This is a genomic window from Klebsiella sp. Q11 (assembly GCF_964241505.1).
Classification (GTDB): Bacteria; Pseudomonadota; Gammaproteobacteria; order Enterobacterales; family Enterobacteriaceae; genus Klebsiella; species Klebsiella michiganensis.
In genome coordinates, this window is sequence record NZ_CAXSXW010000013.1 from 1 (window position 1) to 57126 (window position 57126).

53 protein-coding genes are annotated in these 57126 nt (G+C 56.9%); 39 read left to right on the forward strand and 14 right to left on the reverse strand.

Features of this window, described 5'->3' with window-relative positions; genetic code table 11:
- Positions 1 to 828, forward strand: an 828-nt coding sequence (locus tag ACESQ2_RS19995) for an IS4 family transposase (RefSeq protein ID WP_373171154.1), incomplete at its 5' end; no start/stop codon positions are given.
- Between the two features lie 44 nt (positions 829 to 872).
- On the opposite strand, the gene ung is transcribed toward ACESQ2_RS19995, so the two are convergent.
- A complete protein-coding gene (ung, locus tag ACESQ2_RS20000) occupies positions 873 to 1562 on the reverse strand; it encodes a uracil-DNA glycosylase (protein ID WP_014230405.1) in 690 nt (229 codons plus the stop codon).
- Positions 1563 to 1873: 311 nt separating this feature from the next.
- On the opposite strand from ung, the gene grcA reads away from it, so the two are divergent.
- Positions 1874 to 2257 carry an autonomous glycyl radical cofactor GrcA gene (grcA, locus tag ACESQ2_RS20005; protein WP_004104596.1) on the forward strand — a complete coding sequence of 128 codons (384 nt, stop codon included), beginning with the start codon at positions 1874 to 1876 and terminating at the stop codon, positions 2255 to 2257.
- A gap of 45 nt (positions 2258 to 2302) precedes the next feature.
- Here grcA and srmB read toward each other — a convergent pair whose 3' ends face one another.
- Positions 2303 to 3634 (reverse strand): ATP-dependent RNA helicase SrmB, encoded by a 1332-nt coding sequence (gene srmB, locus ACESQ2_RS20010; protein WP_046878269.1) that lies wholly within the window; start codon positions 3632 to 3634, stop codon positions 2303 to 2305.
- 132 nt (positions 3635 to 3766) lie between these two features.
- Here srmB and ACESQ2_RS20015 point away from each other — a divergent pair, with 132 nt between their 5' ends.
- Complete coding sequence (locus tag ACESQ2_RS20015; protein WP_014839225.1) at positions 3767 to 4507, forward strand: tRNA1(Val) (adenine(37)-N6)-methyltransferase; 741 nt, start codon at positions 3767 to 3769, stop codon at positions 4505 to 4507.
- Here the strand turns inward: ACESQ2_RS20015 and nadB are convergent.
- Positions 4492 to 6111 carry an L-aspartate oxidase gene (nadB, locus tag ACESQ2_RS20020; protein ID WP_049069708.1) on the reverse strand — a complete coding sequence of 540 codons (1620 nt, stop codon included), beginning with the start codon at positions 6109 to 6111 and terminating at the stop codon, positions 4492 to 4494. The two genes, ACESQ2_RS20015 and nadB, sit on opposite strands and share 16 nt — an antisense overlap.
- Before the next feature lie 424 nt (positions 6112 to 6535).
- Between nadB and rpoE the strand changes: the two genes are divergently transcribed.
- The 11 genes from rpoE to acpS all read left to right on the forward strand — a co-directional run bounded on the left by rpoE (position 6536) and on the right by acpS (position 16069).
- The gene (gene rpoE / locus ACESQ2_RS20025) at positions 6536 to 7111 is read left to right on the forward strand and encodes an RNA polymerase sigma factor RpoE (RefSeq protein ID WP_004104583.1); all 576 of its coding nucleotides are present in this window, start codon (positions 6536 to 6538) and stop codon (positions 7109 to 7111) included.
- Positions 7112 to 7143: 32 nt separating this feature from the next.
- Entirely contained in the window at positions 7144 to 7794 is a 651-nt protein-coding gene (gene rseA, locus ACESQ2_RS20030) for an anti-sigma-E factor RseA (protein ID WP_004853279.1), read from the forward strand.
- Complete coding sequence (rseB, locus tag ACESQ2_RS20035; RefSeq protein ID WP_004853278.1) at positions 7794 to 8750, forward strand: sigma-E factor regulatory protein RseB; 957 nt, start codon at positions 7794 to 7796, stop codon at positions 8748 to 8750. The genes rseA and rseB overlap by 1 nt, the downstream gene beginning before the upstream one ends.
- Entirely contained in the window at positions 8747 to 9226 is a 480-nt protein-coding gene (gene rseC / locus ACESQ2_RS20040) for a SoxR-reducing system protein RseC (protein WP_014230402.1), read from the forward strand. The genes rseB and rseC overlap by 4 nt, the downstream gene beginning before the upstream one ends.
- 185 nt (positions 9227 to 9411) lie before the next feature.
- Positions 9412 to 11211 carry a translation elongation factor 4 gene (gene lepA, locus ACESQ2_RS20045; RefSeq protein ID WP_004853275.1) on the forward strand — a complete coding sequence of 600 codons (1800 nt, stop codon included), beginning with the start codon at positions 9412 to 9414 and terminating at the stop codon, positions 11209 to 11211.
- 15 nt (positions 11212 to 11226) lie between these two features.
- Positions 11227 to 12201 carry a signal peptidase I gene (gene lepB, locus ACESQ2_RS20050; RefSeq protein ID WP_025106581.1) on the forward strand — a complete coding sequence of 325 codons (975 nt, stop codon included), beginning with the start codon at positions 11227 to 11229 and terminating at the stop codon, positions 12199 to 12201.
- 226 nt (positions 12202 to 12427) lie between these two features.
- Positions 12428 to 13108 (forward strand): ribonuclease III, encoded by a 681-nt coding sequence (gene rnc, locus ACESQ2_RS20055; protein WP_004104573.1) that lies wholly within the window; start codon positions 12428 to 12430, stop codon positions 13106 to 13108.
- The gene (gene era, locus ACESQ2_RS20060; RefSeq protein WP_004104571.1) at positions 13105 to 14010 is read left to right on the forward strand and encodes a GTPase Era; all 906 of its coding nucleotides are present in this window, start codon (positions 13105 to 13107) and stop codon (positions 14008 to 14010) included. The genes rnc and era overlap by 4 nt, the downstream gene beginning before the upstream one ends.
- 198 nt (positions 14011 to 14208) lie before the next feature.
- Positions 14209 to 14946, forward strand: a complete 738-nt coding sequence (gene recO / locus ACESQ2_RS20065) for a DNA repair protein RecO (protein WP_004853269.1) — start codon at positions 14209 to 14211, stop codon at positions 14944 to 14946.
- A gap of 11 nt (positions 14947 to 14957) precedes the next feature.
- A complete protein-coding gene (gene pdxJ, locus ACESQ2_RS20070; protein WP_014230400.1) occupies positions 14958 to 15689 on the forward strand; it encodes a pyridoxine 5'-phosphate synthase in 732 nt (243 codons plus the stop codon).
- Positions 15689 to 16069 (forward strand): holo-ACP synthase, encoded by a 381-nt coding sequence (gene acpS, locus ACESQ2_RS20075; protein ID WP_014230399.1) that lies wholly within the window; start codon positions 15689 to 15691, stop codon positions 16067 to 16069. Before pdxJ ends, acpS begins: the two co-directional genes overlap by 1 nt.
- A gap of 46 nt (positions 16070 to 16115) precedes the next feature.
- Here acpS and ACESQ2_RS20080 read toward each other — a convergent pair whose 3' ends face one another.
- Together ACESQ2_RS20080 and ACESQ2_RS20085 are read right to left on the reverse strand one after the other, a co-directional pair.
- Positions 16116 to 16376, reverse strand: a complete 261-nt coding sequence (locus ACESQ2_RS20080) for a YfhL family 4Fe-4S dicluster ferredoxin (RefSeq protein WP_004114478.1) — start codon at positions 16374 to 16376, stop codon at positions 16116 to 16118.
- 166 nt (positions 16377 to 16542) lie between these two features.
- Positions 16543 to 17391 (reverse strand): MurR/RpiR family transcriptional regulator, encoded by an 849-nt coding sequence (locus ACESQ2_RS20085; RefSeq protein ID WP_014230398.1) that lies wholly within the window; start codon positions 17389 to 17391, stop codon positions 16543 to 16545.
- Positions 17392 to 17600: 209 nt separating this feature from the next.
- Between ACESQ2_RS20085 and yfhb the strand changes: the two genes are divergently transcribed.
- Positions 17601 to 18236 (forward strand): phosphatidylglycerophosphatase C, encoded by a 636-nt coding sequence (gene yfhb, locus ACESQ2_RS20090; protein WP_004853258.1) that lies wholly within the window; start codon positions 17601 to 17603, stop codon positions 18234 to 18236.
- A gap of 58 nt (positions 18237 to 18294) precedes the next feature.
- A complete protein-coding gene (tadA, locus tag ACESQ2_RS20095) occupies positions 18295 to 18801 on the forward strand; it encodes a tRNA adenosine(34) deaminase TadA (protein WP_014230397.1) in 507 nt (168 codons plus the stop codon).
- Here tadA and mltF read toward each other — a convergent pair.
- Complete coding sequence (mltF, locus tag ACESQ2_RS20100; RefSeq protein ID WP_014839219.1) at positions 18798 to 20414, reverse strand: membrane-bound lytic murein transglycosylase MltF; 1617 nt, start codon at positions 20412 to 20414, stop codon at positions 18798 to 18800. The two genes, tadA and mltF, sit on opposite strands and share 4 nt — an antisense overlap.
- A 174-nt stretch (positions 20415 to 20588) precedes the next feature.
- Here mltF and purL point away from each other — a divergent pair, with 174 nt between their 5' ends.
- From purL to glnB, 5 genes are all read left to right on the forward strand, one after another.
- The gene (purL, locus tag ACESQ2_RS20105) at positions 20589 to 24476 is read left to right on the forward strand and encodes a phosphoribosylformylglycinamidine synthase (protein WP_373171158.1); all 3888 of its coding nucleotides are present in this window, start codon (positions 20589 to 20591) and stop codon (positions 24474 to 24476) included.
- A gap of 670 nt (positions 24477 to 25146) precedes the next feature.
- Positions 25147 to 26583 (forward strand): HAMP domain-containing sensor histidine kinase, encoded by a 1437-nt coding sequence (locus tag ACESQ2_RS20110; RefSeq protein WP_088941783.1) that lies wholly within the window; start codon positions 25147 to 25149, stop codon positions 26581 to 26583.
- 13 nt (positions 26584 to 26596) lie between these two features.
- Positions 26597 to 27301: a two-component system QseEF-associated lipoprotein QseG gene (qseG, locus tag ACESQ2_RS20115; protein WP_049069711.1), complete on the forward strand. Its 705-nt coding sequence runs from the start codon at positions 26597 to 26599 to the stop codon at positions 27299 to 27301.
- The gene (glrR, locus tag ACESQ2_RS20120) at positions 27288 to 28625 is read left to right on the forward strand and encodes a two-component system response regulator GlrR (RefSeq protein ID WP_014230390.1); all 1338 of its coding nucleotides are present in this window, start codon (positions 27288 to 27290) and stop codon (positions 28623 to 28625) included. Before qseG ends, glrR begins: the two co-directional genes overlap by 14 nt.
- A gap of 65 nt (positions 28626 to 28690) precedes the next feature.
- The gene (gene glnB, locus ACESQ2_RS20125) at positions 28691 to 29029 is read left to right on the forward strand and encodes a nitrogen regulatory protein P-II (protein ID WP_002914032.1); all 339 of its coding nucleotides are present in this window, start codon (positions 28691 to 28693) and stop codon (positions 29027 to 29029) included.
- 58 nt (positions 29030 to 29087) lie between these two features.
- On the opposite strand, the gene hmpA is transcribed toward glnB, so the two are convergent.
- Positions 29088 to 30278, reverse strand: a complete 1191-nt coding sequence (gene hmpA, locus ACESQ2_RS20130) for an NO-inducible flavohemoprotein (RefSeq protein ID WP_014839214.1) — start codon at positions 30276 to 30278, stop codon at positions 29088 to 29090.
- A 325-nt stretch (positions 30279 to 30603) separates the two neighbouring features.
- Here hmpA and glyA point away from each other — a divergent pair, with 325 nt between their 5' ends.
- On the forward strand, positions 30604 to 31857 hold the full coding sequence (glyA, locus tag ACESQ2_RS20135) for a serine hydroxymethyltransferase (protein ID WP_009654385.1): 1254 nt from the start codon (positions 30604 to 30606) through the stop codon (positions 31855 to 31857).
- Positions 31858 to 31912: 55 nt separating this feature from the next.
- Here glyA and ACESQ2_RS20140 read toward each other — a convergent pair whose 3' ends face one another.
- Both ACESQ2_RS20140 and ACESQ2_RS20145 read right to left on the reverse strand, forming a co-directional pair.
- Positions 31913 to 32335 carry a DoxX family protein gene (locus ACESQ2_RS20140; protein WP_025106587.1) on the reverse strand — a complete coding sequence of 141 codons (423 nt, stop codon included), beginning with the start codon at positions 32333 to 32335 and terminating at the stop codon, positions 31913 to 31915.
- Positions 32336 to 32408: 73 nt separating this feature from the next.
- Positions 32409 to 33605 carry an ROK family transcriptional regulator gene (locus tag ACESQ2_RS20145; protein WP_025106588.1) on the reverse strand — a complete coding sequence of 399 codons (1197 nt, stop codon included), beginning with the start codon at positions 33603 to 33605 and terminating at the stop codon, positions 32409 to 32411.
- A gap of 112 nt (positions 33606 to 33717) precedes the next feature.
- Here ACESQ2_RS20145 and ACESQ2_RS20150 point away from each other — a divergent pair, with 112 nt between their 5' ends.
- The 4 genes from ACESQ2_RS20150 to ACESQ2_RS20165 all read left to right on the forward strand — a co-directional run bounded on the left by ACESQ2_RS20150 (position 33718) and on the right by ACESQ2_RS20165 (position 40547).
- Positions 33718 to 36993, forward strand: coding sequence for a DUF5107 domain-containing protein (locus tag ACESQ2_RS20150; RefSeq protein WP_373171161.1), 3276 nt, complete (start codon positions 33718 to 33720; stop codon positions 36991 to 36993).
- Positions 36994 to 37063: 70 nt separating this feature from the next.
- Positions 37064 to 38500, forward strand: a complete 1437-nt coding sequence (locus ACESQ2_RS20155; protein ID WP_222582257.1) for a sugar porter family MFS transporter — start codon at positions 37064 to 37066, stop codon at positions 38498 to 38500.
- The gene (locus tag ACESQ2_RS20160) at positions 38500 to 39336 is read left to right on the forward strand and encodes an aldose 1-epimerase (RefSeq protein WP_368767741.1); all 837 of its coding nucleotides are present in this window, start codon (positions 38500 to 38502) and stop codon (positions 39334 to 39336) included. Before ACESQ2_RS20155 ends, ACESQ2_RS20160 begins: the two co-directional genes overlap by 1 nt.
- Before the next feature lie 77 nt (positions 39337 to 39413).
- On the forward strand, positions 39414 to 40547 hold the full coding sequence (locus tag ACESQ2_RS20165; protein WP_004853228.1) for a 3-phenylpropionate MFS transporter: 1134 nt from the start codon (positions 39414 to 39416) through the stop codon (positions 40545 to 40547).
- Here ACESQ2_RS20165 and csiE read toward each other — a convergent pair.
- The gene (csiE, locus tag ACESQ2_RS20170) at positions 40544 to 41821 is read right to left on the reverse strand and encodes a stationary phase inducible protein CsiE (protein WP_032750899.1); all 1278 of its coding nucleotides are present in this window, start codon (positions 41819 to 41821) and stop codon (positions 40544 to 40546) included. The genes ACESQ2_RS20165 and csiE overlap by 4 nt on opposite strands.
- Before the next feature lie 124 nt (positions 41822 to 41945).
- Between csiE and ACESQ2_RS20175 the strand changes: the two genes are divergently transcribed.
- Both ACESQ2_RS20175 and ACESQ2_RS20180 read left to right on the forward strand, forming a co-directional pair.
- Entirely contained in the window at positions 41946 to 42584 is a 639-nt protein-coding gene (locus ACESQ2_RS20175; protein ID WP_368767740.1) for a DUF1007 family protein, read from the forward strand.
- The gene (locus ACESQ2_RS20180) at positions 42575 to 43555 is read left to right on the forward strand and encodes a nickel/cobalt transporter (protein ID WP_368767739.1); all 981 of its coding nucleotides are present in this window, start codon (positions 42575 to 42577) and stop codon (positions 43553 to 43555) included. The genes ACESQ2_RS20175 and ACESQ2_RS20180 overlap by 10 nt, the downstream gene beginning before the upstream one ends.
- Positions 43556 to 43609: 54 nt before the next feature.
- On the opposite strand, the gene suhB is transcribed toward ACESQ2_RS20180, so the two are convergent.
- Positions 43610 to 44413: an inositol-1-monophosphatase gene (suhB, locus tag ACESQ2_RS20185; protein ID WP_004853221.1), complete on the reverse strand. Its 804-nt coding sequence runs from the start codon at positions 44411 to 44413 to the stop codon at positions 43610 to 43612.
- Positions 44414 to 44533: 120 nt separating this feature from the next.
- On the opposite strand from suhB, the gene trmJ reads away from it, so the two are divergent.
- From trmJ to sseB, 11 genes are all read left to right on the forward strand, one after another.
- On the forward strand, positions 44534 to 45274 hold the full coding sequence (gene trmJ, locus ACESQ2_RS20190) for a tRNA (cytosine(32)/uridine(32)-2'-O)-methyltransferase TrmJ (protein WP_025106595.1): 741 nt from the start codon (positions 44534 to 44536) through the stop codon (positions 45272 to 45274).
- Positions 45275 to 45511: 237 nt separating this feature from the next.
- A complete protein-coding gene (gene iscR / locus ACESQ2_RS20195) occupies positions 45512 to 46003 on the forward strand; it encodes a Fe-S cluster assembly transcriptional regulator IscR (RefSeq protein WP_004853217.1) in 492 nt (163 codons plus the stop codon).
- Between the two features lie 176 nt (positions 46004 to 46179).
- Positions 46180 to 47394 carry a cysteine desulfurase gene (gene iscS, locus ACESQ2_RS20200; protein WP_004134936.1) on the forward strand — a complete coding sequence of 405 codons (1215 nt, stop codon included), beginning with the start codon at positions 46180 to 46182 and terminating at the stop codon, positions 47392 to 47394.
- A gap of 26 nt (positions 47395 to 47420) precedes the next feature.
- Positions 47421 to 47807, forward strand: coding sequence for a Fe-S cluster assembly scaffold IscU (gene iscU, locus ACESQ2_RS20205; protein ID WP_002913991.1), 387 nt, complete (start codon positions 47421 to 47423; stop codon positions 47805 to 47807).
- 19 nt (positions 47808 to 47826) lie between these two features.
- Positions 47827 to 48150 (forward strand): iron-sulfur cluster assembly protein IscA, encoded by a 324-nt coding sequence (gene iscA, locus ACESQ2_RS20210; RefSeq protein WP_004104506.1) that lies wholly within the window; start codon positions 47827 to 47829, stop codon positions 48148 to 48150.
- A 75-nt stretch (positions 48151 to 48225) separates the two neighbouring features.
- Positions 48226 to 48741 (forward strand): co-chaperone HscB, encoded by a 516-nt coding sequence (gene hscB / locus ACESQ2_RS20215; protein ID WP_004104505.1) that lies wholly within the window; start codon positions 48226 to 48228, stop codon positions 48739 to 48741.
- A 15-nt stretch (positions 48742 to 48756) separates the two neighbouring features.
- Positions 48757 to 50607, forward strand: coding sequence for a Fe-S protein assembly chaperone HscA (gene hscA, locus ACESQ2_RS20220; RefSeq protein WP_049069716.1), 1851 nt, complete (start codon positions 48757 to 48759; stop codon positions 50605 to 50607).
- A 1-nt stretch (position 50608) separates the two neighbouring features.
- Positions 50609 to 50944: an ISC system 2Fe-2S type ferredoxin gene (gene fdx, locus ACESQ2_RS20225; protein ID WP_004104503.1), complete on the forward strand. Its 336-nt coding sequence runs from the start codon at positions 50609 to 50611 to the stop codon at positions 50942 to 50944.
- A 1-nt stretch (position 50945) separates the two neighbouring features.
- Positions 50946 to 51146, forward strand: coding sequence for a Fe-S cluster assembly protein IscX (gene iscX / locus ACESQ2_RS20230; protein WP_004104502.1), 201 nt, complete (start codon positions 50946 to 50948; stop codon positions 51144 to 51146).
- Positions 51147 to 51252: 106 nt separating this feature from the next.
- Positions 51253 to 52539 (forward strand): aminopeptidase PepB, encoded by a 1287-nt coding sequence (pepB, locus tag ACESQ2_RS20235; RefSeq protein ID WP_014230371.1) that lies wholly within the window; start codon positions 51253 to 51255, stop codon positions 52537 to 52539.
- A gap of 111 nt (positions 52540 to 52650) precedes the next feature.
- Positions 52651 to 53427, forward strand: a complete 777-nt coding sequence (sseB, locus tag ACESQ2_RS20240; RefSeq protein WP_048260591.1) for an enhanced serine sensitivity protein SseB — start codon at positions 52651 to 52653, stop codon at positions 53425 to 53427.
- A gap of 39 nt (positions 53428 to 53466) precedes the next feature.
- On the opposite strand, the gene sseA is transcribed toward sseB, so the two are convergent.
- From sseA to ACESQ2_RS20255, 3 genes are all read right to left on the reverse strand, one after another.
- Positions 53467 to 54312, reverse strand: a complete 846-nt coding sequence (sseA, locus tag ACESQ2_RS20245) for a 3-mercaptopyruvate sulfurtransferase (protein WP_014230369.1) — start codon at positions 54310 to 54312, stop codon at positions 53467 to 53469.
- 124 nt (positions 54313 to 54436) lie between these two features.
- Entirely contained in the window at positions 54437 to 55621 is a 1185-nt protein-coding gene (locus tag ACESQ2_RS20250) for a M20 family metallopeptidase (protein WP_224260670.1), read from the reverse strand.
- Between the two features lie 35 nt (positions 55622 to 55656).
- On the reverse strand, positions 55657 to 56868 hold the full coding sequence (locus ACESQ2_RS20255) for a hypothetical protein (protein ID WP_224260669.1): 1212 nt from the start codon (positions 56866 to 56868) through the stop codon (positions 55657 to 55659).
- Positions 56869 to 57126 lie beyond the last annotated feature (258 nt).

The following is a 57126-nucleotide window of genomic DNA, read 5'->3' on the forward strand; positions in this document are numbered from 1 at the left end:
TGTCAGATGGAGCTGACCAGCCATCTGCTGACGGCAGCGGCCTTCGGCACGATGAAAAACAGCGAAAATGAGCTCGCTGAGCAACTGATAGAGCAGACCGGAGATAACACGCTGACGTTAATGGATAAAGGCTATTATTCCCTGGGGCTGCTGAATGCGTGGAGCCAGGCGGGAGAGCACCGGCACTGGATGCTTCCTCTCAGGAAGGGGGCACAGTATGAAGAGGTCAGAAAACTGGGTAAAGGCGACCATCTGGTGAAGCTGAAAACCAGCCCACAGGCGCGAAAAAAGTGGCCGGGTCTGGGGAATGAGATAACAGCCCGCCTGCTGAGCGTGACGCGCAAAGGTAAAGTCTGCCATCTGCTGACGTCAATGACGGATGCCATGCGTTACCCCGGTGGGGAAATGGCAGACCTGTACAGCCATCGCTGGGAAATTGAACTGGGATATCGGGAGATAAAACAGACGATGCAACTGAGCAGGCTGACGCTAAGAAGTAAAAAGCCGGAACTTGTGGAGCAGGAACTGTGGGGCGTCTTACTGGCTTATAACCTGGTGAGATATCAGATGATTAAAATGGCGGCACATCTGAAAGGATACTGGCCAAATCAGCTGAGCTTCTCAGAGTCATGTGGAATGGTAATGAGAATGTTGATGACTCTTCAGGGAGCTTCACCAGGGCGTATCCCGGAGCTGATGCGCGATCTTGAAAGCATGGGGCAGTTGGTAAAATTACCGACAAGAAGGGAAAGGGCCTTCCCGAGAGTGGTAAAGGAAAGACCCTGGAGATACCCCACAGCCCCGAAAAAGGGCCAGTCAGTTGCTTAACTGACTGGCATTACAGCGCAATGCTGGCATTTTCATTTTCAGAGCTATTCGCTTTCAGCCGGTAGCCTGGGCAGCCAGTCAATGGGCGCTTCGCCGCGTTCGGTCAGCCACTGATTTGCCTGCACGAAATGATTACTGCCAAAGAACCCGCGGTGGGCGGAGAGGGGCGACGGATGCGGCGCTTTGAGCACGCAGTGGCGCTGGCGATCGATTATCGCGCCTTTCTTCTGCGCATGCGAACCCCACAGCAGAAAGACGACGCCTTCCCGATGCTGGTTAATCAGCGAAATGACTTTATCGGTAAAGGTTTCCCAACCGAGGCTGGCGTGAGAGTGCGCTTGTCCGGCACGTACCGTTAATACGGTATTGAGCAGCAACACGCCCTGGCGCGCCCAGCTTTCGAGATAACCGTGAGTTGGGCGCTGAAAGCCTGGTATCGTCCCTTCCAGTTCCTTGTACATATTCAGCAGCGACGGCGGGATCTGAATGCCCGGTAGAACCGAGAAGGCGAGGCCGTGCGCCTGCCCGGGTCCATGGTAAGGATCCTGGCCGAGAATCACCACTTTAACGTCGCTTAGCTCAGTATAACGAAACGCGTTAAAGACATCTTTTTGCGGGGGATAGATGGTGATTCCCGATTGCCGCTCGTCAGCAACGGTTTTCAGGGTATTAACAAAATAGGGTTGCTGCTTCTCTTCTGCCAGCACGTCATGCCAGGTTAATGGGGCGGTCATTTTGCTCTCCTGCAAAGTGTCATTGCCATAGCTTAACTGCATCTTTCAACATCACAAAATTTGCCCCACGCGATTGACGCTCTTTATGCAAAAAAAATTGAAAATTTACAAATTTATTTGGTGGGCGGCATGGCGTAACTTGATGTAAAACAATAATATCCGCCTATGACCACTTTTGTGATGTGGTTTTTGTTGATTTAAATCAAAGAATGCCGGGTGTACGGCTGATATATATACACTCATAGAACAATGGTTTTACCAATTGGCCGCGAAGGCCAATAATCGAACAAACCCTGCCTGGGAGGCATAAAATGATTACTGGTATCCAAATTACTAAAGCTGCAAACGACGACCTGCTGAACTCTTTCTGGCTGCTGGATAGCGAAAAAGGCGAAGCCCGCTGCCTGTGCGCGAAAGCCGGTTTTGCTGAAGATGACGTGGTTGCAGTGAGCAATCTGGGTGAAATCGAATACCGTGAAATCCCGGTAGACGTGAAGCCTGAAGTCCGCGTTGAAGGCGGTCAGCACCTGAACGTTAACGTGCTGCGTCGCGAAACTCTGCTGGACGCGGTTGAACATCCGGAAAAATACCCGCAGCTGACCATTCGCGTGTCTGGCTATGCGGTACGCTTTAACTCTCTGACTCCGGAACAGCAGCGCGACGTTATCGCCCGTACTTTTACTGAAAGCCTGTAAGATTCCGTTTTAATGTGAAAACGCCGGGATATCCCGGCGTTTTTTTTACTCTTCGTTTGACTTCTGCGGAGCATCCGCTGCGCTTGGTTTACGACGCTTACCAATGTTTTTGGTATCGCGATGGCGTTTTTTCACGCGCGGTTTCTCTTTTTCTTTCTCTTTCTTCTCTGCACGCTTGGCTAAAACCTTCCTGGAAGGTTTACCGGTTTGCTTCTCGCTGGGTGCGCGAGTGGTCGGGCGCAGTTCATCGATGACGCGGGCTTTTAACGGCTCTTCAATATAGCGGCCAATTTTACCCAGCAGCAGATGGTCGTGGGCTTCGACCAGAGAGATGGCCGTTCCCTTTTTACCCGCGCGTCCGGTACGACCGATACGGTGCAGATAGATGTCGGCCGTGCGCGGCAAGTCGAAGTTGAAAACGTGACTGACGTCCGCGATGTCGATCCCGCGCGCGGCAACGTCGGTGGCGATTAACACGTTAATACGGCCATCGGTCAGGCGGCTAATCGCTTCATTACGTTTTGCCTGTACCATCTCGCCTTCCAGCCAGCAGGTGTTGATACCCGCTTCACGCAGCCAGCCCGCCAGCTCATGCACGCGCTCGCGCTTACGGACGAAGACGATAGAACGCGTCGCTTCCGGCTGCTTTAGCAGATGGACCAGCAGAGCGGTCTTATGCTTGACGTCATCGGCGCGGTAATACCACTGGTGAATCTTTTTACGCTCGCGGGTGGAGGGGGTCGCAGAGACTTCCACCGGTTCTTCCAGCAGACGCTCAGCAAAATCTTTAATGGCGTCACCTTCGAGGGTGGCGGAGAACAGCATGGTCTGCTTACGCCAGCGGGTTTCACCGGCAATGTGTTCGATATCCTGCGCGAAGCCCATGTCCAGCATGCGGTCCGCTTCATCAAGGATCAGCGTTTCAACGGCGCGGCAATCAAAGTTTTCTTCTTTAATATATTGCAGCAGGCGACCGGTCGTGGCGACCACGATGTCCTGGTTCTCGCTGAACACTTCGGCATGGTTCATATAGGCGACACCGCCGGTGATCGTGGCGATATCCAGATGAGTATGTTTTGCCAGCTCACGCGCATGGTCGGCAACCTGCATCGCCAGTTCGCGCGTGGGGGTCAGGATAAGAATGCGCGGCGGACCAGACTTCTTGCGCGGAAAATCGAGCAGATGCTGCAACGCTGGCAGGAGATACGCCGCCGTTTTACCGGTGCCGGTCGGGGCTGAACCGAGAATATCACGGCCATCAAGCGCAGGCGGAATAGCGGCGGCCTGAATGGCTGTCGGGCGTGTGAAACCTTTATCCTGGAGGGCGTCCAGCAGGTTTTCGTCGAGTTCAAGTTCGGAAAAAGTCGTTACAGTCATGATCTACCTCTGAGTGGACCGCCGATTATAGACGTTACGGACGCAATGTTCATCTGTTTGTAAGGCTATCTGTTCTCCGGTATTGTGCATAGCCTTAAGCTCAGGAGTTTTTTGCCCGCAAGGTTATCGAGGATGTCCCAGTCGAAGTTCGCGCTGCCGCGCAATGGTTTTACGTTTAAGCAGTTTTTTGTCGCCCACGATCGCTGTGCGATGAAAGTGGGTACCGACGGCATTTTACTCGGCGCATGGGCCCCCATCGCTCAGGTTAAGCGCGTGCTGGATATCGGCGCGGGCAGCGGTCTGTTAGCGCTGATGCTCGCGCAGCGAACCGGCGAGGCGGTGATTGTGGATGCCGTGGAGCTGGATGAAGAAGCGGCAGAACAGGCGCGAGAAAACGCCGCGGATTCACCCTGGGCCGAGCGCCTGCAGATTCATCAGGCGGATATTCAGCAATGGCAGCCGCAGCAAACCCGGCGCTATGAGCTGATTGTCAGCAATCCGCCTTTTTTCGCTGAAGGCGTACCTTGCGCCACCTCGCAGCGCGAGCAGGCTCGCTATACCTCCTCCCTCGATCACGCAACATTATTAACCTGCGCCGCCGAGCTTATTACGGAGGAGGGGTTTTTCTGCGTCGTGCTTCCGGTCGACATTGGTAACGCCTTTGTGCAGCGGGCGCAGAATATGGGCTGGCATCTGCGTCTGCGTACCGACGTGGCGGAAACGGAAGTGCGCCCGCCGCATCGGGTTCTGTTGGCTTTTTCGCCGACGGCGGGGGAGGAGTGCTTTAGCGACAGATTGGTCATCCGTGGGCCAGAGCAGCAGTATTCCGAAGGATTTACCGCTCTGACCCAGGACTTTTATCTTTTTATGTGAGCCAGCGGCGAGAGCACCGACGGCCCGCTCTCCGGCAACTGGTCAGGATAGTCCAGCGTATAGTGAAGCCCGCGGCTCTCTTTACGCAGCATGGCGCAGCGCACAATCAGCTCGGCAACCTGCACCAGGTTTCGCAGCTCCAGTAAATTATTGGAGACGCGGAAGCGGGCGTAGTATTCGTCCAGTTCCTGCTGCAGCATAGTAATGCGGCGCAGGGCGCGCTCAAGACGGCGGGTGGTGCGCACGATGCCGACATAATCCCACATCAGCAAGCGCAGCTCATGCCAGTTGTGCTGAATCACGACCAGTTCATCAGGTATTTCAACCTGGCTTTCGTCCCATGATGGCAGTTCATTGACCGCCTGCGCGAACGGCAGACGCTTAACGATATCTTCGGCGGCGGACCACCCGTAGACGAGGCACTCAAGCAACGAGTTTGATGCCATCCGGTTAGCGCCGTGTAATCCGGTATAGCTTACTTCGCCGATGGCATACAGCCCGTCGACGTCGGTGCGCCCGTGATCGTCAACCATGACGCCGCCGCAGGTGTAGTGCGCGGCAGGAACCACGGGCACCGCTTCTTTTGTCAGATCGATGCCCAGCCCCAGCAGCTTCTCGTAGATCATCGGGAAGTGGTGGCGAATAAATTCTGCCGGTTTATGGCTGATATCCAGATACATGCAGTCAGCGCCAAGGCGCTTCATCTCATGATCGATGGCTCTGGCGACGATATCGCGCGGAGCCAGCTCGCCGCGCTCGTCAAAGTCCGGCATAAACCGCGTGCCGTCAGGGCGTTTCAACAGCGCGCCCTCGCCGCGCAGCGCTTCCGTCAGCAGGAAGTTGCGCGCTTGCGGATGGTACAGCGCGGTTGGGTGGAACTGATTAAATTCGAGGTTGGCGACCCGGCAGCCGGCACGCCAGGCCATCGCGATACCATCGCCGGAAGAGACGTCAGGATTCGTCGTATATTGATAAACTTTAGCCGCGCCGCCGGTAGCCAGCACCACGGCCTTTGCGCTACAGGTTTCAACCGCTTCTTTATTACGATTCCAGATCCACGCGCCCACCACCCGGCGCGTGCCGGGCAGGCCGATTTTATCGGAGATAATAAGGTCAACGGCGTTACTGCGTTCCAGTATGCGGATATTTGGGTGGGCCAGCGCCTGGCTCACCAGGGTAGTCTCAACGGCTTTACCGGTCGCATCGGCGGCGTGGAGAATTCTGCGGTGGCTGTGACCTCCCTCGCGGGTCAGATGGTAGCCCTCTTCGCCGTTCGCCTGAACCTGAGTATCAAACAGCACGCCCTGATCGATTAGCCACTGAACGCAGGGTTTAGCGTTGCTCGCCACGAATGAGACCGCATGGCGATCGCAAAGACCCGCTCCGGCTATCAACGTATCCTCGATGTGCGATTCAACGCTATCGGTTTCATCAAATACGGCGGCAATACCGCCCTGAGCGTAGAAAGTAGAACCTTCACTGATAGGGCCTTTGCTGAGAACCGTGACCGCGCAGCGTTCCGCCAGGCGTAAGGCAAGGGATAATCCGGCAGCGCCGCTGCCAATAATCAGCACATCACAGGAGGAATCGGAAGTTGTTTTCATGGCCTTTGTTTAATTTACTAAACACAATAAGCGAACAATAGCACCAGCCAGCGAGAAATCGTACATTTTTTTTACTCCGCGTTGTGAGGACTAAACATAACGGCGTAATGAGGCGGGCTGTAAATGGAAAAAAGGTTTTGCGAAGCGGCTCGTGAGCTTCAGATTTTATAGTGAAATAAAAGCCGGGTTACGTTACCCTTCTGGCGGGTCTTGCGCTTTTTCTTATTATCTTACATATCGTTTAGCGACCGGGACATATAATGAGAGATAACAATCCGTCAGCCGGTGCCGGACGAAAAACAAAGGCGTAACGGAACTTTATTGTTTTCAGACACTCCAACCCTCTGCTTGCTCACTTGATGCAGTAATTGGGTGGTGTTTTTGAATACGCATGGGAATTGGGTTTGGGGAGACATTACCTCGGATGAGCGAGCAGTTAACGGATCAGGTCCTCGTTGAACGGGTCCAGAAAGGAGATCAGAAAGCATTTAACCTGCTGGTGGTGCGCTATCAGCATAAGGTTGCAAGTCTGGTCTCCCGCTACGTGCCGCCGGGCGATATCGCTGACGTTGTTCAGGAATCGTTCGTTAAAGCATGGCGTGCGCTGGATTCTTTCCGGGGGGATAGCGCTTTTTACACCTGGTTATATCGCATCGCCGTAAACACGGCGAAGAATTATCTGGTTGCTCAGGGACGCCGTCCGCCATCCAGCGATGTTGATGCGAATGATGCTGAAAACTTCGAAAGTGGCGGGGCATTGAAAGAAATTTCGAACCCTGAGAACTTAATGTTGTCAGAAGAGCTGAGACAAATAGTTTTTCGTACCATTGAATCGCTTCCGGAAGATTTACGCATGGCAATTACCTTGCGGGAGCTGGATGGCATGAGCTATGAAGAAATAGCCGCCATCATGGATTGTCCGGTGGGCACAGTGCGTTCGCGCATCTTCCGGGCGCGAGAAGCTATTGATAATAAAGTTCAACCGCTAATCAGGCGTTGACGATAGCGGAATACTGGAAAAGGGTATCAGGCATGCAGAAAGAAAAACTTTCGGCCTTAATGGATGGTGAAACGCTGGATAACGAACTGCTCAACGAGCTGGAGCGTTCATCTGAAATGCAAAAAACCTGGGAGAGCTACCATCTCATCCGCGATACGCTGCGAGGCGATACGAGTGAGGTGCTCCATTTTGATATCTCAGCTCGCGTCATGGCCGCCATTGAAAACGAGCCCGTTCGTCAGACGGTTCCTCTAATTCCTGAATCTCAGCCCGCACCGCACCAGTGGCGTCAGATGCCTTTCTGGCAAAAAGTACGCCCGTGGGCCAGCTCGCTTACCCAGATGGGCGTTGCCGCGTGCGTATCCCTTGCTGTGATTGTCGGCGTTCAGCAGTATAATGGCCAGTCTGATTCATCCCAGCAGCCAGAGGCGCCGGTGTTTAACACCATGCCGATGATGGGTAAGGCCAGCCCGGTCAGCCTGGGCGTGCCGGCGGATGCTTCGGCAGGTAGCGGTCAGCAGGCTCAGGTGCAGGAACAGCGCCGCAGAATTAATGCTATGCTGCAGGACTATGAATTGCAGCGTCGCCTGCATGCGGAACAGCTTCAGTTTGGCCAGGCCCAGACTCAGCAAGCCGCTGTTCAGGTGCCGGGCTATCAAACTTTAGGAACACAATCGCAGTAATGAAGCAACTTTGGTGTGCCATGTCGCTCATGGCAGGCAGCCTGTTCTTCTCCGTCAACGCCTCGGCTGATACATCGTCCGGGGCGTTGTTGCAGCAGATGAACCTGGCCAGCCAGTCCCTTAATTACGAGCTCTCTTTCGTCAGCATCAACAAGCAGGGTGTTGAGTCGCTGCGTTATCGACACGCTAAACTAAACAATCGCACCCTGGCACAGCTGCTCCAGCTTGACGGGCCGCGTCGGGAAGTGGTGCTGCGCGGAACGGAAATCAGCTATTTTGAGCCCGGACTCGATCCTTTCACCCTGAACGGCGACTATATCGTTGATTCGCTGCCTTCATTGGTCTACTCCGACTTTAAACGTCTGTCATCCTATTACGACTTCATTTCCGTGGGGCGGACGCGTATTGCCGATCGTTTATGTGATGTTGTGCGCGTCGTGGCTCGCGATGGCACCCGCTATAGCTATATCGCATGGTTAGATGCTGAAACTAAGCTGCCTCTGCGCGTTGATCTGCTTGATCGCGACGGCGAAACGCTTGAGCAGTTCCGCGTCGTCTCGTTCAACGTTGGCGATAACGTTAGCGCCAGTATGGAAACCCTGTCTAAGGCTAACCTGCCTCCGCAGCTGTCGGTGCCGGAAGGGGGTAATAAGGCCAACTTTAACTGGGCGCCGACCTGGCTGCCGCAGGGCGTGGCCGAAGTCTCCAGCAGCCAGCGTCGTCTGCCCACTTTCGATGGCCCGGTAGAGTCCCGTTTGTATTCCGATGGGCTGTTTAGTTTCTCTGTCAATATCAATCGCGCCACGGCAAATAGTAGCGATCAGCTGCTGCGTACCGGCCGTCGTACCGTGGCGACTACCGTGCGTGATAACGCAGAGATAACCATCGTTGGCGAACTGCCGCCGCAAACGGCGAAGCGTATTTCCGATAGTATTAAATTCAGGGCAGTACAATGATTAAAGAGTGGGCGACGGTCGTTTCCTGGCAAAATGGCGTTGCGCTGGTGCACTGCGATGTGAAAGCCTCCTGCAGCAGCTGTGCTTCTCGCGCCGGTTGCGGAAGCCGGGTGCTGAATAAGCTTGGGCCGCAAACCAGCCATACCCTTAGCGTCCCCTGCGAACAGCCGCTGTCGGCCGGGCAAAAAGTCGAACTGGGCATTGCCGAAAGCAGCCTGCTCGGGTCAGCGGTATTGGTTTATATGGCGCCGTTAGTCGGCTTGTTCGTGATGGCATCGATATTCCAGGTGCTGTTTGCCAACGACTTTGCCTCGCTTTGCGGGGCAATTTTGGGCGGCGTTGGCGGGTTTCTGGTCGCTCGCGGTCTTTCGCCTGGCTTAGCCTCCCGGCAGTCGTGGCAGCCGGTTATTATCAGCGTCGGTTTACCGCCAGATTTAGTCCGCATCGAGACGCCTTCCTCCCAGCTGGGTCAGTGATTTCACTGGCCCTTATCTTTATTTACAACTCCCGCAAGAACTCATCATTTACTCCGGTTATGCTAGCGGTAAGAGCATTTCCTGGTTTCGTGGATGTAGTGTAGAATGCGGCGTTTTCGGATTAAAAAACGTCAGGCACAGAACAGCGGCCTCATGATTCGCGTAAGGCATAATTAACTCTAAATATGAAGAATATACGTAACTTTTCAATCATCGCTCACATCGACCACGGTAAGTCGACATTGTCTGACCGTATTATCCAGATTTGCGGTGGCCTTTCCGATCGTGAAATGGCAGCCCAGGTTCTGGACTCCATGGATCTTGAACGTGAGCGCGGTATCACTATCAAGGCGCAGAGCGTCACCCTGGATTACAAAGCAACTGATGGCGAAACCTATCAGCTGAACTTTATCGACACCCCCGGCCACGTCGACTTCTCTTATGAAGTTTCTCGTTCGCTTGCCGCCTGTGAAGGCGCTTTGCTGGTGGTTGATGCCGGCCAGGGCGTCGAAGCCCAGACGCTGGCTAACTGCTATACGGCGATGGAAATGGACCTTGAAGTCGTACCGGTCCTGAACAAAATCGACCTGCCCGCAGCCGATCCGGAACGCGTAGCGGAAGAGATTGAAGACATCGTTGGTATTGATGCCACCGATGCGGTGCGCTGTTCAGCGAAGACCGGCGTTGGCGTACCGGACGTGCTGGAGCGCCTGGTGCGCGATATTCCGCCGCCGGAAGGCGATCCGGAAGCGCCGCTGCAGGCTCTGATTATCGACTCCTGGTTTGATAACTACCTCGGCGTCGTTTCTCTGGTGCGTATCAAAAACGGCACCATGCGCAAAGGCGATAAAATTAAGGTGATGAGTACCGGGCAGGTGTATAACGCCGATCGTCTGGGCATCTTCACGCCGAAGCAGGTGGACCGTACCGAGCTGAAATGCGGCGAGGTAGGCTGGCTGGTTTGCGCCATTAAAGACATCCTCGGCGCGCCGGTCGGCGATACGCTGACGCTTGCGCGCAACCCGGCAGATAAAGCGCTGCCCGGCTTTAAAAAGGTGAAACCGCAGGTCTATGCCGGCCTGTTCCCGGTCAGCTCCGATGATTATGAAAACTTCCGCGACGCGCTGGGCAAACTGAGCCTCAACGATGCTTCTCTGTTCTATGAGCCGGAAAGCTCTACGGCGCTGGGCTTCGGTTTCCGCTGCGGCTTCCTGGGTCTTCTGCATATGGAGATCATCCAGGAGCGCCTGGAGCGTGAATACGATCTGGATCTGATCACCACGGCGCCGACGGTAGTCTATGAAGTCGAAACCACCTCGAAAGAGGTTATCTACGTCGACAGCCCGTCCAAGCTGCCGCCGCTGAACAATATTCAGGAGCTGCGCGAGCCGATCGCGGAGTGTCACATGCTGCTGCCGCAGGAGTTTTTGGGCAACGTCATCACCCTGTGTATCGAAAAACGCGGCGTACAGACCAACATGGTCTACCACGGCAATCAGGTTGCGCTGACCTATGAAATCCCGATGGCGGAAGTGGTGCTCGACTTCTTCGACCGACTGAAGTCTACCTCCCGCGGCTATGCGTCGCTGGACTACAACTTCAAGCGCTTCCAGGCTTCCAACATGGTGCGTGTGGATGTGTTGATTAACGGCGAGCGCGTGGATGCGCTGGCGCTGATCACGCATAACGACAATGCGCCGTACCGCGGCCGCGAACTGGTAGAGAAGATGAAAGAGCTGATCCCGCGTCAGCAGTTCGATATCGCTATCCAGGCTGCCATCGGCAACCATATTATTGCCCGCTCTACCGTAAAACAGCTGCGTAAAAACGTTCTGGCGAAATGCTATGGCGGCGACGTCAGCCGTAAGAAAAAGCTGCTGCAGAAGCAGAAAGACGGTAAGAAACGCATGAAGCAGGTCGGTAACGTTGAGCTTCCGCAGGAAGCGTTCCTCGCCATTCTGCACGTTGGTAAAGACGGCAAATAACCCTAAGGAGTTGGCATGGCGAACATGTTTGCCCTGATCCTGGTCATCGCTACTGTGGTGACGGGTCTGTTGTGGTGCCTGGATAAGTTTATCTTTGCGCCAAAACGTCGCGAAAGTCAGGCCGCTGCGCAGGCGGCGACCGGCGACCAGTTGGACAAGAAAACGCTGAAAAAGGTCGGCCCGAAACCGGGCTGGCTGGAAACCGGCGCGTCAATCTTTCCGGTACTGGCGATTGTGCTGGTGGTTCGCTCATTCATTTATGAGCCCTTCCAGATCCCCTCCGGCTCGATGATGCCGACGCTGCTGATCGGCGATTTTATTCTGGTTGAGAAGTTTGCCTACGGCATTAAAGATCCGATTTACCAGAAGACGCTGATCGAAACCGGACATCCGAAGCGCGGCGATATTGTCGTCTTTAAATATCCGCAAGATCCGCGCCTGGATTATATCAAGCGTGCGGTCGGTTTACCGGGTGATAAAGTGACTTACGATCCGATTGCCAAGCAGGTCACTATCCAGCCGGGCTGTAGTTCTGGCCAGGCCTGCGGCAATGCGCTGCCGGTCACTTACTCCAACGTTGAGCCGAGCGATTTCGTACAGACCTTCTCCCGCAGCAACGGCGGCGAAGCGACCAGCGGTTTCTGGCAACTGCCGAAAGGCGAGACGAAAGCCGATGGCATCCGTCTGACCGAACGTAAAGAGACGCTGGGCGAAGTGACCCACCGTATATTGACCGTACCGATTGCTCAGGACCAGGTGGGGATGTATTACCATCAGTCCGGTCTGCCGCTGGCGACCTGGATTGTCCCGCCGGGGCAGTATTTTATGATGGGTGACAACCGCGATAACAGCGCCGATAGCCGTTATTGGGGCTTTGTGCCGGAAGCGAATCTGGTGGGTAAAGCAACCGCAATCTGGATGAGTTTCGAAAAACAGGAAGGCGAATGGCCTACCGGCGTACGTTTATCGCGTATCGGTGGTATCCAGTAAATTTTTCCTGCTTTATTCACGCTGCCGACGCAATAACGGCAGCGTGAATTATTTAAAATTTAAATCTATTCAAACTAACGACATCCCTTGTCGTTGCGTATAGAATATCCCCCCGAAGTTTTAGGTTGTCTCTCGTAAGATTGACACAGCACACGAAACCGCGTTGGTTTTTACTCAGGTCGGTTTCGTGTGCTGCATTTTTGACGCATTCATCTATTGGTAACGCATGAACCCCATCGTAATTAATCGGCTTCAACGGAAGCTGGGCTACACTTTTCATCATCAGGAGCTGTTGCAACAGGCATTAACTCACCGCAGTGCCAGCAGCAAACATAATGAGCGCCTGGAATTTTTAGGCGACTCAATATTGAGCTTTGTGATCGCGAACGCGCTCTATCATCGTTTCCCTCGGGTAGACGAAGGCGATATGAGCCGCATGCGCGCGACCCTGGTACGAGGCAACACGCTGGCAGAAATTGCCCGCGAGTTCGAATTAGGTGAATGTCTGCGTCTTGGGCCGGGTGAACTGAAAAGCGGGGGCTTTCGCCGTGAATCTATACTGGCGGACACCGTTGAAGCGTTAATCGGCGGGATTTTCCTCGACAGCGATATTCAGAACGTTGAGCGCCTTATTCTCTCCTGGTACCAGAGTCGTCTGGATGAAATCAGCCCGGGTGACAAGCAAAAAGATCCGAAGACGCGCTTGCAGGAGTATTTGCAGGGGCGCCATCTGCCGCTGCCGTCTTACCTGGTGGTACAGGTTCGCGGTGAAGCGCACGATCAGGAATTTACTATCCACTGCCAGGTTAGCGGCCTGAGTGAACCGGTGGTTGGCACGGGTTCTAGCCGTCGCAAGGCGGAGCAGGCTGCCGCCGAACAGGCGCTGAAAAAGCTGGAGCTGGAATGAGCGAAGAAAAGAACTACTGCGGATTTATTGCCATCGTTGGTCGTCCAAACGTGGGCAAATCCACATTGCTGAACAAGCTGCTCGGGCAGAAGATCTCGATCACTTCCCGAAAAGCGCAGACGACGCGTCACCGCATCGTTGGTATTCATACTGAAGGTCCGTATCAGGCGATCTACGTCGATACCCCGGGCCTGCATATGGAAGAAAAACGCGCGATTAACCGTCTGATGAACAAAGCGGCAAGCAGCTCCATTGGCGACGTTGAGCTAGTTATTTTCGTCGTTGAAGGTACCCGCTGGACGCCGGACGACGAGATGGTGCTCAATAAGCTGCGCGATGGTAAAGCGCCGGTGATTCTGGCGGTCAACAAAGTCGATAACGTACAGGAAAAAGCCGATCTTCTGCCGCACCTGCAGTTCCTTGGCAGCCAGATGAACTTCCTTGATATCGTGCCGATTTCCGCGGAAACGGGGCTGAACGTTGATACCATCGCCGGTATCGTGCGTAAGCATCTGCCGGAAGCGATTCATCACTTCCCGGAAGATTACATCACCGACCGCTCTCAGCGCTTTATGGCTTCCGAGATCATTCGTGAAAAGCTGATGCGTTTCCTCGGCGCTGAACTGCCGTATTCCGTTACCGTGGAAATCGAACGTTTTGTAACCAACGAGCGCGGCGGCTACGATATCAACGGTCTGATTTTGGTTGAGCGTGAAGGGCAGAAGAAGATGGTGATTGGCAACAAAGGGGCCAAAATCAAAACCATCGGTATCGAAGCGCGTAAAGACATGCAGGATATGTTTGAAGCGCCGGTTCACCTCGAACTGTGGGTGAAAGTGAAGTCCGGCTGGGCTGATGACGAACGCGCGCTGCGCAGTCTCGGTTACGGCGACGATCTCTAAGTTTGGATACTCTATGGCTTTCGAGGTGCAGGACAAAACACAAAGTGTTTTGAACAGCGCTTGCGCTGGCTGCGAAGGAGCGAGGCCAGAGGCTGAGTCACGCGGCAAGACCGCGAGTCCCCGGGAGCTTACTTCAGTAAGTGACTGGGGTGAGTGGGCGCAGCCAACGCACCTGCGGCTTGAAAGACGACGAGTATGATGGAAGGCTGGCAACGCGCTTTCGTACTGCATAGCCGTCCCTGGAGCGAAACCAGCCTGATGCTGGACGTCTTCACGGAAGAATCCGGCCGCGTGCGCCTTGTGGCTAAAGGCGCACGTTCCAAACGTTCTAACCTCAAAGGCGCGCTTCAGCCTTTTACTCCCTTACTGCTTCGCTTTGGCGGGCGCGGCGAAGTCAAAACGCTGCGCAGCGCGGAAGCCGTCTCGCTGGCGCTCCCTCTCAGCGGCATCACGCTCTACAGCGGCCTTTACGTCAACGAGCTTCTCTCTCGCGTGCTTGAGCACGAAACGCGCTTTTCCGAACTCTTCTTCGATTATTTGCACTGTATCCAGTCTCTGGCTGGCGCAAGCGGCTCGCCGGAACCGGCGCTACGGCGTTTTGAACTGGCGCTGCTGGGGCATCTGGGATATGGCGTGGATTTCCTGCACTGCGCCGGCAGCGGAGAAGCGGTTGACGACGCAATGACCTATCGCTACCGTGAAGAAAAAGGCTTTATCGCCAGCGTGGTTATTGATAACAACACCTTTACCGGGCACCATCTTAAGGCGCTGGCGAGCCGTGAATTTCCGGACAGCGATGCGCTGCGCGCGGCAAAGCGTTTCACCCGTATCGCCCTGAAGCCCTATCTGGGCGGGAAGCCGCTTAAAAGTCGCGAGCTTTTTCGTCAGTTTTTGCCCGCGCGGGCAGCGCGAGCCGATAAAACAAATAACGATTAACGAGGATTGTCATGGCTGAATTACTGTTGGGGGTCAATATTGACCACATTGCGACATTACGCAACGCTCGCGGTACCGCTTATCCGGATCCGGTCCAGGCGGCCTTTATCGCCGAGCAGGCCGGCGCTGACGGTATTACCGTCCATCTGCGCGAAGATCGTCGCCATATTACCGATCGCGATGTCCGTATTTTGCGCCAGACGCTGGATACCCGCATGAACCTTGAGATGGCGGTGACGGAAGAGATGCTGAAGATTGCCTGTGAGACTCAGCCCCATTTTTGCTGCCTGGTGCCGGAAAAACGTCAGGAAGTGACCACCGAAGGTGGACTGGACGTGGCGGGCCAGCTCGACAAAATGCGCGACGCCTGTAAACGCCTTGCCGATGCCGGTATCCTGGTTTCGCTGTTTATTGACGCGGACAACGCGCAAATTAAGGCCGCAGCGGACGTTGGCGCGCCTTATATCGAAATTCACACCGGATGCTACGCTGATGCGCAAACTGACGCTGAGCAGGCAAAAGAGCTGGAGCGTATTGCCAAAGCGGCGACCTATGCCGCCAGCCTGGGGCTGAAGGTTAATGCCGGTCACGGTTTGACCTACCATAACGTGAAGGCCATTGCCGCGCTGCCGGAAATGCACGAGCTGAACATCGGCCACGCGATCATTGGCCGTGCGGTGATGAGCGGCCTGAAAGAGGCGGTGGCGGAAATGAAGCGTTTGATGCAGGAAGCGCGCGCCTGATGGCCATTCTCGGACTGGGTACTGATATTGTAGAAATTGCCCGTATTGAAGCGGTAATTGCCCGCAGCGGCGATCGTCTGGCGCGTCGCGTCCTGAGCGATAGCGAGTGGGCGATATGGGAACAGCATCAGCAGCCGGTCCGTTTTCTGGCCAAGCGTTTCGCCGTTAAAGAAGCGGCGGCCAAGGCGCTTGGCACCGGCATCCGCAATGGGCTGGCGTTTAATCAGTTTGAGGTTTACAACGACGAGCTGGGTAAGCCAAAGCTGCGATTGTGGGGCGAAGCGAAGAGTCTGGCCGAGCGTATGGGCGTAAGCAGCATTCACGTGACGCTGGCCGACGAGCGTCACTATGCCTGCGCCACGGTGATTATCGAAAGCTAGAGTGTTACAGGCCGGAGAGGTCGGTTAACGCCGCCATCCGGCAATATCACAGTTTGTCCGCGTGGTGCAGCAGGACAAACTTATCCCACAGCTGCTCTTCATTTTCGTTATGGGCCGGATCTTTCAGAATGGTATTTGGGATCGGGCACACCTTCTGGCAGGTCGGCGTATCATAGTGGCCAACGCATTCGGTGCAGCGATCGCTGTTAATTTCATAAATGCTATCACCCATGGATATCGCCTCATTCGGGCACTCCGGCTCGCACATATCGCAGTTGATGCATTTTTTGGTGATTAACAGCGCCATCAGGAAATTCTCAGAAACAACACAAACAGGGCGGGCATTATACGCCCATTTTTCGCCCGGGCCAGCTCTTTTCCACCGCGGGGCGACCATCCGCAGCGGAGAAATTTTGCCCGGCCTGAGCCAATAAGAGAGAGTGTGCTTTTGACAGCGGGCAGGGCACTCGGGGTTACACCAGCTTTTTCACCAGCGCTTCGCTATGGCGAATCCGCTCCGGAGCGTGCTCAAGATCCTGCTGCACCAGCCCCATAAACAGTAGATCGGTCAACATCATTTGCGCGCTGGTGGAGGAGATCGCGGCGCTACGCGTGGCCTGCTCTTCCGCAATGGTGTACAGGCACAGCGTTGCCTGCTGCTGAAGCGCGTTGGGGTTAAAGCCGGTGATCGCCAGGATCTGGCTTCCTACCCGCAGCGCTTCACCGGCCGCCATATTGATCTCGCGTCGTTCACCGGAATAGGAGATGGCCAGCAGCAGATCGTCCGGAGACATCGCCTGTACCGTCGCCAGCAGGGCGTGCATATCCTGTTCTGATACCGCGTTAATGCCGATTTTCATCAGCTTCCAGCTAAAGTTTCTCGCCACCAGGCCCGACGCGCCGATGCCGGTAATGATGACCCGACGGGCGTGGCGCAACAGCGTGACGGCTTCCAGCAGCTTCTCTTCGGTGTTGACGTCCAGCGAGGCGTGCATGGCCGCGACGTTATCTTTAATCAGCTTTTCGCCAACCAGGCGCAGGGGATCGTCGCCGCGAATCTGGTTATGCACCGGTACGGATTGCGGAGTCGGCGCGCTTGCCAGGGCTTCGCTCAACGCCAGCTTTAACGCCGGGAAGCCTTTGAACCCCATCTTCTGCGCAAATTTCACTACGCTTGACTGGCTGACGCCGGCTTCGCCCGCCAGCTGCTGCGAGCTGAGGTGGCGGGTTTGATCCGGTTGAGCCAGAATGAAATCGGCCAGTTTTTTATCGCTTGCGGCCAACGTCGGATAGCGCTGGCGAATACGGGTCAAACAGTTCATAGCGGCTCCGGAGGACAGCTTCACCCTCGGCTGAAAGAATTTTGTATTCGATTATAAGAGGATTATCGCGAATTAAAAATTCTGTGCCTAAGATTTCTCGGCAAAGACGTTTTCTTAATACGGATTCAACAGCAGCGTATGTTTTCGCTATTGGCGACGTAAGGCTGTTAAGCTATTGGTTATCATGCGATCGTTCAGGGGAGTGGGTTTTGAATAGCAGCACGCGGAGAGTGGTTTTCTTTGATCTGGATGGAACCTTGCATCAGCAGGATATGTTCGGCAGCTTTTTGCGCTATGCCCTGCGCCATCAGCCGCTGAACGCGCTGCTGCTGCTTCCTTTATTGCCGGTTATCGCGGCCGGACTGATGTTATACGGTCGCGCCGCGCGCTGGCCGATGAGCCTGCTGCTCTGGGCATCAACCTTCGGGCGCAGCGAGCAGCAGCTTAAACGCCTGGAGGCCAATTTTGTTCGCTGGTTTCGCCAGCACGTCACGGCATTCCCGGTTGTTCAGGCGCGGCTTAAACATTATCTGACCAGCACGGACGCTGACGTCTGGCTGATCACCGGTTCGCCGCAGTCGCTGGTTGAACAGGTCTATTTTGATACCGCCTGGCTGCCGCGGGTGAATCTGATCGCCAGCCGAATGGAGCGACGCTACGGCGGTTGGGGGTTAACCCTGCGCTGTCTCGGTAATGAAAAAGTGACGCAGCTGGAACAAAAGATCGGCGCACCGCTGCGCTTGTATAGCGGCTACAGCGACAGCGAGCAGGACAACCCGCTGCTCTCTTTTTGCCAGCACCGCTGGCGGGTGACGCCGCAGGGCGATCTTCAGCAGTTAGAATAGTGTGTAATACATAGCGCCCATGTATAATGCGCCCCGCTTTTCTGCAGGAGTGCCCGCTTTGTCTGACCATGAATTAAATGATGAATACTGGATGCGTCACGCCCTGACGCTGGCCAAACGCGCCTGGGAAGAGGGCGAGGTGCCGGTCGGCGCCGTGCTGGTGCATAATCATCAGGTCATCGGCGAGGGCTGGAACCGGCCCATCGGCCGCCACGATCCCACCGCGCACGCCGAGATTATGGCGCTGCGTCAGGGCGGGCTAGTGTTGCAAAACTATCGCCTGATTGACGCAACGCTGTACGTTACTCTCGAACCCTGCGTGATGTGCGCCGGCGCAATGGTGCACAGCCGTATTTCCCGGCTGGTGTTTGGCGCCAGGGATGCGAAAACCGGCGCCGCCGGGTCGCTGATTGATGTGCTGCATCATCCGGGCATGAACCATCGGGTAGAAATAGCGGAAGGTGTTATGGCGGAGGCCTGTTCCGGCATGCTGAGCGATTTCTTCCGCTGGCGGCGGGAAGAGAAAAAAGCGCTAAAGCGAGCTGGCCAACAGGCGCAGGATTAATGCCCCATTCCGGGGATTTTTAATTTTGCGTTATCGACCAGCGTTTCGGCGCGAAAGTTAAAAAAGGACCTGGTGTACTGCTCTTCTTTATCCAGCTCATCCGGCATGACCGCCGGATAGTGTTCGCCTAAGGCCGCCATCTGCGCGTCTTTTTTCTCTTTTTCAGAGAGATAGCCCACGAGGCTAATATGATATTTGCGGATATTTTCGACGTAGGCGTAGGCTTCGTGCCCGCGTGCAAAGCCGTACTTCAGTCGGCTGTAGTAGTTTTTCTGGCTTAGCAACGGCAGACGCTGCTTCACATCCGCCCAGCTATTCGGGTTGCCTTTCTGCTTTTTGGTCAGCGCCATCGCGTCAAGCATGTGCGCGTAGCCCATATTATAAGCCGCCAGCGCAAACCAGATGCGTTCGTCCTGTGGGACCGACTCCGGCACTTTATTCATCATGTCCTGTAAATAACGCATGCCGCCGTCGAGGCTTTGCTCGGCGTCGGTGCGATCGGTCAGGCCCAGGCTTTGCGCCGTATTGCGGGTCAACATCATTATCCCGCGAACGCCCGTCGGAGAGGTAGCCTGCGGATCCCAGTGCGATTCCTGCCATGAGATAGCCGCCAGCAGCCGCCAGTCTATCTGTCGGGCGTATTTTTCAAACATCGGCTGCAGGTCAGGTAGAACGCTCTCCACGGCGCGCAGGAAGGTGCGGGTGTCAACGTAGTCAAAATCGTTGCCGTGGCCGAGGTATTTCTCCTCCAGCCTCGCCAGGGTGCCATCTTCGTTAATGTTATTGAAGAAATCGAGCATTGCCGCCGGCAGGGAATTATCTTCACCTTTTTCGCTAAACCAGGTGACCGGCTGTTCGTCGCTGATATCGAGGGCGACGGCCAGCTCCGGGTGGACGCGCTGGAACAGACTGACGGCGACCGAATCAGCGACGGTATAGTCGAGTTTGCCATCGATAACCGCCTGCATCAGCGCCGTCGTGCCGCGCTTATCGTCCACGTGCCACTCAAGGTCGGGATATTTTTGCTTTTTCAATGCCTGGAGATCGTTAATCGCCACGTGTCCGGGAGCGATGGCCAGCTGCGCGGCGGTGATGTTTGCCAGGGTGCGCGGACGCAGGTTGCCTTTGCGATACACCAGCTGTTGCGAAACGGAATAGTAGGTCGGCCCGACCTGATAGTTTTTCACCCGCTCGGAGTTGTAGACCAGCCCGGCTGCCAGCATGTCGGCTTTGCCTTCATCGAGGTCGTCGAATAGCTGGCTGATATTCTGCCTGACGGTGACTTTGAGCTCGACGCCGAGGTAGTCGGCAAACTGCTGCGCCAGCTCATAATCAAAACCGTAGGTCTTGTCATTGATGGTCGCGAAGGTCATCGGCGAATTAATGGTGCTGATTCGCAGTTCTCCGCGCGCCATGATCCCCGCCACGCGGTTTTCTGGTTTTCCCATCCACGGGAGAGACGGCCACAGGGCAGCCGCCAGCAGGAGGGTCACAATGCCGATGAGCAGATAATTAATCTTTAGTTTTTTCAGATAGTTAATCTTCTGCAGCTTCGCGTTCCTCAGCAGATTATGACCAGAAAAAGTAAAAGGTTGTCCTGGAATGAGCGGCATTTTGCTTAAGAATGCGCCAGTTGGCAACTTATTCGCGAGATGAGTCACATTAATTGATAAACCCCGGCAATCATTTTATTTCTACGCAAACGGTTTCGTCGGGGCGCAGGATTCACTATAATGGCGCCCGTTTCCCCCCTGGCTCACCATGAAAGCTTCGAAGACGAGAGACTTATGATGGAAATTTTGCGTGGTTCACCTGCACTGTCGGCATTCCGTATCAATAAACTGCTGGCACGTTTCCAGGCGGCCAACCTTCCGGTCAGCACCATTTATGCCGAGTACGTTCATTTTGCCGACCTCAGCGCCCCGCTCAGCGGCGACGATCGCGAGAGCCTGGCAAGATTGCTCAAGTATGGCCCGAACTTAAGCAGCCATACCCCGACCGGCAAGCTACTGCTCGTTACCCCCCGTCCCGGCACCATCTCTCCCTGGTCTTCTAAAGCTACCGACATCGCCCATAACTGCGGCCTGTCACAGGTTTTGCGCCTGGAGCGCGGCGTGGCGTATTACGTCGAAGCGAGCAGCCTGAATGACGAACAGTGGTCGCAGGTGGCGGCCGAACTGCATGACCGCATGATGGAAAGCGTCTTTGGCGCGCTGGAAGAGGGTGAAAAACTCTTCGCCCACCATCAGCCAACCCCGGTCACCAGCGTTGATCTGCTGGGCCTGGGCCGTCAGGCGCTGATTGACGCCAACCTCCGTCTGGGGCTGGCGCTGGCGGATGATGAAATCGACTATCTGCAGGATGCTTTCCAGAAGCTGGGTCGCAACCCGAACGATATCGAACTCTATATGTTCGCGCAGGCTAACTCCGAGCACTGCCGACACAAGATTTTTAACGCCGACTGGGTCATTGATGGCGAAAAGCAGCCGAAGTCGCTGTTTAAAATGATCAAAAACACCTTCGAGAAAACCCCGGACTACGTGCTGTCTGCTTATAAAGACAACGCCGCGGTAATGGAAGGTTCAGCCGTGGGGCGCTACTTCGCCGACCACGAAACCGGCCGCTACGACTTCCACCAGGAAGACGCGCATATTCTGATGAAGGTCGAAACCCATAACCACCCGACGGCGATCTCTCCGTGGCCGGGCGCGGCGACCGGTTCCGGCGGCGAAATTCGCGATGAAGGCGCCACCGGGCGCGGCGCGAAGCCGAAAGCGGGTCTGGTGGGCTTCTCGGTTTCCAACCTGCGTATTCCGGGGTTTGAGCAGCCGTGGGAAGAGGATTTCGGTAAGCCGGAGCGTATCGTCACCGCGCTGGATATCATGACCGAAGGCCCGCTGGGCGGCGCGGCGTTTAACAACGAATTTGGTCGTCCGGCGCTCAACGGTTACTTCCGTACCTATGAAGAGAAAGTGAGCAGCCACAACGGCGAAGAGCTGCGCGGCTATCACAAGCCCATTATGCTGGCGGGCGGTATCGGCAACATTCGCGGCGAACACGTGCAGAAGGGCGAGATCGTCGTCGGCGCGAAGCTGATTGTTCTCGGCGGTCCGGCGATGAACATCGGTCTTGGCGGCGGCGCGGCCTCTTCAATGGCTTCCGGCCAGTCCGATGCCGATCTCGATTTCGCCTCCGTACAGCGCGACAACCCGGAAATGGAACGTCGTTGCCAGGAAGTTATAGACCGCTGCTGGCAGCTGGGCGACGCTAACCCGATTCTGTTTATCCACGACGTCGGCGCCGGCGGTCTGTCGAACGCGATGCCTGAACTGGTCAGCGACGGCGGACGCGGCGGTAAATTCCAGCTGCGCGATATCCTCAGCGATGAGCCGGGCATGAGCCCGCTGGAGATCTGGTGTAACGAATCGCAGGAACGTTATGTGCTGGCGGTCGCGCCGGAGCAGCTGCCGCTGTTTGATGAGCTGTGCCGCCGCGAACGCGCGCCGTATGCGGTGATTGGCGAAGCGACCGAAGCGCTGCATCTGAGCCTCGACGATACTCACTTTGACGATCGCCCGATCGACCTGCCGCTTGACGTGCTGCTGGGCAAAACGCCGAAAATGACCCGCGACGTGCAGACGCTCAAAGCCCAGGGCCAGAGTCTGGAACGCCAGGGAATCACTATTGCCGACGCGGTGAATCGCGTGCTGCACCTGCCGACCGTGGCGGAGAAAACCTTCCTCGTCACCATCGGCGACCGTACCGTCACCGGTATGGTGGCGCGCGATCAGATGGTGGGTCCGTGGCAGATCCCGGTGGCTAACTGCGCGGTGACCACCGCCAGTCTCGACAGCTACTATGGCGAAGCCATGTCTATTGGCGAGCGCGCGCCGGTGGCGCTGCTGGACTTTGCCGCTTCCGCCCGTCTGGCGGTCGGCGAGGCGCTGACCAACATCGCGGCGACGCAGATTGGCGCGCTCAATCGCGTGAAGCTGTCGGCAAACTGGATGGCCGCAGCCGGTCACCCGGGCGAAGACGCCGGTTTATATGAAGCGGTAAAAGCGGTTGGCGAAGAGCTCTGTCCGGCCCTGGGACTGACCATTCCGGTGGGTAAAGACTCCATGTCGATGAAAACCCGCTGGCAGGAAGGCTCTGAACAGCGCGAGATGACCTCTCCGCTGTCGCTGGTGATTTCCGCCTTTGCCCGCGTGGAAGACGTACGCCGTACCGTCACCCCACAGCTCGTGACTGAAGACAACGCCCTGCTGCTGATTGATTTAGGCAAGGGGAACAATGCGCTGGGCGCGACCGCGCTGGCGCAGGTTTATCGTCAGCTTGGCGATGTGACCGCCGACGTGCGCGATGTCGCGCAGCTGAAAGGCTTCTGGGACGCAATGCAGGCGCTGGTGGCCGAAGGTAAGCTGCTGGCGTGGCACGACCGGTCTGACGGCGGTCTGCTGGTCACGCTGGCCGAGATGGCCTTTACCGGCCACTGCGGCGTCAAGGTTGATATCGCCGCGCTCGGCGAGGATCGTCTGGCCGCGCTGTTTAACGAGGAGCTTGGCGGGGTGATTCAGGTTCGTGCCGCCGACCGCCAGGCGGTGGAAGCGCTGCTGGCCGCTCATGGTCTGGCGGATTGCGTTCACTATCTTGGCCAGGCCACGACGGGCGATTGCTTTGTCATCGAGGCCGACGGTCATCCGGTATTCAGCGAAAGCCGCACAACGCTGCGCATGTGGTGGGCAGAAACCACCTGGCAAATGCAGCGTCTGCGCGATAACCCGGAGTGCGCCGACCAGGAGCACGAGGCGAAAGCCAACGATGCCGATCCGGGCCTCAACGTGAAGCTCTCCTTCGATATCAATGAGGATATCGCTGCGCCTTATATTGCCACCGGCGCGCGTCCGAAGGTTGCGGTGCTGCGCGAGCAGGGCGTGAACTCCCATGTAGAAATGGCCGCGGCGTTCCATCGCGCGGGCTTTGATGCCATCGACGTGCACATGAGCGACCTGCTGGCGGGCCGTACCGGTCTTGCTGACTTCCAGGCGCTGGTGGCCTGCGGCGGCTTCTCCTACGGTGACGTTTTAGGCGCGGGTGAGGGCTGGGCGAAATCGATTCTGTTCAATGAGCGGGTTCGCGACGAATTTGCCACCTTCTTCCATCGTCCGCAAACCCTGGCGCTGGGCGTGTGCAACGGCTGCCAGATGATGTCTAACCTGCGCGAGCTCATCCCGGGCAGCGAGCTGTGGCCGCGCTTTGTGCGTAACCAGTCCGACCGCTTTGAAGCCCGCTTCAGCCTGGTTGAAGTGACCCAGAGCCCGTCTCTGCTGCTGCAGGGGATGGTGGGGTCAATGATGCCGATTGCCGTATCCCACGGTGAAGGGCAGGTGGAAGTTCGCGATGGCGCGCATCTGGCGCAGCTGGAAAGTAAAGGCCTGGTGGCGCTGCGCTTCGTCGACAACGCTGGTAAGGTGACGGAAAACTATCCGGCTAACCCGAACGGTTCGCCGAACGGTATCACCGCGGTGACCAGCGAAAGCGGGCGCGCGACCATCATGATGCCGCACCCGGAACGCGTGTTCCGCACCGTGTCGAACTCCTGGCATCCGGAAAACTGGGGCGAAGACAGCCCGTGGATGCGTATTTTCCGCAACGCGCGTAAACAGCTGGGCTAAAACCGCTCACAAATCGCATTAAGCCTCCTGCCCGCGCAGGGGGCTTTTTTATTGGTGAGGCGTATCGACAGCAGGTGTCGGGGATCGCCGACAAACGCGCTATAGCGGTGTCGTCAAAAGGTGACACTTAACATATTGATTTATAATAGCATTGCTAAACCATTCATCCGTTGTTGCTAATCAGCGACACTTTGCGCGAAAACCGACCATCATCATTCATGCCCATGAATAGTAAAAAGGTATTATATTTCATTGTGTTAATAAGATGTTTTGAAATGTGGCATAGTTCGTGCATAATTATAACCAGTGGCTCATTCACCTTCTTATGTCAGCCCCTTCGGGACGCGCTACATAAACTTCGAATGACGCACAAACAGGTGCCTGCCGTCCAACTCCTGATAACAGCTCCGCTTTATCAGTCATCGGGCGAAACGTCGAGTAAGGCACCGCCTCATTGCTTAATAAAGCCAGGCTCCCGTAGCCTGGCTTTATTATACTCGTCGTCTTTTGTGCTACAGGTGCGTTGGCCGCATCTGTTCACCCCGGTCACTTACTTGAGTAAGCTCCCGGGGATTCTCAGCTTTGCCGCCTTCCTGTAACTCAAAATCCATAGAGTATATTGGGTATATTCAGGTAGCATCGTAGTGAGCTAATGATTGAGACCCTATCCGTGAAGCGACTCTCCCTTTTCCCCCGTTCGCTGCGCCAGCTGGTCACGCTATCCTTCGTGCTGATCCTGCTGCCGCTGCTGGTGCTGGCATGGCAGGCGTGGCAAAGCCTCAACGCGCTGAGCGCGCAGGCGGCGCATATCAACCGTACTACCCTTATCGACGCCCGCCGCAGCGAAGCGATGATTAACGCATCGCTGGAGATGGAACGTAGCTACCGTCAGTACTGCGTGCTGGACGATCCGACGCTGGCGCGGGTCTACCAGAATCAGCGCCAACGCTACAGCGAAATGCTTGATGCTCACGCGGGCGTCCTGCCCGATGAGAAAATCTGGCAGGCGCTGCGTCAGGATCTCGACGATCTGGCCGAGCTGCAGTGTAAAAATAGCGGTCCGGCGGCGAAGTCAGCCGCCAGCCTGGAAGCGTTTGCCTCGGCCAATAGCGACATGGTGCAGGCAACCCGAACGGTGGTCTATTCGCGCGGGCAGCAGCTGCAGCAGGAAATCGCCGAGCGCGGGCAGTTCTTCGGCTGGCAGGCGCTGGTGCTGTTCCTGCTCAGCCTGGCGCTGGTGCTGCTGTTCACCCGCATGATTATCGGCCCGGTGAAGGGCATTGAGAGAATGATCAACCGACTGGGGGAGGGGAAGTCGCTGGACGACGCCGCGCTGTTTACCGGTCCGCGCGAGCTGCGCTCCGTCGGTAAACGCATTATCTGGCTGAGCGAACGCCTTGCCTGGCTGGAATCCCAGCGTCATCAGTTCCTGCGCCATCTTTCCCATGAGCTGAAAACGCCGCTGGCCAGCATGCGCGAAGGGACGGAGCTGCTTGCCGACCGGGTGGCCGGGCCGCTGACGCTCGAGCAGCAGGAGATCGTTGAAATTCTCGATAACAGCAGCCGCAACCTGCAAAAGCTGATCGAGCAACTGCTGGATTACAACCGTAAACAGGCCGATGGCCCGATTGCGCGCGAGACGGTAAACCTGGCCGAACTGGTGGAAAATGTGGTTTCTGCCCATAGCCTGCCGGCAAGAGCTAAAATGATGCATACCGAACTGTTGCTCAGCGAGCGTTTATGCGAAGCGGAGCCCGCTCTGCTGGTGAGCGTCCTGGATAATCTCTACTCCAATGCGGTGCACTATGGTGCTGAATCCGGTAACATTCGCATTCATAGCTATCGGCACGGCGAGCAGGTGCGCATTGACGTCATTAACGACGGCGAGCCGATCCCGCCCGCAGAGAGAAACATGATTTTTGAGCCTTTTTATCAGGGAAGCCACCAGCGTAAAGGGGCGGTAAAAGGCAGCGGTCTGGGGCTGAGCATTGCCCGCGACTGCGTACGGCAAATGCAGGGCGAGCTGAGCCTGGTTGATGATAAATCAGGGCTAATCTGTTTTCGTATCACGCTCCCCGTCGCCGAGTCTGGACAAAATAACGTATAACTATCGGGTGAATATGTCCCACTTCTTCGCACTTGTCCGTCCCCTCAGGGGATGGCTGCTGTCAGGCATGTCCTGCCTGGCGCTGGCGGGATGTTCCGCCTCTACATCACCACACGCCGCGGATGGCAAAACGCTCTCCGCGCTGCCGCAGCATCAGGTCGCCGATTTTCTTTCGGTGGAGTGCGCCGACATCTGGAGCCTGCAAAGCGAGGCCAGTGATAAAAACCCGCTTTACTGGCTGCGGGGAATTGACTGCGCGGACCGCCTTGCTCCGGTACAGGCGCGGGCTGAAGCCCGGCAGCACGATGCCGACAGCTGGCAGGATGCCTTTAAACGCGGCATTTTACTGGCCGATGCCAAAATTACGCCCAACGAACGTCGCGATCTGGTGGCCAGTCTGGATGCCTTCAGCCCGCAAATCGCCGTCCAGGTTCGCCCGCTTTATCAGCTCTGGCGCGATGCCCAGGGCCGGCAGCTTCAGCTGATTGAGGAGCGCTCCCGCTACGCCAAATTGCAGCAGTCAAGCGATGCGGAGCTGGAGACGCTGCGTCAGCAGGAAATTGAACTTCGCAGTCAGCTCGAACTGACGACCCGCAAGCTGGAGAATCTCACCGACATCGAGCGCCAGCTCTCCAGCCGTAAACCCGGCGGGAACTTCAGCCCGGACGCCGGGCACGGCGGTGAGAAGGTCCCGGAGGTGATTCATGACGATCCGTAAACCCGCCCGTCTGCTGCTGGTGGACGACGATCCGGGGCTGCTGAAGCTGCTGGGCATGCGTCTTGTCAGCGAAGGATACAGCGTACTGACCGCCGAGAGCGGGCCGGAGGCCCTGCGCACGCTGAGCCGTGACAAAGTCGACCTGGTGGTCAGCGACCTGCGGATGGACGAGATGGACGGCCTCCAGCTGTTCAGCGAAATCCAGAAGGTTCAGCCGGGAATGCCGGTGATCATTCTCACCGCGCACGGTTCCATTCCGGACGCCGTTGCCGCGACCCAGCAGGGCGTATTTAGCTTTCTCACCAAGCCGGTGGATAAAGACGCCCTGTATAAAGCGATTGATGACGCGCTGGAGCAGAGCGCACCCACCACCGACGAGCGCTGGCGCCAGGCGATTGTGACCCGCAGCCCGCTGATGGAGCGTCTGCTGGAGCAGGCCGGGATGGTGGCGCAGTCGGACGTCAGCGTACTGATTAACGGCCAGAGCGGTACCGGCAAGGAGATTGTCGCCCAGGCAATTCATAACGCCAGCCCGCGCCGCGATAAACCTTTTGTCGCCATTAACTGCGGCGCGCTTCCCGAGCAGCTGCTGGAGTCGGAGCTGTTTGGCCACGCCCGCGGCGCTTTTACCGGCGCGGTCAGCAATCGCGAGGGGCTATTCCAGGCCGCAGAAGGCGGGACCCTGTTTCTTGATGAAATCGGCGATATGCCGGTGGCGCTGCAGGTTAAACTGCTGCGCGTCCTGCAGGAGCGTAAAGTGCGCCCGCTGGGCAGCAACCGCGATATTGACATTGATGTGCGGATTATTTCTGCGACCCATCGCGACCTGCCGAAGGCCATGGCGCGCGGCGAGTTTCGCGAAGATCTGTTTTATCGTCTCAACGTGGTGAATCTGAAAATCCCGCCGCTGGCCGAGCGTACGGAAGATATTCCGCTGCTGGCGAACCATCTGCTGCGCCAGTCCGCCGATCGCCACAAACCCTTTGTTCGCGCGTTCTCCACCGATGCGATGAAGCGGCTGATGGCCGCAAAATGGCCGGGCAACGTGCGCCAGCTGGTGAACGTGATTGAGCAGTGCGTGGCGCTAACCTCTTCGCCGGTCATTAGCGACGCCCTGGTGGAGCAGGCGCTGGAAGGGGAAAACACCGCGCTGCCGACCTTTGTTGAGGCGCGGAATCAGTTTGAGCTCAATTACCTGCGCAAGCTGCTGCAAATCACTAAAGGCAACGTCACGCATGCGGCGCGGATGGCGGGGCGCAACCGCACCGAATTTTATAAGCTGCTGTCGCGCCACGAGCTCGACGCTAACGACTTTAAAGAGTAGCTCCGGATGATGGCGCAAGTTATGATACGGTTAGCAACCGGTTACGCGACTAAAACAGGAACACCATGAAAAAGATTGATGCGATTATTAAACCCTTCAAACTGGATGACGTGCGTGAAGCGCTGGCCGAAGTCGGCATCACCGGGATGACGGTAACGGAAGTGAAAGGCTTTGGCCGCCAGAAGGGGCATACCGAGCTGTATCGCGGCGCGGAGTATATGGTCGATTTTCTGCCGAAAGTGAAAATCGAAATCGTTGTCACCGATGATATCGTCGACACCTGCGTGGATACCATTATCCGTACGGCGCAGACCGGCAAAATCGGCGACGGTAAGATCTTTGTTTTCGATGTCGCGCGCGTGATTCGTATCCGCACCGGCGAAGAAGACGACGCGGCGATTTAAGCTGACAAACCGAATGGCGGCCCGATACTTTCCGGGCCGCCTGCCTTTATCGCTCTGTTTACAGCACCTTGTGCGGGCCGAAGCACTCATAATGGATGTTGTCGCTGCCCACGCCAAGCCCTACCAGCTGCTTCGCGGCAAACTGCATAAACGCCACCGGACCGCAGAGATAGAACTGCATCTGCGGGTCGCCGATCTTGTCGGCCAGGGCCGTTAAATCCATCAAACCTTCGCTGTCAAACGCGCCGGCGTCACGGTCCGCTTCGCTCGGGCTGCGGTACCAGACGTGAGAAGTAAACTTCGGCAGGGTTTCACCCAGCGCTTTCACTTCCTCCGCGAAGGCGTGCACTTCGCCATTCTCTGCCGCGTGGAACCAGTTCACCTGCGCCGGATGCTGTGCTTTTGCCAGCGTGTCCAGCATCGCCAGCATCGGCGTCTGACCGACGCCGCCGGAGAGCAGCGTGACCGGCGTTTCCGGCGCCACGTTGAGGAAGAAATCGCCGGCCGGCGCGGCCAGATAAATCACGTCGCCTTCTTTCGCAGAATCATGCAGCCAGTTTGAAACCTGGCCGCCGTTTTCACGCTTAACCGCAATGCGATAGCCTTTGCCGTCAGGTTTGCGGGTCAAAGAGTACTGACGAATTTCCTGATGCGGAAAGCCTTCCGGCTTCAGCCAGACTGCCAGGTACTGGCCCGGATGGTATTCAGCGACCGCACCGCCGTCGACCGGCTCAAACTCAAAGCTGGTAATCAGCGCGCTGCGCGGCGTTTTTCTGACGATGCGGAACGCGCGGGTGCCTTCCCAGCCGCCGGTTTTACTGGCGCTTTCGCTGTAGATTTGCGCTTCACGATTAATAAAGACGTTGGCCAGCACGCCGTAGGCCTTGCCCCAGGCATCCAGCACTTCCTGACCCGGGCTGAACATCTCGTCAAGGGTGGCCAGCAGGTGGGTGCCGACAATATTGTACTGCTCGGGCTGGATCTGGAAGCTGGTGTGCTTCTGGGCGATTTTTTCCACCGCCGGCAGCAGGGCGGGCAGGTTCTCAAGATTGCTGGCATAGGCGGCAATGGCGTTGAACAGCGCCTCGCGCTGGTCGCCGTTGCGCTGATTACTCATATTAAAGATTTCTTTGAGTTCGGGATTATGAGCAAACATGCGGTCGTAAAAATGAGCGGTCAGTTTCGGACCGGTTTCAACCAGCAGAGGGATGGTGGCTTTCACCGTAGCGATGGTTTGTGCGTCGAGCATAGCAGCTTCCTTTATAGGTTATCTTAATGATGCATTTAAAATGCATCTTATAAAAATAACCCTGCTTTGTAAATGGTTCTTTAACACTTTCCCATAAGGCAGTTACAACATGAATTATTTGCATCACAAACCTGAAAAGAAATCCGTTGATAATCGAAGGTGCTTTATTGCTCAAAGCCTTGTGTAACGCGGAGCCAATCGTTTGCGTAAAATCCTTTGTCAAGACCTGTTATCGCAGAATGATTCAGTTATACTGTGGGCCGTTGTCCAGGTGGACCGCCTTTTTAGGCCGAAATTTTATTGTTAGCTGAGTCAGGAGATGCGGATGTTAAAGCGTGAAATGAACATTGCCGATTATGATGCCGAACTGTGGCAGGCTATGGAGCAAGAAAAAGTACGTCAGGAAGAGCACATCGAACTGATCGCCTCCGAAAACTACACCAGCCCGCGCGTTATGCAGGCGCAGGGCTCTCAGCTGACCAACAAATACGCTGAAGGATATCCGGGCAAGCGCTACTACGGCGGCTGTGAATATGTCGATATCGTAGAGCAGCTGGCTATCGATCGCGCCAAAGAGCTGTTCGGCGCTGACTACGCTAACGTGCAGCCGCACTCCGGCTCCCAGGCTAACTTCGCGGTCTATACTGCACTGCTGCAGCCGGGCGATACCGTTCTGGGTATGAACCTGGCGCAGGGTGGTCACCTGACTCACGGCTCCCCGGTCAACTTCTCCGGCAAACTGTACAACATCATTCCTTACGGCATCGATGAGTCCGGTAAAATTGACTATGAAGACATGGCTAAGCAGGCTCAGGAACATAAACCGAAGATGATTATCGGTGGTTTCTCCGCTTATTCCGGCGTGGTTGACTGGGCAAAAATGCGCGAAATCGCTGACAGCATCGGCGCATACCTGTTCGTCGACATGGCCCACGTTGCCGGTCTGATCGCCGCTGGCGTTTACCCGAACCCGGTTCCGCATGCTCACGTCGTGACCACCACTACTCACAAGACCCTGGCCGGTCCGCGCGGCGGCCTGATCCTGGCGAAAGGCGGCAGCGAAGAGCTGTACAAAAAACTGAACTCTGCCGTATTCCCGAGCGCCCAGGGCGGCCCGCTGATGCACGTTATCGCGGCGAAAGCCGTTGCGCTGAAAGAAGCGATGGAGCCGGAGTTCAAAGTTTACCAGCAGCAGGTAGCGAAAAACGCGAAGGCAATGGTAGAAGTGTTCCTGAACCGCGGCTACAAAGTGGTTTCCGGCGGCACTGAAAACCACCTGTTTCTGCTGGATCTGGTCGATAAAAACCTGACCGGTAAAGAAGCTGACGCTGCGCTGGGCCGTGCTAATATCACCGTCAACAAAAACAGCGTGCCGAACGATCCGAAGAGCCCGTTTGTGACCTCCGGCATCCGTATCGGTTCTCCGGCGGTCACCCGTCGCGGCTTTAAAGAAGCGGAAGTGAAAGAGCTGGCCGGCTGGATGTGCGACGTGCTGGACAACATCAATGACGAAGCGGTCATTGAGCGCGTGAAGGGTAAAGTGCTGGATATCTGCGCACGCTTCCCGGTTTATGCGTAAGCGTTAGCGTTGACATCAAAAAGGCCGCTGATGCGGCCTTTTTTGCGTCTGTTGATTAGCGGCGGTCGAGCGAAATCGCCCCGGGACCGGTTATCGCCAGCAGCAGGAAGGCGCCGGCAATACTGATGTTTTTCCAGAAGTTAATCATGTTCGGCAGAACTGCATCGCCGGTCATATCCCAGTAGTGATGGCCAATCACCGCGGTACCGAGGGTATAAAAAATAAAGATCACCGCCAGCGGGCGGGTGAAAAAGCCCAGCACAATTAAAATGGCCGCCGGCACTTCCATAATAATGGCAATGATGGCCGCAAGCGTTGGCATCGGCGCGCCGGAGGAGGCCATGTACTGCACCGTGCCGCTAAAGCCGAGCAGCTTGGGATAGCCGAAAAGAATAAACAGCACCACCACCGCGATACGCGCAATCAGCAGCAGCAGAGAGCGGGAGGAGCCAAAGTCAAAGTAGCGTAGAGTGTTCATAATCAGCTCGTTATGAGAGACGTGTGATTTAAACGTAATACACAAATTTGCGCTCCGCCACGTCCGCTGACGATTAACGCAGCGTTTGCAGCTGTTCCTCCACGTACAGATAACCGATCCCCATCAGCTGCTGGGCGCGGGTCAGTTTGCCAAAGCCGATTTGAGTGGCGTGCGCTCGCGGCGTATCGCCGTGGTCAAAGGGATTAAAGCCGGTTTGTTTAACGATACTTTCCAGCCATTGTTCGCCAAAGGCGCAGCTGCGTCCGTATAGCCAGATCTGATTAATATTCAAAATATTTAAGAAATTATAAAGGCTTAAGCCAATGGCGTTGGCCGCGCTATCAACCCATGCGCGAATATGCACGTCTCCCTGTTCCCAGGCTTCAATGAGCGATGCCGTGGTTAATTGCTCGGGAGAGCGCTGCGCTTCCGGCTGCGTTTTGAGCCACATCCGCGCCTGCTTTTTCAACGCGCTGAGGGACGCTACGGTTTCGAGGCAACCGTATCTCCCGCAGTCGCAGGCCTTGCCGTCAGGATTCACAATCGTGTGTCCTATCTGCCCGCTGCCGTAGAGGCTTCCTCGATAAATCTGATCGTTAATCACAAATGACGAGCCGATACCGTAATCGACGTTAATCACGCAAAAATCCGGCTGTATACCCTGATGCTGCCACTTCTCCGCCAGCGCCAGCATCACGCAGTCATTATCCACCCGCACCTGCACGCCGAGCTGTTCCTCCAGCAGATACTTTATTTCAATCGGCGTTTTCCAGCGCGCCTGGGGCATGGTTTGTGACACCCCGGTTACCGGATCAACCTGCCCATGAACGCCAAGCGCGAGATTGATGCTGTGCTGCGGGTAGCGGCGGTGTATACCTCGCCAGCATTCCACGATGGCCTCCAGAAGGGCCTGCGGCGTGGGGGCATCGATGGGCAAATGCTGGTGGCCGTCAACCGCCAGCAGTCGGGCATCGGCAAGCTGATACTCAATGCTGGTCGGCGTGATGTTCATGCATAGCGTCCAGGCACCGTGTTCGGGGATCTGGTAGCTTCCGCTGTTTACGCCGCGCTTGCTCATTTTTTCCGTGGAATGGCCGATCAATCCCTCGCTAAGCAGTTCGGCAAGAATGTTGCTCACAGCCGGAATAGAGAGCCCGGTGAGCTGGGAAAGCTGGGATTTACTGAGCTGTTTCTCCCGCCAGAGGTGGGAGAGAAAAATAGATTTGTTGGCCTGCCTGACCCGGGCGTTATTCAAACCGGTGCGCTGCATACACTTAACTCCCTTAACTATATTGCGTGAGCGTTGCGCATTTTAGCAGCTAAATGGCGATATAAACTCCTCTCATAGCAAGTTTTACTTTATTTCGTTTAGTGGAGGCGTCATGTACGGTTCGGTTAAGGTCTGGCAGGAAACAATTACATTACCTACGTGGACGACGGGGGCGGAGGATCCGAACCCCATGTTTCTGGAAAAGCGCGTTTATCAGGGTTCCTCCGGCAACGTCTATCCCTACGGCGTGATAGATACCCTGACCGGCGAGCGTGAAATGCGCGATTATCAGGCAGTATGGATGGAGAATGATTTCATTCGTATCATGCTGCTGCCGGAGCTCGGCGGACGTATTCACCGGGCGTATGACAAAGTCAAACAGCGCGATTTCGTCTATTACAATGAAGTCGTTAAGCCCGCCCTGGTAGGGCTACTGGGGCCCTGGATCTCCGGCGGTATCGAGTTCAACTGGCCGCAGCATCACCGCCCGACGACCTTTATGCCGGTCGATTTTTCGATCCAGCGCGGGGAAAACGGCGTGCAGACCGTATGGATGGGGGAAGCGGAGCCCATGCGCGGTTTACAGGTCATGACCGGGTTTACTCTCTATCCTGACCGCGCGCTGATTGAAATTACCGGTAAGGTTTTTAATGGTAACGCAACGCCGCGTCATTTCCTGTGGTGGGCCAACCCGGCGGTCAAAGGCGGCGATGCTCACCAGAGCGTGTTTCCACCCGACGTCACCGCCGTATTCGATCACGGCAAGCGCGATGTTTCCGCTTTTCCCATCGCCACCGGCACCTACTACAAAGTGGACTATTCTGCGGGCGTCGATATCTCCCGTTATAAAAACGTTCCGGTACCCACCTCGTATATGGCGGAGAAATCGGACTACGACTTTGTCGGCGCTTATCACCACGACGAGCGCGGTGGGCTGCTGCATGTTGCCGACCATCACGTCTCGCCGGGCAAAAAACAGTGGAGCTGGGGCTATGGCGACTTTGGCCTGGCGTGGGACCGCAATCTGACCGACGAAAATGGCTCCTATATCGAGCTGATGACCGGCGTCTACACCGATAACCAGCCTGACTTTACCTGGCTTGCGCCTTATGAAGAGAAGGTGTTTGTGCAAAACTTCCTTCCCTACAGCGAGCTGGGGATGGTGCAAAATGCCAATACGCAGCTGGCGCTGAAGCTGGTTCGTGAGACGGAGCAGCTGCAGCTCGGCGTTTACGCCATTGCGCCGCTGGAAAATATTGTTGTTGAACTCAGCGCGGAAAAGCAGCCGCTGTATGAAACTCAGCTTACGCTGAAGCCCGGCGAGAGCTGGCAGCATACGCTGCCGGAAAATGACGCCCGGCGCTTAACCATTAAGGTGAAAACCGCAGACAACCAGCCGCTGCTGGATTATCAGGAACATATTACTCAGCAGACGCCCCTGCCCGAACCTGCCTGCGCGCCGGCGATGCCGGAAGAGATTCACAACGGCGATGAGCTCTATTTTATCGGCCAGCATCTTGAACAATACAATCATGCAAGCCGCTATGCCGCGGATTACTATCGCCGGGCGATAGCCCTCGATCCGCAGGATTACCGCAATAATGTTGCCCTCGGGACGCTGGCGTTTAATTGCGCCGACTGGGGGCTGGCGGAGCAATGTGCCCGGGCCGCGCTACTTCGCGCCCATCGTCTGAATAAAAATCCGCGCGATGGCGAAGCCAGTATGCTGCTTGGCAGCGCGCTGGAAAGGCAGGGCGATGAAGCTGGAGCATGGGATTGCTATTACAAAGCGTCCTGGAGCGGTAACTGCCGCGATGCCGCCTGGTGGGCGCTGGCAAGGCTGGCGATGAAGCGTGGCGATACCGCCGACGCGCTGGAAAAGGTCAACACCAGCCTGCAGTTTAACGCCAGCAACCATCTGGCTATGGGGCTGAAAGCGCTGGCGTTAGCGAACAGCGGGCGGACGAAAGAGGCACAGGCGTATATTGTCGTCTGCCTCGAACAATACCCGTTGAGCTATCCGCTGCACTGCGCGCGCTGGATGATTGCGCCGGGCGATGAGGCGCGCGCGAGCCTGCTGCGCGTAACGGGGCGCAGAGGGATCAACGGCAGCCTGCTGGCGGGCTGGCTGCTCTCCATCGGTCAGAAGCAGGCGGCGAAGGAGGTGCTTGAGGTTCTGGATTGCCAGGAGGCGCTGCCGATGCTGTGGCGCGCCTCGTTAAGCGATGATGCGAATAAACGGCAACGGTTAATTGCCGAAGCCGAGCGCTGCCATGTGCGAAAAGTGCGTTTCCCCAACACGCTCGATGAAGTCCAGATGCTGCAAACCCTGAGCGATAGCGCTTTTGCCCGCTATTTGCTCGGTTGCTTCTGGTACAGCAAACGTCGCTATGAAGAGGCGGTAAGCTGCTGGCGCGAGACGCTGGAAAAATCTCCCGACTATGCGCCCGCTCATCGTCTGCTGGGGGTCTACGCCTGGAACAAACAACAGGATGCCGCGCAGGCGCTGGCTTATCTGCAGCGGGCCGTAGAGCTTGAGCCCGAAAACGCGCGCTTCCTTTATGAGCTTGATTTCCTGAAAAAATCACTGGGTACGCCGGTAAACGAACGACTGGAAACGCTGGCGGCGCGCAAAGCGGTGGTGCTGAAACGGGACGATCTGACCGCTGAGCTGTTAAGCCTGTGGAACGCGGCCGGCCATTACGCCGATGCCGCCGCTATTCTCGGCACGCGCGTATTTCATCCCTGGGAAGGCGGGGAGGGGAAAGTTACCGGCCAGTATTTGCTCAATCAGCTCCATCGCGCTTTACAGTTGATCGAACGTAAGGCGTTCACGCAGGCCGCTCGCTGCCTGAATGAAGCGTTACGCTATCCCGATAATCTGGGAGAGGGGCGGCTGCCCGGGCAGACGGACAACGATATCTGGTATTTGCTGGGCTATTGCGCGGAACAGACTGGGGATGCGCACCGGGCAGCGGAATATTACCAGCTTGCCCTGCAAGGGGGCTCAACGCTGGACGCCGGGCGTTACTACAACGATCAGCCCGCCGATTACCTTTTCTGGCAGGGCATCGCGCTGCGTAAGAGCGGTAATCCGGCGCAGGCCGAGCAGCACTTCCAGAATTTTATCGCCTGGGCCAGGCAGCATCGGGATGACGTTCCGCAAGCCGACTTTTTTGCCGTTTCTCTCCCGGATCTGGTGGTGCTCGATGTTTCAGCGCAGCAGCAGCATCAGCAGCACTGTTTGTTTATTGAAGCGCTGGGCCATCTGGGGCTGGGCAACTTATCCGCCAGCCAGCAGGCGATGCAGCGGCTGCTGCAGCTGAACCCGGCTCATGATAAGGCGCATCTGATTCGCCACGCCCTGCAAAGCGGCATGTTTTCCTGAACCTGAAACGGGCGGGCCTGGCCCGCCTGAACCCTACTGTTCCCTGCGTTTCCCTTATAGAGGAATCATTATGAATAACGCGCAGACACATCTGAAAATGGGCTACGTCTGGACTATCTGTCTGGTCGCCGCCTGCGGTGGTTTACTCTTTGGCTATGACTGGGTAGTCATCGGCGGCGCAAAACCGTTTTATGAAGCCTGGTTTTCCATTACTGACCCGGCACAATCCGGCTGGGCAATGAGCTCGGCGCTGGTGGGCTGCGTTTTCGGCGCATTAATCTCGGGATGGTGCGCCGATAAACTGGGGCGCAAGCTGCCCTTAATACTGTCCGCCGTGCTGTTCAGCGCCTCGGCGTGGGGGACGGCGGTTGCCAGCAGTTTCGACATGTTTGTGGTTTACCGCATTGTGGGCGGCGTGGGGATTGGTCTGGCATCCGCGCTCAGCCCGCTTTACATCGCGGAAGTCAGCCCGGCAGAAAAAAGAGGGCGCTTTGTTGCGATAAACCAGCTCACTATCGTGATTGGCGTGCTGGCCGCTCAGCTTATCAACCTGATGATTGCGGAACCCGTGGCGACGGGAGCGACGCAGCAGATGATTGTGGAGACCTGGAACGGGCAGATGGGCTGGCGCTGGATGTTCGGCGCGGAACTGGTGCCGGCGCTGGCGTTTCTGGTGCTGATGTTTTTTGTTCCTGAGTCGCCGCGCTGGCTCATGAAGGCCGGTAAGCCGGAGCGCGCCCGGGCCGCGCTGGAGCGCATTGGCTCCGCCGACTATGCCGACAGGATATTACGCGACATCGCGCACACGCTGGAAAAAGATAACCATAAAATCTCCTACGGCGCGCTGCTGGCTCCGCAGGTTAAACCGATCGTTATCATTGGCATAGTTCTCGCCGTCTTCCAGCAGTGGTGCGGAATTAACGTCATCTTTAACTACGCGCAGGAGATTTTTGCCTCGGCGGGATTCGATATTAACAGTACGCTGAAATCGATCGTCGCAACGGGGATCGTCAACCTGGTGTTTACCCTCGCCGCGCTGCCGCTGGTGGATAAAATCGGCCGCCGTAAATTAATGCTGCTCGGTGCCTCAGGGTTGACGCTGATCTATGTTCTGATTGCCGCCGCCTATGGCATGGGCATCATGGGCTGGCCCGTTCTGCTGCTGGTGCTGGCGGCGATTGCTATTTACGCCTTGACCCTGGCGCCGGTTACCTGGGTACTGCTGGCGGAAATCTTCCCCAACCGCGTTCGCGGACTCGCGATGTCCTTAGGCACCCTGGCGCTGTGGATTGCCTGTTTCTTGTTAACCTACACTTTCCCGCTGCTTAATGCCGGACTGGGCGCGGCGGGCAGTTTCCTGCTGTATGGCGTCATTTGCGCTGCCGGCTACCTCTATATTCTGCGCAACGTGCCGGAAACGAAGGGGGTCACTCTCGAAGCCCTGGAAGAGCAGCTGGCGCAACGTCATGCGGGCGCTCAGGCGATGAAGCAGGAGCAGACGCGCTAATGGCGGAAGAGTGGATTCTGGAAAACGCGCATCTGCGGATGCGCGTCGCTTCTCTGGGCGGCAAAGTGCAAAGTTTATACTCGCGGCATTATCAGGCGCCGGTGCTGTATGAAAACCCCGCCGGCGGCATGTTTCCGATGCTGCCGCTGGCCAATCGCGTCGCCGGGAACCGCTTTATTTTTCAGGGACGTGAGATAGTTCTGCCTCGCCACCACGCCGACGCGCATTTTTTTCTCCACGGCGACGGTTGGCTGCAGCACTGGGATATGATTGCGCGCGGCGGCGACTATTGCGTGTTACAGCTGCGTCGGCAGCATGCCTGCGGTTTCGATTACCTGGCGCAGATCCGCTACCAGCTGCTGCGTAACCAGCTGGTGGCTGCGCTGACGCTTACCCACTGCGGTAGCACGCCCATCCCCTATGGCTGCGGTTTTCATCCGTTTTTTCCTTTTGATAAGCGCGGTACGGTGCAGTTTGCCGCCGCCGGCTACTGGCCGGAAGGGGAGCAGCATCTTCCTCTCGGCTGGCAAGGCCAGTTGCCCGGCGACGCCGATTTCAGCCACGCGCAGTACGGTGAGGATCGCTGGCTGAACGTGGGCTATTCCGGCTGGAGCGGGCGGGCGAGGGTGAGTAGCGATGTGATGGATGTCACAATTCTTTCGCAAACTCCGTGGTTGATGCTTTTCAGAATGCAGGGCGAGCCGTTCCTTTGCCTCGAGCCGCAAAGTCATCCGGTAAACGCCCATAACATGGACGGACAGCCGGGGCTGCGGGTTTTAGGCGCCGGAGATACGCTGAGTTTTTCGCTGAAAATAGACGTACAGGGGCGCGAATAGCGCCATATTTGGGGCGAGGGTATCTTGCACCCGCCCCGCTTTATCGCCAGACTGTCGCCTCCATTCGGGAGGGAATCATGGTCTTACACTCCACGCGCTGGCTGGCGCTTAGTTACTTCACCTATTTTTTTAGCTACGGCATCTTCCTGCCTTTCTGGAGCGTCTGGCTTTCCGGACTTGGCCTGACGCCGGAAACCATCGGCATGCTGCTCGGCGCCGGGCTGGTGTCGCGCTTTCTTGGCAGCCTGCTGATTGCGCCGCGGGTCAGCGACCCGTCCCGTCTTATCTCTTCTCTGCGCATTCTGGCGCTGCTGACGCTGCTCTTTGCGCTAGCATTTTGGATCGGCCACCAGGTTGCCTGGCTGATGGTGATTATCGTCGGCTTTAACCTCTTTTTCTCGCCGCTGGTGCCGCTGACCGACGCGCTGGCGAATACCTGGCAAAAGCAGATCACCATGGACTACGGGCGCGTGCGCCTGTGGGGGTCGATAGCTTTCGTCATTGGCTCGGCGCTGACCGGGAAGCTGGTCAGCCTGTATGACTACCGGATGATACTGGTGATGCTCAGCGTCGGTATTGCCTCCATGCTGCTCGGCATGCTGCTGAAGCCATCGGTGCAGCCGCAGGGCGAATCCCGCCAGCAGGAAGCGGCCGGCCTGGCGGCCTGGCTTACGCTGGTGCGGCAAAGCTGGCGCTTCCTCGCCTGCGTCTGTTTGCTGCAGGGCGCGCACGCCGCCTACTACGGATTTAGCGCTATCTACTGGCAGGAAGCGGGGTATTCCGCCTCCGCCGTGGGCTACCTGTGGTCGCTTGGCGTCGTGGCGGAAGTGGTGATTTTCGCGCTGAGCAAAAAAGTCTTCCGCCGCTTTAGCGCCCGCGATCTGCTGCTGCTGTCCGCGGTGTGCGGGCTAATTCGCTGGACGTTGATGGGCTGGACGACGGCTCTACCCTGGCTTATCGTCGCGCAGATCCTCCACTGCGGCACCTTTACTGTGTGCCATCTGGCGGCGATGCGCTACATTGCGGCGCGTCAGGGCAGCGAAGTGATCCGCCTGCAGGCGGTCTACTCCGCCGTCGCGATGGGCGGCAGCATTGCGGTGATGACGGTCTTTGCCGGTTTCCTCTACCAGCATCTGCACCAGGGCGTTTTCTGGGTGATGGCGCTGGTGGCCTTACCGGCGCTGGTGGTGCGGCCAAAAGCGGTGGCTTAGGCCTCCAGCATTTTGCAAATCTGCTGCTGCTGATGATCGCTGAACGTCTCTTCGGCGTGAAACAGCGGCGGCGAAAACAGCGGCAGCGCCGTGGCATAGGGAGTGACGATCAGCGTCACTTCCTTCGGCGCGCCCTCTTTCTGAAAGGTGCTCACGCTCAAATACTTTATATTGAGCGGCAGCAGGGTTAACTCGCGCAGCTGCTGCTCCAGCGACTGCTCAAGGTCCGGGTTATCATCGGTCAGCAGAACCACCTGTTTCTCCTGCAGATCGCTTTTTTGCATCAGCCAGGCGCCGAAGATCACCGCGATTAAACTGACTTCCTCCTGGCTAAAGCGTACCTGCCAGCTGGCTTCAAACTCCGCCAGCGCAGCCTGCGTTGTGCGCATCAAACGGGGATAAAGACGGCCAATCTCCTCCGGCAGCGCGTTATCGATACCGATAGCGAAAACGCTGCGGTGTAGCGCCTGCGAAAGGTGAATATAGAGCTGATCGCTCAGCCCCTGTTCATCGCTAAACGGACGGCCCGCCAGGTTCTGAAAGCGGTGAATCAGCCCGGAAATGGCCAGATGCAGACGGCGATCGTGCTGATGACCATCGCGGATAGGATCGGGGGTTTTCAACAGCATAAACAGCAGGGCCAGAAACAGCTGTTCTCCGGCATGGGGCGTTGCCGCAACCCGCCGCTGCCAGTGGCGGACAATCTCCTCGGCGAGGGAAAACTCGGCCGCGGCTTGCGCCCAGCGCTGCTGCTCGTGGGTGAAAGTGGGGCTCTGTCCAAGGTGGTGCTGCAGCAAACAATACTGTAAATAAAGACGCAGAAAATGCACGTCGCGGCAGTCAAACTGCCGGTTCAGGGCGCGCGAGCAGCGGTTGACCAATGCCTGAAGATTGGTGTCGTCATACAGCGTGCGTGCGATACCCTGCTGTTTAAGCTGCGTTTTCAAAGCCGGGGTAAAATGGTGGCTGACAAAATGCGGGCACAGGCGCAGCCCGCGGCGCAGGCCGTGCAGCAGGCATAAGCGTTGATCGAGCGCGGCGCCTTCCATCCGATAGCTGCCGTCCGCTTGTGAAGCAAGGGTCAAGCGGTGATAACGCTGAATCTCGCGTCCCGTCTCCGCAATGTCCTGCCGGGCGGTATCCTCATCAACCTGGGTGAGGTTACCCAGCCATTCGGGCGTCACGGACTGCCCGGGCAGATAAAACATCAGGAGCACCTGGCTACGGCGCTGTGGACTGGAAAGCACAGATGGTGGTTCAATCACTGTCATCATCCGGTTAGTTCCAGTTAGGGTTTTCGTTAAGAGTAGTTAATGTATTGAGGGTGAACAGGGCATTTCCGGGTCTTTACATCAGGATTGCTGGCGGGGTTCACAGAATTTTTCACGCGAGGAACAGATGAAGAGAGTGAAACAATGCGTCAGCGTAGCGTTTTTCATGTTTTTATCGCTATCTGCGGCGGCGCATCCGCACAGTTTCATCAGTTTGCAAACGGAGGCCGTGGCGGAAAATGGGCTGCTCACCGGCTTTAAAATGCGCTGGACGATGGATGAAATCACCTCCGCCGATCTGCTCTATGATGCGGGCAACGCTAAACCCGGTAGCGAAATCTGGAAAAAGCTGGCGGCGGAAGTGATGGCGAACGTGCTGGGCCAGCACTATTTCAGCGAGCTATGGCACAACGGCCAGCGGGTGAAGTTTGATAATCGGCCCGCTGGTTATGGCCTTGAACGCAGCGGTCATCAGGCGGTGCTCACCTTTACCCTGCCGCTGGCGAAGCCGCAGCCTCTGGCCGGGCAAACCTTCACCTTTTCCACCTACGACCCGACCTATTATGTTGATATGTATTACGACAAAGACGCAGACTTCACTCTACCGACGGCGATGAAGACAAGCTGCACGGCAAAAGTGATGACGCCGAAGCCTAACGAACAAATGTTGTCCTACGCGCAGTCGCTGGATAAAGCGGATGCGCCGCCGGAGGATATGGAACTGGGGAATTACTTCGCGCAAAAGGTGACGCTGCAATGTCAGTGATTTTTGCTCAAACCGGCCGTTCGCCGCGCTGGCGTCAGCTGTGGCCGCTGGCGCTGTTTCTGCTGCTGGCAGCCGGAGCTGGCTTCTGGCTATGGCGGGCCTGGCCGCAGGTGCTGCTGCAAAGCGCGGTCTGGCAGCGCGCGCTGAATGTCGAACTGAGTCAGCTTCTGCAGGCGGTTGCGGAGAATCCTGCCGCCGCCGGGCTGTCGCTGCTGGGGTTTAGCTTCGCCTACGGCATCCTGCATGCGCTGGGGCCGGGGCACGGCAAGGTGGTCATAACCACCTGGCTGGCAACCCATCCGTCGAAGCTGAAATCGAGCATCGGCCTGACGCTGGCCGCTTCGTTGCTGCAGGGACTGGTGGCCATCGTCTTAGTGGTGGTGGTACTGACGCTGCTGCGGCTGCCGGCAAGACAGCTGCATCTGAGCAGCTTCTGGCTGGAAAAGGGAAGCTATCTGCTGGTCGGCGCGCTGGGACTTTTGCTGTGCTGGCGGGCGCTGAAAAAGCTGCGGATGCTGCTGCGCCGACCGACATTCACCGCCTTCACCGCGCATCACGTTCATCACGCCAGCTGCGGCTGCGGGCACCAGCATCTGCCGGCGCCGGAACAGCTGCAAAGCGGCGATGACTGGCGGGCGCGGCTGGCTATCGTGCTGTCAATGGGGATGCGGCCCTGCTCCGGAGCCATTATGGTGCTGTTGTTCAGCAAGGTTATCGGCGTATTTGGCTGGGGCATGGCGGCCGCAATGGCGATGGCGGCGGGAACCTCGCTGACGATTAGCGCGCTGGCGCTGCTGGTTCATGGTTTCCGCCAGCTGGCGGTCAGGCTGAGCGCGAATCGGGCGCCGGCGCTGTGGAAGCAGATCGGTTGGGCAACGCTGGCGCTGGCCGGCGGCGTGATTTTACTGGCGGCGGCCATCGTGATGTGGAGTAGCGCGATGCCATCGGGCGGCGGCCTGCGGCCGTTTTAATGCGATAAAAAAAGGAAGCCGCGGCTTCCTTTTGGTTTTTCATGCGGTGAGAAATTAACGCTTCAGCGCTTCACTCAGATGCTCGCGCATATTGGCCAGCATCGCTTTCACGACGCGCGGGTTGCCTGCAACGATGTTGCCGGTCAGCAGGTAGTTATGGCCGCCGGTAAAGTCGCAGACGATAGCGCCTGCTTCACGGGCGATCAGCTCGCCTGCCGCGAAATCCCACGGTTTCAGCGCGATTTCAAAGTAGCCGTCAACCCGGCCAGCGGCAACGTAGGCCAGATCCAGGGCAGCGGAACCGGTGCGGCGGAAATCCGCGCATTCGGTGAACATGTTGCCGAGGATGTTCATGTAAGAGGTCGCGTGCTGTTTTGCTTTGAACGGGAAGCCGGTGGCGATGATCGTGCCATCCAGGTCGCGAGCGCTGCTGCCGCGCAGGCGGTAGCCGTTCAGCTGCGCGCCCTGACCGCGGGTCGCGGTGAACAGTTCGTTACGCATCGGATCGTAAACCACGGCCACTTCAGTACGGCCTTTAATGCGTACGGCGATGGAGACGGAGAAGTGCGGCAGACGTTTGACGAAGTTGGTGGTGCCATCCAGTGGATCGATAACCCATTGAACATCCTGATCTTCACCAGCGTGCTCACCGCTTTCTTCGGTGATGATGGTGTGCTGCGGGTAAGATTTGCGAATGGTTTCGATAATCATCGCCTCGGCGGCTTTATCGACGTTGGTCACAAAATCATTGCTGCCTTTCTGGCTGGTTTCTACGGAGTCAGGGGTTTCGTAGTGCTTGGCAATTAAATTACCCGCCTTGCGCGCTGCGCGCACGGCGATGTTCAGCATCGGATGCATCGGTATCTCTCACTGGATGTTAAAGAACGGGAAAAAACGGCGCATATAGTAACAGTGAAATCTCCTTATGTCTTCGTTTTATGATAGCATGCACGAATAATCTTTAGCCGAAGAACCATAATGCTGCAAAATATTCGAATCGTACTCGTAGAAACCTCACACACCGGCAATATGGGCTCCGTCGCCCGCGCAATGAAAACCATGGGGTTAACCAACCTGTGGCTGGTCAATCCTCTGGTCAAACCCGATTCTCAGGCCATCGCTCTGGCGGCGGGGGCCAGCGACGTCATTGGCAATGCCCACATCGTTGATACCCTTGATGAAGCGCTGGCGGGCTGTAGCCTCGTCGTGGGGACCAGCGCGCGCTCCCGTACGCTGCCGTGGCCGATGCTCGACCCGCGTGAATGCGGCCTGAAAAGCGTTGCCGAAGCACAGCATGCGCCGATCGCGCTGGTATTTGGCCGCGAACGCGTCGGCCTGACTAACGAAGAGCTGCAGAAGTGTCACTACCATGTGGCAATCGCTGCCAACCCGGAATACAGCTCGCTGAACCTGGCGATGGCGGTGCAGGTTATCTCCTATGAAGTGCGTATGGCCTGGCTGGCGGCGCAGGAACAAAATGAACCTGTTGTCGAGCATGAAGAAACCCCGTATCCGCTGGTGGATGATTTAGAGCGTTTCTACGGTCATCTGGAGCAGACGCTGCTGGCAACCGGGTTTATCCGCGCCAGCCACCCGGGCCAGGTGATGAACAAGCTGCGCCGTTTGTTTACCCGCGCCCGCCCGGAAAGCCAGGAGCTGAACATCCTGCGCGGCATGCTGGCGTCAATTGAGCAGCAGCAGAAAAATAAAGAGTCATAGTGCACGCCGTTGCCCGGCGGCGCGGTACTGCGGGCTCCCTCTCTCCTTGTGGGAGAGGGCCGGGGCGAGGGCACCAGGCCGCGCTGAAGTGAAACGGCACGGAAAGCCAAATACCTGACTAAAACAGTCAAGTAAATAGTTGACCAATTTACTCGGGAATGTCAGACTTGCCCTTGCTATGCAATACCCATATTAATAAAAAGCCCGGGCAGGGGCGAGTTTGAGGTTAAGTAAGACATGAGACTGACATCTAAAGGGCGTTATGCCGTGACCGCGATGCTTGACGTTGCGCTCAACTCTGAATCGGGTCCGGTTCCGTTGGCTGATATTTCAGAGCGTCAGGGAATTTCGCTTTCCTATCTGGAACAGCTGTTCTCTCGCCTGCGCAAAAATGGCCTGGTTTCCAGCGTACGTGGTCCAGGCGGCGGTTATCTGTTAGGTAAAGAAGCGGGTAGCATCGCGGTTGGCGAAGTTATCAGCGCAGTGGACGAATCCGTTGACGCCACCCGTTGTCAGGGTAAAGGCGGCTGCCAGGGCGGCGATAAGTGTCTGACTCACGCGCTGTGGCGCGATCTGAGCGAGCGACTGACCGGTTTTCTGAATAACATCACGCTGGGCGAACTGGTGAATAACCAGGAAATCCTTGATGTCTCCGGCCGTCAGCACAACCATGAATCCCAGCGTAGCACCCGCGCTCAGGACGCCATCGACGTCAAACTGCGCGCGTAGTTCTCGTTCAGTTTCATCTTGCAGCTATCGGCTGCAAGATGAAACGAGCTGAGTAAAAAAGATAAAAAAGATTTTCGAATCAGGCCAGGATGTTCCGACATCCTGTGTACTCGGTCGTACATCCAGCCGGTTGCCTGATTCCTTGCATTGAAGCGATGTACGGAGTTTATAGAGCAATGAAATTACCGATCTATCTCGATTACTCCGCAACCACGCCGGTGGACCCGCGTGTTGCCGAGAAAATGATGCAGTTCCTGACCCTGGACGGGACCTTTGGTAACCCGGCCTCGCGTTCACACCGTTTTGGCTGGCAGGCTGAAGAGGCGGTAGATATCGCCCGTAATCAGATTGCCGAGCTGGTCGGCGCTGACCCGCGCGAAATCGTTTTTACTTCCGGCGCGACGGAATCCGACAACCTGGCGATTAAAGGTGCAGCCAACTTTTATCAGAAAAAAGGCAAGCACATCATCACCAGCAAAACCGAACATAAAGCCGTGCTGGACACCTGCCGTCAGCTGGAGCGCGAAGGGTTTGAAGTGACCTACCTCGCCCCGCAGCGTAACGGCATTATCGATTTAAAAGAGCTGGAAGCCGCGATGCGTGATGACACCATCCTTGTTTCCATTATGCACGTGAATAACGAAATCGGCGTGGTGCAGGATATCGCTACCATCGGCGAGATGTGCCGCGCCCGCGGTATCATTTACCACGTTGACGCGACCCAGAGCGTGGGCAAACTGCCTATCGACCTGAGCCAGCTGAAAGTTGATCTGATGTCCTTCTCCGGCCACAAAATCTATGGCCCGAAAGGCATCGGCGCGCTGTACGTGCGTCGTAAACCGCGTATTCGTATCGAAGCGCAGATGCACGGCGGCGGTCACGAGCGCGGCATGCGCTCCGGGACGCTGCCTGTCCACCAGATCGTCGGTATGGGTGAAGCTTACCGTATCGCGAAAGAAGAGATGGAAAGCGAAATGGCCCGCCTGCGCGGCCTGCGTAACCGTCTGTGGGACGGCGTAAAAGATATGGAAGAGGTCTACCTGAACGGCGATCTCGAGCAGGGCGCGCCGAACATTCTCAACGTCAGCTTTAACTACGTTGAAGGCGAGTCGCTGATTATGGCGCTGAAAGACCTGGCGGTCTCCTCCGGTTCCGCCTGTACTTCCGCAAGCCTCGAGCCGTCCTACGTGCTGCGCGCGCTGGGGATGACCGACGAGCTGGCGCATAGCTCTATTCGTTTCTCTTTAGGTCGTTTTACTACCGAAGAAGAGATTGACTACACCATCAATCTGGTTCGCAACTCCATTGGTCGTCTGCGCGAACTTTCTCCGCTGTGGGAAATGTTCAAGCAGGGCGTGGATCTGAACAGCATTGAATGGTCACATCACTAATTCGGCACCAATAAGGAGAATTCATCATGGCTTACAGCGAAAAAGTTATCGATCATTACGAGAATCCGCGCAACGTCGGCTCCTTCGACAATAGCGACGAAAACGTCGGCAGCGGCATGGTTGGCGCACCGGCGTGCGGCGACGTGATGAAGTTGCAGATTAAAGTCAACAATGAAGGTATCATTGAAGACGCGCGTTTCAAGACCTACGGCTGCGGTTCCGCTATTGCTTCCAGCTCCCTGGTGACCGAGTGGGTGAAAGGGAAATCGCTGGACGAAGCTCAGGCGATCAAAAACACCGATATCGCAGACGAGCTTGAGCTGCCGCCGGTGAAAATTCACTGCTCTATTCTGGCGGAAGACGCGATTAAAGCCGCGATTGCGGATTACAAAAGCAAACGTGAAGCAAAATAATTAAGAGTTGAGGTTTGTTATGTCGATTACTTTAAGCGACAGTGCAGCAGCGCGAGTCAACACCTTTCTGGCCAACCGCGGTAAAGGGTTTGGTCTGCGCCTGGGAGTCAGAACTTCCGGCTGCTCGGGTATGGCTTATGTACTGGAGTTTGTTGACGAGCCGGCGGCAGAAGACACCGTGTTTGAAGACAAAGGCGTGAAGGTCGTGATCGACGGCAAAAGTTTGCAGTTCCTCGACGGCACGCAGCTGGACTTCGTCAAAGAAGGTCTTAACGAAGGGTTTAAGTTCACCAACCCGAACGTGAAAGACGAGTGCGGCTGCGGCGAAAGCTTTAACGTATAATCGCAATGTAATCTAAACCCCACTGCGGACGTCCGTAAGTGGGGTTTGCTTTATCTCGTTAACCCTGAGGTTGCTATGGACTATTTTACCCTCTTCGGGTTACCGGCCAGCTATACCCTTTCGTTAGAACCCCTGGCTGCCCGGTACCAGGAGCTACAGCGCCAGTATCATCCCGATAAGTTCGCCAGCGGCAGCGCGGCCGAACAGCTCGCCGCGGTGCAGCAGTCCGCCACCATTAATCAGGCGTGGCAAACCCTTCGCCATCCGCTGACCCGCGCCGAATATCTCCTTTCACTTCACGGTTTCGATCTCGCCAGCGAGCAGCATACCGTGCGCGATACCGCGTTCCTGATGGAACAGCTGGAACTGCGCGAAGAGCTCGATGAGATAGGCAAGGCGAAAGATGAAGCGCGGCTGGAAAGCTTTATCAAGCGGGTCAAAGCGCAATTTGATACCCGGCATCAGCTGATGGTTGAACAACTGAATAACGAGACGTGGGAGGCGGCGGCGGATACCGTGCGCAAGCTGCGTTTTCTCGATAAACTGCGAAGCAGTGCGGAACAACTCGAAGAAAAACTGCTCGATTTTTAATTTTCGGAAGCAATTATGGCCTTATTACAAATTAGTGAGCCCGGACTGAGCGCCGCGCCGCACCAGCGACGTCTGGCGGCGGGTATCGACCTGGGCACCACCAATTCACTGGTGGCTACCGTGCGTAGCGGCCAGGCCGAAACTCTGCCCGACCATCAGGGGCGCTATTTGCTGCCGTCGGTGGTGAACTATCAGGCTTCGGGTTTGACGGTGGGCTATGACGCGCGACAAAACGCCGCGCTGGATCCGGTCAACACCATCAGCTCCGTCAAACGCATGATGGGCCGCTCTCTGGCCGATATCGAGGCCCGCTATCCACATCTGCCTTATCAGCTGCAGGCCAGCGAAAACGGCCTGCCGATGATTCAGACTACGGGAGGTTTGCTCAATCCGATCCGCGTATCTGCCGACATTCTAAAAGCGCTGGCCGAACGCGCCACCGAGGCGCTGGCGGGCGAGCTCGACGGCGTGGTGATTACCGTGCCGGCCTACTTCGATGATGCTCAGCGGCAGGGAACCAAAGACGCGGCGCGTCTGGCGGGCCTGCACGTGCTGCGTCTGCTGAACGAGCCGACCGCGGCGGCGATAGCCTACGGCCTGGACTCCGGTCAGGAAGGGGTCATCGCGGTTTACGATCTCGGCGGCGGTACTTTTGATATCTCCGTGCTGCGCTTGAGCCGCGGCGTGTTTGAAGTCCTGGCCACCGGCGGCGATTCCGCTCTCGGCGGCGACGATTTCGATCATCTGCTGGCCGATTATCTGCGCGAGCAGGCTGGCCTGAGCGATCGCAGCGATAACCGCCTGCAGCGCGAGCTGCTTGACGCGGCGATCGCGGCGAAAATCGCCCTCAGCGATGCCGAGACGGCGCGGGTGAACGTCGGCGGCTGGCAGGGGGAGGTGACCCGTAGCCAGTTTAATGCGCTGATCGCCCCGCTGGTCAAACGCACCTTGCTGGCCTGCCGTCGCGCGTTGAAAGACGCCGGCGTTGAGGCGCAAGAGGTGCTGGAAGTGGTGATGGTGGGCGGCTCGACCCGCGTGCCGCTGGTGCGCGAACGCGTCGGCGAATTCTTTGGCCGTACGCCGCTGACCTCTATCGACCCGGATAAAGTCGTCGCCATCGGCGCGGCGATTCAGGCGGATATCCTGGTAGGCAATAAGCCGGACAGCGAACTGCTGCTGCTTGATGTCATTCCGCTCTCTCTGGGGCTGGAAACCATGGGTGGCCTGGTGGAAAAGGTTATCCCGCGTAACACCACCATTCCGGTGGCGCGCGCGCAGGAGTTCACTACCTTCAAAGATGGTCAGACGGCGATGTCTATCCACGTTATGCAGGGCGAGCGCGAGCTGGTGCAGGACTGCCGCTCCCTGGCGCGCTTTGCGCTGCGCGGCATTCCGGCATTACCGGCGGGCGGGGCGCATATTCGCGTGACCTTCCAGGTGGATGCCGATGGCCTGCTGAGCGTGACGGCGATGGAGAAATCGACCGGCGTTGAGGCCTCTATCCAGGTGAAACCGTCCTACGGTCTGACCGATGGCGAGATCGCCAGCATGATTAAAGATTCGATGAGCTACGCCGAACAGGATGTCCAGGCGCGTATGCTGGCCGAGCAAAAAGTTGAAGCCGCGCGCGTACTGGAAAGTCTGGTCAGCGCGCTGGCCGCCGACGCCGCGCTGTTAAGCGCCGCAGAGCGTCAGGCTATCGATGACGCCGCGGAGCAAGTGCGCGCCGCAGCGGCAGGCGATGATGCCGATGCAATCAAAGAAGCGATTAAAAATATCGACACACAAACCCAGGAATTTGCCGCACGTCGTATGGATCAATCGGTCCGTATCGCGCTGAAAGGCCAATCCGTGGACGAGGTTTAAAATGCCAAAAATTGTTTTTCTGCCCCACCAGGACCTGTGTCCGGATGGCGTAGTTGTGGAAGCTGAGACCGGTGAGACCATTCTTGATGCAGCGCTGCGTAGCGGTATTGAGATTGAACACGCCTGCGAAAAATCCTGTGCCTGCACCACCTGCCACTGCATCGTGCGTGAAGGCTTTGACTCGCTGGCGGAAAGTACCGAAGATGAAGACGACATGCTGGATAAGGCCTGGGGGCTTGAGCCCGACAGCCGTCTGAGCTGCCAGGCGCGGGTGACTGACGAAGATTTGGTCATCGAAATTCCGCGTTACACCATCAACCACGCACGCGAGCATTAATATGGGACTGAAATGGACCGATAGTCGTGAAATCGGCGAAGCGCTGTACGACGCTTTCCCGGATCTCGACCCGAAAACCGTTCGCTTCACCGATCTGCATCAGTGGATTTGCGATCTGGAAGAGTTTGATGACGATCCGAACGCATCCAATGAAAAAATTCTTGAGGCGATTCTGCTAGTCTGGTTAGACGAAGCAGAATAATTTTCGCGTCATGATTTATCCGGTGGTTTAAGCCGGATGAATCAACGAGCGAAAGAACTTTACGGGCTGCCATACGGCGGCCCGTTTGCTAAGAAGGATAATGATAATGACCGAAGCTATGAAAATTACGCTTACCGCTCAGCCAGCCGATGCGCGCTGGGGAGAAAAAGCATCTTACAGCATTAATAACGACGGCATCGCCCTGCATCTGAACGGCAAAGACGACCTCGGTTTGATTCAGCGCGCGGCGCGAAAAATTGACGGCATGGGCATCAAACATGTCGCGCTTGACGGCGAGGGCTGGGATACCGATCGCGCATGGGCGTTCTGGGCCGGCTATAAAGGCCCGAAAGGCAGCCGCAAAGTGGAGTGGCCGGCCCTCGACGATGCGCAGAAAAGCGAACTGGATAACCGCCTGACCATTATTGACTGGGTCCGCGACACCATCAACGCCCCGGCGGAGGAGCTGGGGCCAGAACAGCTGGCGCAGCGTGCGGTAGACCTGCTGTGCAGCGTGGCCTGCGATAACGTCTCTTATCGCATCACCAAGGGCGAAGATCTGCGCGAACAGAACTACCTGGGCCTCCACACCGTTGGCCGCGGCTCCGAGCGTCCGCCGGTCCTGCTGGCGCTGGACTATAACCCAACCGGCGACAAAGAAGCCCCGGTGTACGCCTGCCTGGTCGGTAAAGGCATCACCTTTGACTCCGGCGGATACAGCATCAAGCAGAGCGCGTTTATGGACTCGATGAAGTCCGATATGGGCGGCGCGGCGACGGTAACCGGCGCGCTGGCGTTCGCCATCACGCGCGGCCTGAACAAGCGCGTGAAGCTGTATCTGTGCTGCGCCGATAACCTGATTAGCGGTAACGCCTTCAAACTGGGCGATATTATTCACTATCGCAACGGCAAAACCGTGGAAATCATGAACACCGATGCGGAAGGTCGCCTGGTGCTGGCGGACGGCCTGATCGATGCTTCGGCGCAAAAGCCGGCGCTGATCATCGATGCCGCCACGCTGACCGGCGCGGCGAAAACCGCGCTGGGCAATGATTATCACGCGCTGTTCAGCTTTGATGATGCGCTGGCGAATCGCCTGCTGGCGAGCGCGCAGGCTGAAAACGAAGCTTTCTGGCGCCTGCCGCTGGCTGAGTTCCACCGCGGCCAGCTGCCGTCCAACTTTGCTGAACTGAACAATACCGGCAGCGCGGCCTATCCGGCCGGCGCCAGCACCGCGGCGGGCTTCCTGTCCCACTTCGTGGAGAATTATCATGAAGGCTGGCTGCATATCGACTGTTCGGCGACCTACCGCAAATCTGCGGTTGAGCAGTGGTCGGCGGGCGCGACCGGCCTCGGCGTGCGCACTATTGCTAATTTGCTGACCGCGGAATAACCCTTTCCCCTGACCCTCCCCCTGATGTTTCAGGGGGAGGTCACGTTCGGCTTTCTCCCGCTTCCTTCGTGGAGAGAGCCGGGGTGAGGGGATTTTCGTTGTGGAACTACTATGTCCGAAACTAAAAATGAGCTAGAAACCCTGCTGGAGAAGGCGGCTACCGAGCCAGGCCATCGTCCGGCGTTTTTCCGTACGCTGCTGGAAGCTACCGTGTGGGTACCCGGAGCCGCCGCTCAGGGCGAGCAGGTCGTTGAAGACAGCGTGCTGGATCTGCAGCACTGGGAAAAAGATGATGGCACATCGGTCATTCCTTTTTTCACCTCGCTGGAAGCGCTGCAGCAGGCCGTTGAGGACGAACAGTCTTTTGTGGTGATGCCGGTGCGCACGCTGTTCGCCATGACCCTCGGCGAAACGCTCTATCTCAATGCCAAACTCGCCACCGGCAAAGAGTTTGCGCCGCGTGAGATTAGCCATCTGCTGGGGGAAGAGGGCAGCCCGCTCAGCACCCAGACCGTGCTTGAAGGTGGAGAGTCGCTGCTGCTGTCTGAGGTTGTCGAGCCGCCCGCGCAGATGGTGGACTCGCTGACCGCGCTGTTTAAGACCCTGAAAACGGTGAAGCGCGCGTTTTTATGCTCTATCAAAGACAGCGCCGATGCGCCAGCCAACCTGCTGATTGGCATTGAAGCGGAAGGCGATATTGAGGAGGTTATTCAGGCGACCGGCAGCGTGGCGACCGATACGCTTCCCGGCGACGAGCCGATTGATATCTGTCAGGTGGTGGAGGGGGAAAAGGGGATTAGCCACTTTATGATCGCCCACATCACGCCGTTTTATGAAAAGCGCTGGGGCAGCTTCCTGCGCGACTTTAAGCACAATCGGATTATTTAACTCAACGGGGGCTCAGGCCCCCGTTGTTCTCTTTACTGCCTACTGCGCCGGTTCAATCGGCAAATCCGTCCGCGCGCCCCATTCGCTCCATGAGCCGTCGTACAGGCTAACGCCGTTAACGCCGAGGGTGGTGAGCGCCAGCACGACGACCGCCGCCGTTACGCCGGAGCCGCAGCTGGCAATAATCGGCCGTTCAAAATCGACGCCCTGACGCGCGAAGATCTCGTTGAGTTCATCGGTGGTTTTGAGTTCGCCGTTAATCACCAGCTCCGTCCACGGTACGTTTAGCGCGCCGGGAATATGCCCGCTGCGCAGTCCCGGTCGCGGCTCTGCCACCTGGCCATTAAAGCGTCCTGCCGGGCGCGCATCGACGATCTGCGCCGATCCTTCGTGGCTGACCAGCAGCACATCGGTCAGGCGCTTGATCGCCAGCGGATCGACCCGGCCGTCAAAATCACCTTCCGGCAGTTCGGGGAGGCCCTGCTCCAGCGGTAGCCCATCGCGGCGCCAGCCCTCCAGCCCACCGGCGACAATCGACACCTTTTCAACGCCGAACGTGCGCAGCATCCACCAGGCGCGCGGTGCGGAGAAGAGATTGCCTTCATCGTATACCACCAGATGCTTATCGCTGCTGACGCCAAGTTCGCGCATGGCGACGGCAAACGCCTCCGCGCGCGGCATCATGTGCGGCAGCGGGCTGGTGTGGTCAGAGAGGGCTTCGATATCGAAAAAGACGGCGCCGGGAATATGGCCTGCCTGATACTCAGCGTTAAGATCGCGCTCTTCCTGTCCCGGGGGGGCCATCCGCGCGTCGATAATCTGGATTTCCGGGTCATCAATATGCTCTGCCAGCCAGTCGGCAGCGACAAAAAACGAGGTAGACATGAGTGCCTCCGTGTCATCAACAATAGAGTGATTGTTGTTGTTTTTTGCGATATCGACAAGGCATTTTCAAGGAGAGGCGGCGGGAATGTGATATTCCCCCGAGCGGCGTCGGGGGAGAGTTGGCTTAAAACACGTTTTGCTGCAGGTAGCGCCAGGCGTACTGCGCGTACAGTTCAGCGCCGCTTTTCATCACCTGCTCGTCGATATTAAAGCAGCCGTGATGGTGCGCGTAGTCGCTGCCTTTCTCTTTATTGCCCGAGCCGAGCAGCGCAAAGGCGCCGGGGATATTTTGCATATAAAAACTAAAATCTTCTCCGCCGGTGGTCGGTTTTTCATTGAAAAGGACGCCATCGCCGAATGCGTCGCGGATAACCGACTGCGCCAGCAGCGCGCTGCGCTCTTCGTTGATCACCGGTAGCGTACCGTAGCAGTAGTCAATCTGAGCGGTCGCCCCATATACCGCGGCGGTATGCTCGGCATAGCGGGTAATGGCCGTTTCCAGGCGCTGGCGCGCTTCCAGGCTGAAGCAGCGCACGGTACCGTCAAGAACGGCGTTCTCGGCAATGACGTTAAAGCGCGTGCCGACATCCATTTTGCCGATGGTGACTACCGCGGACTCCAGCGGGGAGGTTTCTCGCGCCACAATAGCCTGCAGATTCATCACGAAAGCGGAAGCGACCACCGCCGCATCGATGCAGGCCTCCGGCATCGAACCGTGGCCGCCGCGGCCGCGGAAGGTCACTTTCAGCAAATCGGCTGAGGCAAAGGAGGAACCGACGTTGCAGGAGATTTTGCCGGACGGCGTGCCGGACCAGATATGCATCCCGAAAACGTTATCCACGTTATCGATAGCCCCCTGCTGAATCATCGCCTTCGCCCCCTCGGCAATCTCTTCCGCAGGCTGAAAGATCAGCCGGACGTTGCCCGCCAGCTGCTCGCGGACGTCATATAACGCACGGGCGGCGGTCAGCAGCATGGCGGTATGGGCGTCATGGCCGCAGGCGTGCATTTTCCCGGGGGTTTGTGATTTATAGCCGAGCGGATCGTTCAGCTCCAGTACCGGTAACGCATCCATATCGGCGCGCAGAGCCACGGTTTTACCCGGCTTGCCGCCGATGATGTCGGCGATGATTCCGGTGGGATGAGTGCGGCGGTAAGGGATACCGATAGCCTCCAGTTCGGCGGCGACGCGATCCGTGGTGCGCTTCTCCTCCCAGGGTAGTTCCGGATGGGCGTGCAGGTCGCGGCGAAAAGCGATCATCGCCTGTTCTTGTCTGGCGATAATCGCGGTGATGTCAGGGTTAATCATCAATGGCTCCATAATTTGCTAAAAATTCAACGCGCTCAACCGAGCACCGGCGTCAGATAGCCGACCAGAATTCCGGCTAACACCACCGAAACCATGGTGACGGAGACGAATCCGCCGACCAGCATCGGGCCCAGCATATGGTGGGTGAGCATCTGACGCTCTTTTTCGTCATGGGTGAGGGCGTTGATGGCCTCGTTGGTAATAATATAGTCGGCGGGGAAACCGTACAGCGCGGTCAATGAAATGGCGAAAGCCATCGGGCCGCTGACGCCAAGCAGTTTCCCGACCAGCCAGGAGACCACAAACATACCTATCACCGCCGTGGCGATTAACACCACCATCGGGAAAAGCAGGCGCAGCAGCATCTCCGGCGTGGCTTTGTTTAAGGTATCAAAGATAAATAGCATCAATGCCATAATGGCGAAGCCAAAGCCGTTCGCCTTATGCAGCATATGCTTTTCAAGAAAGCCTAACGAGGTAAACACCACGCCAAAAAACAGGCACAGTACGAAGGGGCTGATATTCACTATCGGCTTCGCGAGATCGGCGACAAGCCAGGCCAGACAGCCAACCAGCGCCAGCCGCAGGAATTTAAAGTAGTTGCTGTTGTAGCTAACGGGGATTTTACTGAACAGGCGCGGCATTTTCTCCTCGCCAACGGTGAGCATCGCGTGCTCATCGGCGATGTCATCGGGTCGGTGCTCGCCGCTGCGGTAGCGGGCAAGCAGCGTTTTACCTTCGCGCTGCAGCATGATGGCGGTGAGTGGATATCCGGCAAACCCCTGCATCACGTAAATCAAAATGGCAAAAACCGACAGGTCGACCAGTCCGGCGCTGCTCGCGCCCTGCGACATAATCAGCGATGAGACGATACCGCCGACCAGCGGAGGAATGGTGACCAGCGCGGTGTTGCGGTCGAACAGCGCCAGGCTCACCGCAAAGACCGCCGCCGCGATCCCGGCAATGCCGGCGAGGGAGATGACTACGGTCTTCCACTGCTGCGCCAGCTCTTTTAGCGATAGCAGGGTGCCCATATTGGTGATTAACAGATACATCAGCATTATGGCAACTGGCGTGCCGATTCCGGCCCGGCTGATAATATCTGCCGGGAAAAATGTCCAGTACCCGATTAAAAACAGGACCGCACAGATAAATACGGAGGGAATCCAGGCTTTTGTGCGGGTTGAAACAACGTCGCCGATATAAAGAATTAAAATAATAATCGACAGTGCGACCATCTGAGACATAAATAACTTCCATATTATTAATCCCATATATATTTATATGAGATGGGTTGATGTTGTGTTATCTGGTAAACGCTGGAACGTACAGTCAATACCATCGCCGGCGTAATAATTTATATTTTAAAGGCAATGATATCCCGAACAATAAATAGAAAGCGCACGCCTTGTCAATTTATATGGGCAGAGAGAGTGGGATTTCAGAATAAAAAGTATCGATAGCTGAGGATATTAAAAGTTGATATAAGAAAAATCGTAGCGCGG

Bases quoted from the DNA above. Each gene is read 5' to 3' on its own strand.
- ACESQ2_RS20085 (WP_014230398.1), bottom strand. From the start codon at position 17,391: ATGAACTGTTTGACCCGTATTCGCCAGCGCTATCCGACGTTGGCCGCA.
- qseG (WP_049069711.1), top strand. From the start codon at position 26,597: ATGTCCCACTTCTTCGCACTTGTCCGTCCCCTCAGGGGATGGCTGCTG.
- ACESQ2_RS20145 (WP_025106588.1), bottom strand. From the start codon at position 33,605: ATGCAGCGCACCGGTTTGAATAACGCCCGGGTCAGGCAGGCCAACAAA.
- lepA (WP_004853275.1), top strand. From the start codon at position 9,412: ATGAAGAATATACGTAACTTTTCAATCATCGCTCACATCGACCACGGT.
- ACESQ2_RS20250 (WP_224260670.1), bottom strand. From the start codon at position 55,621: ATGATTAACCCTGACATCACCGCGATTATCGCCAGACAAGAACAGGCG.
- iscX (WP_004104502.1), top strand. From the start codon at position 50,946: ATGGGACTGAAATGGACCGATAGTCGTGAAATCGGCGAAGCGCTGTAC.
- suhB (WP_004853221.1), bottom strand. From the start codon at position 44,413: ATGCATCCGATGCTGAACATCGCCGTGCGCGCAGCGCGCAAGGCGGGT.
- lepB (WP_025106581.1), top strand. From the start codon at position 11,227: ATGGCGAACATGTTTGCCCTGATCCTGGTCATCGCTACTGTGGTGACG.
- ACESQ2_RS20015 (WP_014839225.1), top strand. From the start codon at position 3,767: ATGTCCCAGTCGAAGTTCGCGCTGCCGCGCAATGGTTTTACGTTTAAG.
- glnB (WP_002914032.1), top strand. From the start codon at position 28,691: ATGAAAAAGATTGATGCGATTATTAAACCCTTCAAACTGGATGACGTG.
- grcA (WP_004104596.1), top strand. From the start codon at position 1,874: ATGATTACTGGTATCCAAATTACTAAAGCTGCAAACGACGACCTGCTG.
- iscA (WP_004104506.1), top strand. From the start codon at position 47,827: ATGTCGATTACTTTAAGCGACAGTGCAGCAGCGCGAGTCAACACCTTT.
- hscB (WP_004104505.1), top strand. From the start codon at position 48,226: ATGGACTATTTTACCCTCTTCGGGTTACCGGCCAGCTATACCCTTTCG.
- iscR (WP_004853217.1), top strand. From the start codon at position 45,512: ATGAGACTGACATCTAAAGGGCGTTATGCCGTGACCGCGATGCTTGAC.
- ung (WP_014230405.1), bottom strand. From the start codon at position 1,562: ATGACCGCCCCATTAACCTGGCATGACGTGCTGGCAGAAGAGAAGCAG.
- glyA (WP_009654385.1), top strand. From the start codon at position 30,604: ATGTTAAAGCGTGAAATGAACATTGCCGATTATGATGCCGAACTGTGG.
- ACESQ2_RS20165 (WP_004853228.1), top strand. From the start codon at position 39,414: ATGGTCTTACACTCCACGCGCTGGCTGGCGCTTAGTTACTTCACCTAT.
- iscU (WP_002913991.1), top strand. From the start codon at position 47,421: ATGGCTTACAGCGAAAAAGTTATCGATCATTACGAGAATCCGCGCAAC.
- pdxJ (WP_014230400.1), top strand. From the start codon at position 14,958: ATGGCTGAATTACTGTTGGGGGTCAATATTGACCACATTGCGACATTA.
- ACESQ2_RS20140 (WP_025106587.1), bottom strand. From the start codon at position 32,335: ATGAACACTCTACGCTACTTTGACTTTGGCTCCTCCCGCTCTCTGCTG.
- glrR (WP_014230390.1), top strand. From the start codon at position 27,288: ATGACGATCCGTAAACCCGCCCGTCTGCTGCTGGTGGACGACGATCCG.
- ACESQ2_RS20150 (WP_373171161.1), top strand. From the start codon at position 33,718: ATGTACGGTTCGGTTAAGGTCTGGCAGGAAACAATTACATTACCTACG.
- srmB (WP_046878269.1), bottom strand. From the start codon at position 3,634: ATGACTGTAACGACTTTTTCCGAACTTGAACTCGACGAAAACCTGCTG.
- iscS (WP_004134936.1), top strand. From the start codon at position 46,180: ATGAAATTACCGATCTATCTCGATTACTCCGCAACCACGCCGGTGGAC.
- ACESQ2_RS20255 (WP_224260669.1), bottom strand. From the start codon at position 56,868: ATGTCTCAGATGGTCGCACTGTCGATTATTATTTTAATTCTTTATATC.
- hmpA (WP_014839214.1), bottom strand. From the start codon at position 30,278: ATGCTCGACGCACAAACCATCGCTACGGTGAAAGCCACCATCCCTCTG.
- mltF (WP_014839219.1), bottom strand. From the start codon at position 20,414: ATGCCGCTCATTCCAGGACAACCTTTTACTTTTTCTGGTCATAATCTG.
- trmJ (WP_025106595.1), top strand. From the start codon at position 44,534: ATGCTGCAAAATATTCGAATCGTACTCGTAGAAACCTCACACACCGGC.
- purL (WP_373171158.1), top strand. From the start codon at position 20,589: ATGATGGAAATTTTGCGTGGTTCACCTGCACTGTCGGCATTCCGTATC.
- rpoE (WP_004104583.1), top strand. From the start codon at position 6,536: ATGAGCGAGCAGTTAACGGATCAGGTCCTCGTTGAACGGGTCCAGAAA.
- recO (WP_004853269.1), top strand. From the start codon at position 14,209: ATGGAAGGCTGGCAACGCGCTTTCGTACTGCATAGCCGTCCCTGGAGC.
- rseB (WP_004853278.1), top strand. From the start codon at position 7,794: ATGAAGCAACTTTGGTGTGCCATGTCGCTCATGGCAGGCAGCCTGTTC.
- rnc (WP_004104573.1), top strand. From the start codon at position 12,428: ATGAACCCCATCGTAATTAATCGGCTTCAACGGAAGCTGGGCTACACT.
- rseA (WP_004853279.1), top strand. From the start codon at position 7,144: ATGCAGAAAGAAAAACTTTCGGCCTTAATGGATGGTGAAACGCTGGAT.
- sseA (WP_014230369.1), bottom strand. From the start codon at position 54,312: ATGTCTACCTCGTTTTTTGTCGCTGCCGACTGGCTGGCAGAGCATATT.
- pepB (WP_014230371.1), top strand. From the start codon at position 51,253: ATGACCGAAGCTATGAAAATTACGCTTACCGCTCAGCCAGCCGATGCG.
- ACESQ2_RS20155 (WP_222582257.1), top strand. From the start codon at position 37,064: ATGAATAACGCGCAGACACATCTGAAAATGGGCTACGTCTGGACTATC.
- hscA (WP_049069716.1), top strand. From the start codon at position 48,757: ATGGCCTTATTACAAATTAGTGAGCCCGGACTGAGCGCCGCGCCGCAC.
- fdx (WP_004104503.1), top strand. From the start codon at position 50,609: ATGCCAAAAATTGTTTTTCTGCCCCACCAGGACCTGTGTCCGGATGGC.
- acpS (WP_014230399.1), top strand. From the start codon at position 15,689: ATGGCCATTCTCGGACTGGGTACTGATATTGTAGAAATTGCCCGTATT.
- csiE (WP_032750899.1), bottom strand. From the start codon at position 41,821: ATGATGACAGTGATTGAACCACCATCTGTGCTTTCCAGTCCACAGCGC.
- ACESQ2_RS20080 (WP_004114478.1), bottom strand. From the start codon at position 16,376: ATGGCGCTGTTAATCACCAAAAAATGCATCAACTGCGATATGTGCGAG.
- rseC (WP_014230402.1), top strand. From the start codon at position 8,747: ATGATTAAAGAGTGGGCGACGGTCGTTTCCTGGCAAAATGGCGTTGCG.
- ACESQ2_RS20160 (WP_368767741.1), top strand. From the start codon at position 38,500: ATGGCGGAAGAGTGGATTCTGGAAAACGCGCATCTGCGGATGCGCGTC.
- era (WP_004104571.1), top strand. From the start codon at position 13,105: ATGAGCGAAGAAAAGAACTACTGCGGATTTATTGCCATCGTTGGTCGT.
- sseB (WP_048260591.1), top strand. From the start codon at position 52,651: ATGTCCGAAACTAAAAATGAGCTAGAAACCCTGCTGGAGAAGGCGGCT.
- ACESQ2_RS20180 (WP_368767739.1), top strand. From the start codon at position 42,575: ATGTCAGTGATTTTTGCTCAAACCGGCCGTTCGCCGCGCTGGCGTCAG.
- ACESQ2_RS20175 (WP_368767740.1), top strand. From the start codon at position 41,946: ATGAAGAGAGTGAAACAATGCGTCAGCGTAGCGTTTTTCATGTTTTTA.
- nadB (WP_049069708.1), bottom strand. From the start codon at position 6,111: ATGAAAACAACTTCCGATTCCTCCTGTGATGTGCTGATTATTGGCAGC.